Below are 56,135 nucleotides of genomic sequence, written 5' to 3' on the forward strand. Positions count from 1 at the left end.
CCGTCCGCCGCTAACGATTCAAAAGCAAGCTTTTGAATCGTCCGCTCGACTTGCATGTATTAGGCACGCCGCCAGCGTTCGTCCTGAGCCAGGATCAAACTCTCCATAGAAAAGTTATCCTTAGCTTTTGTACGCTTTTCGCTTCGTTCAGTTTTCAAGGAACATCTCCGTCAAACGACGGCTTGGTTATTCTAACATTTCTTTTTGTTATTGTCAATCACTTTTTTCTATCGTCAGTCGTTTTTTCGTTGCTGACGACGTTTATTAATTTAACATACGTTTTATTTTATTGTCAACAGTATTTTTTAAAAAAATGTTCTCATTTATTCATTAATCATATCGTGTTATTTCTTGCATAAGATGGTCATAAAAAGGACAAGGGGGGACAAATATTGAAGTTTTTTTATATACTCGACGGAAAAAAAATTAAAAAATGGCTTCTCATTATATCAATCGCCTTTGTCACAGCCTCTATTTTTTATATTCAACAACTTGCAAGCGAATCTGTATTTTCTACCGATCCCGGACCAAAAGCCATTTACAAAGTCGAAAATAAAAAAAACGAGCTTGCTTTGACATTTGACATTAGTTGGGGTGAAACAAATGCTTTAACTGTTTTAAACGTATTAAAAAAACACGGGGTAAAGGCTACATTTTTCTTATCTGCTTCTTGGGCGGAACGTCACCCTCGCATCGTAAAAAAAATTGTTGAAGATGGTCATGAAATCGGTAGTATGGGTTATGAGTACAAAAATTATACTGAACTTGAGCGGGGAAAAATTATTCGCGACTTAGCACAAGCTAAGAAAGTGTTTGATACGTTAGGCATTAAACATACTCCTTTTCTTCGTGCGCCGACAGGAAATTTTAATAAAAACGTTTTGAAAGTTGTTCACTCCTTTGGCCATACGGTCGTCCATTGGAGTGTTGATTCAAAAGATTGGCTTAATCCTGGAGTACATGCCATTGTTGAAAACGTCACGAAAAACGCTAAAAGCGGTGATATTGTGCTGCTTCATGCATCAGATTCAGCTAAACAAACGGCCTCAGCATTAGAACAAATTATCATATGGATGAAAAAAGAAGGATATAGGGGCGTAACGATATCCGATCTTGTCAACAACGCTCATATCAAAAGTAAAGAAATAAAATGAGGCGGCAGGCCTCATTTTATTTTCTTAAAAGCCTATGCAACGTAAGCAATTGATACGCATTGCAAATTAATAACGGGAACAACATTAAATATAACCAATTTTCTTCATTAATTCGCAATACCGGGAACCATTCAATCACCGTAACAACAACCATAAAAAATAAGGCAGGAATAAATGCTTCTTTGTTCGTTTCACGCATTTTCACGTATGCAACAATGAGTCCAAACAGGAAAATGAATAAAGCAACAAGCACGTAACTAACAATTGATTCTCCTTCTTTAGCAAACAGTTGATAACGAAAATAAACGAGATCAAATAAAACAAAAGCAATGAGAACGATTTGTACCGCATTCCATAAACTGACGGAACGGAAAATTCCGAGACCAAAACGATGAATCGTTAAATACGCAAAAAAACCCATCTGACTAATGACGCTAAAAATGAAACCAACTCCAATCAGCCAAACGAGAACAGATAAAATTTCTTTTATCTCAAACGATGTAAAAAGATGTGCGTATTCATTCCACTTCACAGCAAATCCAACAATCCCTGTACTTATTCCACCGACAAACAATGTTGAAAAAAACAATTGAACCCACTTTCGACTGTTCACTTGTGTACCCTCCAATTCTCAATATCCCTTTCAAAATTCTATCAACGAAATAAGAAAAATGCTAGCGAATATTTTTGCAAAGAATATTGAATATTAACAGTAAGGAAACTTGTTGAAAGGGGCCCTTGATGATGAATCGAACATTTTTGCTCCTCGCATTTAGTTGTGTATTAGCGCTAGCAGGGTGCGCCCAACAAGAGAAAACCCCTGCGCAACCTGATTACGATCAAACGAAAAAAATGGTTGTTGATATTTTAAAAACGGATGAAGGAAAAAAAGCGATTCAAGAAGTGATGAGCGATGAAAAAGTAAAACAGCAGCTCGTCATGGACCAAGAAGTTGTAAAAAAAACGATTGAGGAAACGTTAACTTCAGACAAAGGAAAAGCGTTTTGGAAAAAAGCATTTGAAGACCCAAAGTTCGCTCAAAATTTCGCGAAAAGCATGAAAGAAGAACATGAAAAATTATTGAAAGCGCTAATGAAAGACCCTGAATATCAAGCAATGATTGTAGACATTATGCAAAATCCAGAAATGAAAAAATTAATACAAACAGAGATGAAAAACAAAGATTTTCGCGCCCATTTGCAAAAAGTGATTACAGAGACATTTAGCAGCCCGCTATTTAAAGCAAAAATTGAAGATATTCTTATGAAAGCAGCAGAAGAAATGCAAGGCGGCAAGAAAAAACCTGATCAAGAGGGGTCGAGCGAGGATCAAACAGCATAAGGGTGTCCTTCGATTACTAGGACACCCTTTGTAAATACATATGCACAATCCATCATCAAAGAAAGACGCCACTTCATCGTAACTTTGCGATGATTTTTTTAGCAATATCCATATACACTTTTCCAATTGGATGATCTTCACCATATACAGAAGGGGCAAAGTCATCATCGTTCCAGTCAGGTTGTCCGAGCGGTAGCTGTCCAAGTAAGTCCGTCTGTAATTCTTCAGCTAATTTTTGGCCACCGCCTTTTCCAAAAATATATTCTCTTTCACCCGTTGTTTGGCTTTCAAAATATGACATATTTTCGATAACACCGACAACTTCATGATTCGTCCGAACCGCCATCGCTCCCGCTCTTGCGGCAACAAAAGCAGCCGTTGGATGAGGCGTCGTCACAATAATTTCTTTCGATGTCGGAAGCATCGTATGCACATCTAACGCTACATCCCCTGTGCCTGGAGGTAAATCTAATAGTAAATAATCTAATTCTCCCCATTCCACTTCATCAAAAAAGTTTTTTAACATTTTGCCGAGCATTGGTCCGCGCCAAATCACCGGTGAATTATCTTCTACAAAAAACCCCATAGAAATTACTTTTACACCAAACCGCTCAACCGGAATAATTTTTTCTCCACGGACGATTGGCCGTTCTGTAATCCCCATCATATCTGGCACACTAAACCCGTAAATATCTGCATCGATTAACCCAACCTTTTTACCAAGCCGCGCAAGCGAAACAGCTAAATTAACGGATACCGTTGATTTCCCTACGCCACCTTTTCCGCTTGCAATGGCTAAATAAATCGGTTCATTCGTTGATCTTTCTTCTAACGGCAATTGAGCAAAACGAAGCCCAACAGATGATGCTCCTGCATCTTTTAAACGTTGGACAACCGTCTGTTGCACTTGAAGTTGTTCCGCCGTCCCAGTTTTAGCTAAAGCAATTTTTACGCTCACTAGCCCTTTTTCTTCATTTATTTTGACTTCTTGAATCGCTCCTGTTTCTTTAAACGTTTTTTTCAAAAAAGGGTCGTAAATCGTTTCAAGAAGCTCTACAACTTGTTTTTCTGTCAACATCGCGCCTCACCAATCCTTATGTATTCGGTTTCATACTTTCAATATAACATAATTTTCTGTATAAAAAAATGAATCCTTCTCACTCAGAAGGATTACGTTCATTTGATACGTAACGTAAAATACCTTTGTAAATCGAAGCGGCAAGCTGTTCTTGATACGTTGAAGATGCTAGTAATTTCCGTTCTTCTTCATTTGACAAAAAGCCGATTTCAACTAAAGCTCCTGGTTTTTTAGCCATTTTTAATAAATATACGGTTTGAATGGGCTTCGCCAATCGATGTGTATTTTCCAAATTGACGCGTAGCTCTTGTTGAATAAACTTAGCTAGCCTTGCATTTTCCTCTAATGAAGGATAGTAAAAAACTTGTGCGCCCCTCCATTTCGGCGAAGGGATGGCGTTTAAATGAATACTAATAAAAAAATCTGCCTCTGACTCATTCACAAATTGAACTCGCCGTTGTAAATCTTCTATTTTTCTTCGGCTATATCCCCTTGTTTGTTCACTTGCTAAATCATGGTCTCCCTCTCTTGTCATTTGAACGAGCGCACCTTGTTGTTGCAAATAATCGCGTAATTTTAACGCCACATCTAGTGCGACTTCCTTCTCCAAAACATCTCCCCCGACCGCTCCTCCGTCAGGTCCTCCATGCCCAGGATCAAGAACAATAATTTTTCCTGATAACGGTAAACTCCATGCTTTCCAAGAGTGATCATGAAAGACATAAAACTGTAAAAAAAGGGCAAAAACAATGAAAACAATAATAATACGTATTTTCATCCCTTCTCCTCCCCACTATTTATGTTATATGGGACAAGAGGAGAATTTAGAACGGTTACTTCAAACGAAGACGTTGACGGCGCAGTCCTTTTTCGATTCCTTCTTTCCACCATCCATCGATGTAACGGGCACATGCATCGTACATGTCATCTCCGTATTCTTTCATACGGTCATACAATTCATCAATGAGTTGCATATATTCATCGATACAACGTCTTCTGACCGTTTCCTTTGACTCACCATAATATATAAAGCGGCTATAATGCGCTCCGATCAAATACGCTTCAATCGCCACATCGATACATATCGTTTCGATACATTCAGAAACAATGATGTATCGTTGCCAATACGTGCGCATACGTTGCCATAGTTCATGATAAGAAAGATCGCGCAATGCATTTCGTTCATCAGTTAGCTGCTTTTCTATCTTTTTTGCTGTAAACGATGTAAGTATTCCCAATTTTTTATCCCTCCTCATACATATTGTTCGCATGAAAATGAGAGACATACAAAAAAATCTCGGCAAATAATTGCCGAGATTTGTTGACATTAACGTTTTGAGAATTGTGGTGCACGACGAGCGCCTTTAAGACCGTATTTCTTACGCTCTTTCACACGAGAATCGCGCGTTAATAAGCCTGCACGTTTTAATGTTTGACGGTATTCAGGGTCAACTTGTAACAATGCACGAGCGATACCGTGACGGATCGCACCTGCTTGACCTGTAAATCCACCACCGCTTACGTTTACTAATACATCGTAGCTACCGAACGTTTCTGTTAAAACAAGTGGCTGTTTTACAACTTCCACTAACGATTCATATGGAACGTAGTCACGAATGTCACGACCATTTACGATAATGCGTCCTTCACCTGGAACGAGACGCACGCGCGCAACTGAACTTTTGCGACGGCCTGTGCCGTAGTATTGTACCTGTGCCAAAATAATGCCCTCCTTTAATCAATTATCCGCGAAGTTCATAAACTTCTGGTTTTTGTGCTTGATGCGGATGTTCACTTCCGCGATAAACGTGCAATTTTTTGAACATTTGACGACCAAGGCTACCTTTTGGAAGCATGCCGCGAATTGCTTTTTCAAGCATTTGCTCTGGGTAATTTGTGCGCATTTCAAGAGCTGTTCTTACTTTTAACCCACCTGGATGTAAGCTGTGGCGATAGTATAGTTTGTTTGTTAATTTTTTACCTGTTAATTCAACTTTTTCTGCGTTGATGATGATCACATGATCACCTGTGTCAACATGCGGTGTGTAAGTTGGTTTATGTTTACCGCGCAAAATTGCAGCAACTTCGCTAGCAAGACGTCCTAACGTTTTGCCTTCTGCATCAACAACGTACCATTTACGTTCTACTTCATTTGGCTTCGCCATATACGTACGCATTTGTTTTCCCTCCTAAAATAAAAAATAAACAAGCGATATTTATTTCAACACGATTAATTTCCGGGGCTAATCGTGGGTTTAAAATACATACCATATGATATAATATCTCTTTCATAACCTAATGTCAAGAAAATGTTACACCTGGATTAGTTGTCATAAGAAACGTGCCATAAATATAGGCCGTGACCTGGAGCCGTCTTCCCCGCAGCACTTCGATTTTTTTGTTGCAAAATCGTTTTCATCTCTTCAGCACGTCGTTCCCCGCGCCCAACTTCTAGCACTGTTCCAACGATAATGCGAACCATATTGTACAAAAAGCCGTTTCCAACAAGACGGAAGATTAGCTCTTCTCCTTCTTGAATCACTTCCGCTTCATAAATGGTACGAACTTTATCATCAATTTCCGTTTTTGCCGAACAAAAACTTGTGAAATCATGCGTCCCGATCACATAACGAAGCGCTTCGTTCATCGCCGTGACATGAAGCTTGTACGGATAGTGATATACATAATGGCGTAAAAATACGTTTTTCTCTCCTATCCAGACGCGGTAACGATATTCTTTCTTTTTCACGCTAAATCGGGCATGAAAAGAAGGAGGTACTTCACTTGCTTCTTTGACAATGACGTCATCCGGGAGAAGAGCATTTAACGCCTTTGGCCATTTTTCATCTGGAATCGCAAGCGGCGTATCAAAGTGAATCACTTGTCCATATGCATGAACCGTTGCATCCGTTCTTCCTGACGCATATACGCGAACAAATTGCCCTTTATGAATGATGGAAAGTGCATGCTCTAGTTCTCCCTGCACCGTTCGTTTTTGTTGTTGAATTTGATATCCAGCAAAATGCGTACCATCATATGCAATGGTACATTTTATTCTTCTCATGATTTTCGCTCCTTCTTATGAACGAAGTAACCATAAAGCAATAGCCAATAAGCCGATGAAAAGCATAAAAGCCGTATCTATTCGTCCCCACGTCAACTCGCGCCATTTTGTTCGATTTTGACTACCACGATATCCACGTACTTCCATCGCGACAGCTAGCTCTTCTGCTCTTTTAAATGCGCTAATAAATAGCGGAACGAGCAACGCCGTCATCGCTTTCATTCGTTCTTGGAACGGACCGCTTGAAAAATCGACACCACGAGCGGTTTGAGCTTTCATAATTTTTTCGGTTTCTTCCATTAACGTCGGAATAAAACGAAGAGAAATCGACATCATGAGCGCTAGTTCATGAACAGGTACATTCCATTTTTTTAACGGCGAAAGTAACGACTCCATCCCATCTGTCACTTCAATCGGCGTTGTTGTTAACGTCAATAGCGTTGTGACGACAATAAGGAGCAAAAAGCGTAAAGAAATAAACGCCCCTTGTTGAATCGCTTTATCGTACACTTCAATGCCAAGCCATTGAAAAACGATATGTCCTTCTTTTGTTAATAGCACATGGAGAAAAAAAGTAAATACAATGACCCACAAAACAGGTTTTAACCCTCTAATCATAAATGAAAAAGGAATGCGTGATAAAAACAACAAAAGGCATGTAAACAAAGTCAATATTCCATACGTCCATCCGTTGTTTGCAAGAAATACGATAAACACATAAATAAACATGAGCAGCAGTTTTGTACGTGGATCGAGCCGATGAATAAAAGAATCCCCAGGAACATATTTTCCGATAATCATACCGTTCATCATATACGCTTCACCCTAGTAAATAACGTTTGTAAAGATCGTTCGACGTCTTCTATCGTCAAACATGGTTCTGGAAATTGTATCCCGAATTTTTGTTCGATTGCCCGCTGAAACAAAACTGTCTCAGGGACATCTAATCCAAGATGTATTAAATCATCGACGTTACGGAAAATTTGTTCTGGTGTCCCTCTTCGAACAATCGTTCCTCGATGCATAATAATAATATCATCCGCGTAACGCGCTGCCTCTTCCATGCTATGTGTCACAAGTACAATGGTCATCTTTTTTTGCCGCTGAAGGTTTGCGAACATATCCATCATTTCTTTTCGTCCGCGAGGGTCTAATCCTGCCGTAGGTTCATCTAACACAAGCACTTCCGGCTCCATGGCTAACACACCTGCGATCGCTACGCGGCGCATTTGTCCGCCGCTTAAAGCAAATGGAGATTTATGTCGCACTTCTTCCGGCAATCCAACAAGCGCTAACCACTCGCCAACACGAGCTTTTGCTTCTTGTTCTGACATGCCGAAATTCATCGGTCCAAAGCAAATATCTTTTTCTACTGTTTCTTCAAACAATTGATGTTCAGGGAATTGAAAAACAATGCCTACTTTTTTCCTTAAAGGCTTTAAATGTTTTTCTTTTTTTCCCGCTACAATTGTATAATCGCCAAGGTGGACGGTTCCTTTTGTCGGTTGAAGTAAACCATTGAAATGTTGTAAAAGGGTAGACTTGCCCGACCCTGTATGACCGATTACCGCTACATATGAGCCGCTGCGAATATCAACATGAATATCGTACAACGCTCGCTTCTCGAAAGGGGTATTTATTTGGTAACGATGTTCGACATCGCGGAATACAATGTCCATAATTCACTCACCAACCCCTCCATTGTTAAATGATCAGCTGTCATTGGAATGCCATTGTTCTTCAATCGTCGACTTAGTTGTAGCGAGAATGGTAAGTCTAACCCCATCTCTTCTAATTTCTCCCCGTATGAAAAAATATGTGCAGGCGTTCCTTCGAGCACAATTTTTCCTTTATTCATCACAATAACCCGATCTGCTTTTGCGACTTCATTTAAATCATGAGTAATTGAAATAACCGTCATATCGTGTTCGCGACGAAGCGACTGCATCACATGAAGAACTTCTTTTTTTCCGCTCGGGTCAAGCATGGATGTCGCCTCATCTAAGATGATGACATTCGGCTGAAGAGCAATGGCGCTTGCAATGGCGACGCGTTGTTTTTGTCCACCCGACAAGCGATGCGGCTCGTGATGAATGAAATCTTCCATTTTTACTTTTTTTAACGCTTCGTTTATGCGTTTTTTCATTTCCTCTTTTTGTATCCCTCTATTTTCAAGACCGAAAGCGACGTCATCTTGAACCGTCGTTCCAACAAACTGGTTGTCTGGATTTTGAAATACAATGCCTAATTGCTCACGTACGTCCCATATCGTTTCTTCATTTAATGGTATTCCACATACATGAATCGTTCCACTTGTCGGTGGCAATAAACCAATTAACAACTTCGCTAATGTTGATTTACCTGATCCATTATGCCCGACAATTGTTACCCATTCACCTTTATACACTTGAAACGATATGTTTTGTAGAGCATACGTTTGTTCATTTGCGTATTGAAAACTTACATCGTCCACACGTACTGCAACTTCCACGACTCTCTCCTCATCTCTTCTGAATGTTCTTACTCTCTACTCTACTACAAAAAAGAAAACAAAAAAAGGGCATAGATCCAGTTCAAAAACTGTCTCGCCCTTATAAAAACGTATTAAACTAGTTCAATAATTACCATTGGCGCACCGTCACCGCGGCGTGGTCCAAGTTTCATAATGCGTGTGTAGCCACCTTGACGGTCTTGGTAACGAGGTGCGATGTCGCTAAACAATTTTTGAATCGCATCTTGACCTGTTTCTGTGTTTGCTACTTCTTTGCGAACGAATGCCGCAGCTTGACGACGTGCATGCAAATCGCCACGTTTTCCTAATGTAATCATTTTTTCTACAACAGAACGCAATTCTTTTGCACGAGCTTCTGTTGTTTCAATTCGCTCATTAATGATTAAGTCTGTCACTAAGTCACGAAGCAACGCTTTACGTTGAGAGCTTGTGCGTCCTAATTTTCTGTAAGACATGTGATGTCCCTCCTTTATTTCACTTTTAACATGAAAATGCCTAGTTAACCGAACGCTTAACTAGTCATCTTTACGTAAGCTTAATCCTAGCTCTTCTAACTTCGCTTTTACTTCTTCAAGCGACTTGCGGCCTAAGTTGCGCACTTTCATCATATCTTCTTCCGTTTTTTGCGCAAGCTCTTGCACTGTATTAATGCCAGCACGCTTTAAGCAGTTGTACGAACGAACAGAAAGATCAAGCTCTTCAATTGTCATCTCGAGCACTTTTTCTTTTTGATCTTCTTCTTTTTCGATCATGATTTCAGCGTGTTGCGCCTCATCTGTTAAGTTCACAAAAATGTTCAAGTGCTCCGTTAAAATTTTTGCCCCTAGTGAGATTGCTTCTTTCGGGCCGATGCTACCATCTGTCCACACGTCGATCGTTAATTTGTCGTAGTTTGTCATTTGACCGACGCGCGTATTTTCGACTTGGTATGATACGCGCGATACCGGCGTATAAATGGAATCGATCGGGATAACACCTATCGGTTGATCCTCGCGCTTATTAGCATCAGCTGGCGTATACCCACGTCCACGTTTTGCCGTCATTCTCATCCGTAAACGACCGTCTTTTGCTAATGTCGCAATATGAAGGTCAGGGTTGAGAATTTCTACATCGCTATCGTGAGTAATATCAGCAGCTGTAACGACTCCTTCACCCTGTACATCAATCTCAAGCGTCTTTTCTTCGTCCGAATAAATTTTTAGCGCTAGCTTCTTAATGTTTAAAATGATCGTTGTTACATCTTCCACGACGCCATCAATTGTTGAAAACTCGTGCAATACACCGTCTATTTGAACAGATGTTACAGCGGCACCAGGGAGTGAGGATAACAGGATACGACGTAAGGAGTTACCCAAAGTTGTACCATATCCACGCTCAAGTGGTTCAACGACGAATTTGCCATATTTGGCATCCTCGCTGATTTCAACCGTTTCGATTTTCGGCTTTTCAATTTCTAGCATTCCTTTAACCCTCCTTCAAAACGTCGAAACCCCGATTAAACCGATGACAGCTCAATCGAAATTCCCCCATGAATAAGTTCCCGAATGTGCACAACAACTGTTTTTCATTTCCCTGTATAAGAATGACTATATCCCATTATTGACACATACGCAAATTCTATACAGAGAAATTAAACACGACGACGTTTTGGCGGACGGCATCCGTTATGTGGAACCGGTGTAACATCTTTAATTGCTGTAATTTCTAATCCAGCCGCTTGAAGTGCACGAATTGCTGCTTCACGACCAGCACCCGGACCTTTTACGTTTACTTCAACAGTTTTCATGCCATGCTCCATTGATGCTTTTGCAGCAGTTTCTGCAGCCATTTGTGCAGCGAACGGAGTAGATTTACGAGAACCTTTGAAACCTAACGCACCTGCACTTGACCAAGAAATTGCATTTCCATGAACGTCTGTAATTGTGACGATTGTGTTGTTAAAAGTCGAACGGATATGAGCGATACCAGATTCAATATTCTTTTTTACACGACGTTTACGCGTATTCGTTTTACGTGCCATTCGTTCATGAACCTCCTTTACTTAATTATTTTTTCTTATTCGCTACTGTACGACGTGGACCTTTACGTGTACGAGCATTGTTTTTCGTATTTTGGCCACGAACTGGCAATCCGCGACGATGACGAAGACCACGGTAGCAACCGATCTCCATTAAACGTTTAATGTTTAAAGATACTTCACGACGAAGATCTCCTTCTACTTTTAAGCGATCTACGATTTCACGAATTTTACCTAATTCTTCTTCTGTTAAGTCGCGAACGCGAGTGTCTTCAGATACGCCAGCTTCTGCTAAGATTTTTTGTGCAGTTGCTTTACCGATTCCGTAAATGTATGTTAATGAAATGACTACACGTTTGTCACGAGGAATATCTACACCTGCAATACGTGCCATAATTTGTACACCTCCTCAAGTTTTATCCTTGTTTTTGCTTATGCTTTGGATTTTCACAAATAACCATAACTTTTCCGCGTCTGCGAATGACTTTGCATTTTTCGCAAATCGGTTTTACAGATGGTCTAACCTTCATGTGAACTTACCTCCTTGTTCGTGCGGAGTGTTATTTATATCGATACGTAATTCTTCCACGTGTTAAATCGTAAGGTGACAATTCAACTGTCACTTTATCACCTGGTAAAATACGAATAAAATGCATGCGAATTTTACCTGAAACGTGAGCTAAAACGGTATGACCGTTTTCAAGTTCCACTCGGAACATCGCATTTGGCAACGTTTCAACGACTGTACCTTCCACTTCAATTACATCGTCTTTCGCCATTGAACGGCTCTCCCTTCTTTTTTGAAATGAGTAACATGTTCAACTAACACGACCAGTTTAAAGCTTACGATGCGCATCCGCAAAGAAGGTTAAAGCGTTCAAAGTGTTGTTAAAATTTCATACCCCGTCTCAGTAATAGCGATCGTATGCTCAAAATGAGCACATAGTTTGCCATCTACTGTGACGACCGTCCAATTATCTTCTAACGTGCGAACATAACGGGTTCCTGCATTCACCATCGGTTCAATGCACAGAACCATGCCTGGCTTTAACCGCGGCCCTTTATTTGGCGGACCGTAATGTGGGATTTGCGGATCTTCATGTAAGTCTTGACCAATTCCATGTCCAACATACTCACGCACAACAGAAAAGTTATGCGCCTCAACGTACGTTTGGATCGCATGAGAAATGTTCGTTAACCGTGCGCCAGGTTTCGCTTCTTCCAATCCGCGATACAATGACTGTTCTGTCACTTCTAACAGCTTTTTCGCCTCTTCGGAAATGGCTCCGACTGGATATGTCCAAGCCGAATCGCCATGATATCCGTTATATTTCGCGCCAATATCGATGCTAATAATATCTCCTTCGCGAAGCACACGGTCTCCCGGAATACCGTGAACGAGCTCTTCATTTACCGATGTACAAATGCTCCCACGGAATCCATTATATCCTTTAAACGAAGGAATTGCATCATGTTTGCGAATGAACGTTTCCGCAATATGATCGAGCTCTTTCGTTGTTATGCCTGGCTCAATATATTTTTGTAGTTCTTGATGGGTTAAGGCAACAATTCGGCCAGCTTCACGCATAATTTCGATTTCGCGTGGGGTTTTGCAAATGATCATTATTTTAAGCCCCCAAGTAATTCACAAATGTCAGCAAACACTTGATCAATATGTTGTTGTCCATTAATATTGCGCAAGTACCCTTTCGCTGCATAAAAATCAAGCAACGGTTGCGCTTGCTTCATATTGACTTCAAGGCGATTTGCTACTGTCGCTTCGTTATCATCTGCACGTTGATACAACTCGCCACCACATTTATCGCAAACGCCTGCTTTTGCTGGTGGGTTGAACACGAGATGATACGTTGCGCCACATTCTTTACAAATGCGTCTGCCCGTTAAACGTTCCATTAAAATGTTTTTATCTACTTCAATGTTAATCACATAATCAATGGAACGATTTAATTGTTGAAGAAGAGTCTCCAACGCTTCAGCTTGAGCGACTGTTCGCGGAAATCCATCAAGCAAAAATCCGTTTTGGCAATCGTCTTTGCTTAATCGTTCACGAACAATACCGATCGTCACTTCATCCGGAACAAGATCGCCGCGATCCATATATGATTTCGCCTGTAAACCGAGCTCTGTTCCTTCTTTCATCGCTGCTCGAAACATATCCCCAGTAGAAATGTGAGGAATTTTGTATTTCTCAACAATTTTCTCTGCCTGCGTCCCTTTTCCAGCGCCCGGCAGTCCCATTAATACTAAATTCATCAATTTCTCCCCCTCAGCTCTATATGAGGTAGAGGGAATAAAATTCCCAACACCTCTTTTTATTTAATAAAGCCTTTATAATGGCGCTTCACTAATTGGCTTTCTAGCTGCTTCATCGTCTCTAAAGCAACACCGACGACGATCAGCAAGCTCGTTCCTCCAATTTGAGCAGAAGGCGGTAGTTTAGCGAACTCGATAAAGAAGACAGGAAGAACAGCGATTGCTGCTAAAAATAGAGCTCCGACGAAAGTTAATCGATATAAAACGCGTGTAATGAATTCTTGCGTGTTCTTTCCTGGACGAATGCCTGGAATGTAACCACCTTGCTTTTTCAAATTGTCCGCCATTTGTTCTGGATTGACTTGAACAAACGCATAAAAATACGTAAAGGCAACAATTAAAGCGACGTATATGATCATACCAACTGGTTGCGTGTAGTCAAAAACTTTCTTAATCCACAATGTTACATCATTCGAGCCGAAAAACGATGCAATCGTCGGTGGAGTAATAATAAACGACACCGCGAAAATAACCGGAATGACACCTGCCGGATTCACTTTTAACGGAATGTGTGTCGAATGACCACCTACTGGACTACGTCCTTCTAATCGCTTTGCATACTGAATCGGGATTTTTCGAAACGCTTGTTGCATATAAATAACGCCAACAATAACTGCAACAACAGCTAAAGCGACTAACAATACTGTAACGATGCGTAAAAATAGCTGATCGCCAGCATTTTCAAACTGTTGGACGTAAATTTGGTTAAGCGTTGTTGGGATCCCTGATACAATTCCTGCAAAAATTAATACAGAAATACCGTTCCCAACACCTTTAGCTGTAATTTGCTCACCGAGCCACATTAAAAAAGCTGTTCCTGCTGTTAAAACGAGCGCAATAAGCAAATAAGTCGGGATGCCTGGATTTTTAATAAGCACGCCTCCGGACATATTATGGAAACCATAAGACATAGCGAACGCTTGGATAAACCCAAGCACAATTGTGAAATAGCGAGTAAACTGAGCGAGTTTACGGCGGCCCACTTCTCCTTGTTTCGACCATTCCGTAAATTTAGGAACAACATCCATCTGCAATAGTTGTACGATGATGGATGCCGTAATGTATGGCATGACGCCCATCGCAAAAATAGAAAAGTTTTGTAAGGCACCGCCACCAAATGTATTCAATACGCCAAAAGCGTTGAACTGATCTTGCATTTTTAACACATCTGCATTTACGCCCGGCACGGGAATAAACGTACCGATGCGAAATACAATGAGCATAAGAAGGGTGAACATAATTTTTCTTCTTATATCACCCACGCGCATAAAATTGGAGATTGTTCGAAACATTAAATCACCTCAGTTGTACCGCCAGCAGCTTCGATCGCTTCTTTTGCAGAAGCAGAGAATTTATGAGCTTTTACTGTTAATTTTTTCGTAAGCTCACCGTCACCAAGAACTTTGATGCCTGCTTTTAATTTGCTTACTACGCCTGTTTCAAGCAATAATTCTGGTGTGACTTCCGTACCGTCTTCAAAGCGATTTAATACTTCAAGGTTAACGATCGCATATTCTTTACGATGGATGTTTGTAAAGCCGCGTTTTGGTAAACGACGGAATAAAGGTGTTTGACCACCTTCGAAGCCGATGCGTACACCGCCGCCAGAGCGAGCGTTTTGCCCTTTATGTCCTTTACCAGAAGTTTTTCCGTTACCAGAGCCGATACCACGACCAACACGGTTGCGTTCTTTACGAGAACCCGGTGCTGGTTGCAATTCATGTAGCTTCATGCCGAGGCACCTCCTTATTCTTCTAATTCTTTTACTGTTACAAGGTGAGAAACTTTATTAATCATTCCACGAATGGCTGGATTGTCGTTATGAACAACTGTTTGATGCAATTTTCGTAAACCTAATGTTTTAACCGTCACGCGTTGGTCTTGCGGACGACCGATTACGCTGCGAGTGAGGGTAATTGCTAATTTTTTCGCCATCATTTTTCCCTCCCTTATCCTAACAGTTCCTCAACTGTTTTACCGCGCAATTTCGCTACCTCTTCGGCACGTTTCAATTGCTTCAAACCGTCGATTGTTGCGCGCACCATGTTAATTGGTGTGTTGGAACCGATTGACTTCGATAAAATATCGCTAACACCTGCTAACTCTAATACCGCACGGGCAGGACCACCAGCGATAACTCCTGTACCTTCAGATGCTGGTTTTAAAATGATTTGACCTGCACCGAAATGTCCGATCACTTCATGTGGAATTGTTGTACCAACGATCGGTACAGTAATTAAATTTTTCTTCGCGTCTTCAATCGCTTTGCGAATTGCATCTGGAACTTCTTGAGCTTTTCCAGTTCCGAATCCGACATGACCGTTTTTGTCACCAACAACGACTAACGCAGCGAAACGGAAACGACGTCCACCTTTTACTACTTTAGCTACGCGGTTAACGGCAACAACGCGTTCTTCTAGTTCAAGTTTATTTGGATCAATGCGACGCATCTCTGTCCCTCCTTCTTAATTAGAATTGTAATCCAGCTTCACGAGCAGCGTCTGCAAGTGCTTTAACACGTCCATGATATAAATATCCGCCACGGTCAAATACAACCGATGTAATACCTTTTTCAAGTGCACGTTTAGCAATTAACTCGCCCACTTTTTGAGCTGCTTCAACATTGCCTGTTGATTCTAAGTCGAATTCTTTATCTAAAGTTGACGCGCTAACAAGCGTCACTGCTTTCATATCGTCGATAATTTGCGCGTAAATGTGTTTGTTTGAACGGAACACATTTAAGCGTGGACGTTCCGCAGTTCCTACTACTTTACGACGAACACGAGCGTGTCTTTGTTTGCGAACTGCATTTTTATCAAGCTTAGTGATCATTCGTGTCACTCCTTTCATTTACCTAAGCAGCATTATTTCTTACCTGTTTTACCTTCTTTACGACGCACAACTTCGCCTTCGTAACGAATACCTTTTCCTTTGTAAGGTTCTGGTGAACGAACGGCACGAATGTTTGCTGCTAATTCACCAACACGTTGTTTGTCCGCACCTTTAACGATAATTTTTGTTTGTGAAGGAACTTCGATTTCAAGTCCTTCTTCAGGCTCGATTTCAACAGGATGAGAGTATCCAACGCTTAATACAAGCTTTTTGCCTTGTTTTGTTGCACGGTAACCGACACCGACAAGTTCAAGAGCACGCTCATAGCCTTTTGAAACACCTTCAACCATGTTTGCGAGCAAGCTGCGAGTCGTTCCGTGAAGCGCACGATGATGCTTCTCATCGCTTGGACGCTCAACTGTTAAAACATTACCTTCTACTTTAATAACCATATCTGGATGGAACGTACGAGTAAGTTCACCTTTCGGACCTTTTACAGTAACTGTGTTACCGTCTAATGTAACTGTAACACCAGCTGGAATTTCCAATGGTTTTTTACCAACACGTGACATGTACTACACCTCCATTCGTTGCAAAATAATTACCAAATGTATGCTAACACTTCGCCGCCAGTACGTTTTTGACGTGCTTCTTTGTCAGTTAAAATACCTTGGGATGTTGAAAGAATTGCGATTCCTAAACCGTTCAATACGCGTGGTACTTCGTCAGCTTTTGCATATACGCGTAAACCAGGTTTGCTAATACGTTTAAGGCCTGTAATTACACGCTCGTTATTCGGACCGTACTTTAAGAAAATACGAAGAATACCTTGTTTGTTATCTTCAATGTATTCGACATCACGAATGAAACCTTCACGCTTTAAAATTTCAGCGATTTCCTTTTTAATTTTTGAAGCAGGAACTTCAAGTTTCTCGTGACGCACCATGTTCGCATTACGAATGCGAGTAAGCATATCTGCAATTGGATCTGTCATCACCATTATGTTTTACCTCCTTCCCAACTCATGGGTTTATTACCAGCTTGCTTTTTTCACACCAGGAATTTGACCTTTATACGCTAATTCACGGAAACAAATACGGCAAAGTTTAAATTTGCGATATACAGAGTGTGGACGTCCACAACGTTCACAACGAGTGTACGCTTGCACTTTAAACTTTGGTGTGCGTTTTTGTTTCGCGATCATTGATTTTTTAGCCACGTTTTCGCCTCCCTCTTTTTACGAATGGGAATGATTATTTTTGGAATGGCATGCCGAGCAATGCAAGTAATTCACGAGCTTCCTCGTCTGTTTTCGCAGTTGTAACGATCACGATATCCATACCGCGAACTTTGTTTACTTTATCGTAATCAATTTCAGGGAAAATTAATTGCTCTTTTACACCTAATGTGTAGTTTCCGCGTCCGTCGAACGATTTTTTAGAAACGCCACGGAAGTCGCGAACACGCGGTAAAGAAACGGAAACGAGCTTATCAAAGAACTCGTACATACGCTCACCGCGAAGCGTTACTTTCGCACCGATTGGCATTCCTTCACGAAGGCGGAAGCCAGCGATTGATTTTTTCGCACGTGTAACAACTGGTTTTTGACCAGAAATTAACGCGAGTTCTTCCACTGCGTTATCTAACGCTTTTGCGTTTTGTACCGCATCACCAACACCCATGTTGATGACGATTTTTTCGATTTTCGGAACTTGCATCACAGATTTATAGTTAAACTTGCTCATCAGAGCAGGAACAACTTCTTTCAAATACTTTTCTTTAAGGCGGTTCATTTGAGTACCTCCCTTCCTCAGTCACTTCATTATTTGTCTAAAATTTCACCAGAACGTTTCGCATAGCGAACTTTTTTACCGTCAACTACTTTGTATCCAACACGAGTTGGTAATCCTGTTTTTGGATCAAGAGGCATTACGTTTGATACGTGGATTGGCGCCTCTTGGCTGATGATGCCGCCTTGTGGATTTGCTTGAGAAGGTTTTACGTGTTTTTTCACGATGTTTACACCTTCAACAAGCACTCGGTTTTTCTTTGGAAACGCAGCAAGAATAACGCCTTGTTTTCCTTTATCTTTACCAGAGATCACTTGTACTTTATCACCTTTTTTTACATGCATCTGAATCGCACCTCCTTAAAAGGCTTTTCCTTTTCATTAAATCACTTCTGGAGCTAAAGAAACGATTTTCATAAAGTCTTTTTCACGTAATTCGCGAGCAACTGGTCCGAAAATACGTGTACCACGTGGGCTCTTGTCATCACGAATGATTACGCAAGCATTTTCATCAAAGCGGATGTAAGAACCGTCTGCACGGCGTACGCCACGTTTTGTACGAACGACGACCGCTTTAGCAACTTGACCTTTTTTAACAACGCCACCTGGTGTTGCATCTTTAACTGTCACCACAACGATGTCGCCCACGTTCGCATAACGACGACCAGAACCACCTAGCACTTTAATGACAAGCACTTCACGTGCACCAGAGTTATCAGCAACTTTCATACGAGTTTCTTGTTGAATCATTGACGAAACCTCCTTTCGGATTTGTATCCATCATCCCGAACAATATTAATTAAACGATAACAGCTTTTTCAACTACTTCAACAAGACGGAAACGTTTTGTCGCAGAAAGAGGACGTGTTTCCATAATTTTTACGATGTCGCCCACTTTTGCTACGTTGTTTTCGTCATGTGCTTTATATTTTTTCGAATACTTTACGCGCTTGCCGTAAAGAGGATGCTTTTTATAAGTTTCTACAAGAACCGTAATTGTTTTATCCATTTTATCGGAAACAACACGGCCGACGAGAACTTTACGATTGTTGCGTTCACTCATTGTGCGAACCTCCTCTCGATATCAATTATTTATTAGCAGCGATCTCTCTCTCGCGAATCACAGTTTTCATACGCGCAATCGCTTTGCGTACTTCACGAATACGAGCTGTATTCTCTAATTGACCTGTTGCCAATTGGAAGCGAAGGTTGAATAACTCTTCTTTCAACGCTTTAATTTTTTGTTCAATCTCGGCAGTGGTAAGTTCACGAATTTCTTTAGCTTTCATTTGATTCACCACCAATTTCTTCACGTTTTACGAATTTGCATTTGATTGGAAGTTTGTGAGAAGCAAGGCGCAACGCTTCACGAGCTACTTCTTCAGAAACTCCCGCGATTTCAAACATCACTTTACCAGGTTTCACAACAGCTACCCAACCTTCAGGAGCACCTTTACCGGAACCCATGCGCACTTCAAGTGGTTTCGCTGTATATGGTTTTGAAGGGAAAATTTTAATCCATACTTTACCGCCACGTCTCATGTAACGAGTCATCGCACGACGAGCAGCCTCGATTTGACGGTTTGTGATCCATGCTGGCTCTAACGCTTGTAAGCCGTATTCACCAAAATGTACTTCTGTACCGCCTTTCGCGCGACCTTTCATGCGACCGCGATGTTCACGACGATATTTTACGCGTTTTGGCATTAACATGATTAATTTCCTCCTTCCTCAGTTTTCTTTTTCGTAGGAAGGACCTCTCCACGATAAATCCATACTTTCACGCCGATTTTTCCGTATGTTGTGTCCGCTTCTGCTGTCGCGTAGTCAATGTCAGCGCGAAGAGTATGAAGTGGAACTGTTCCTTCGCTGTAATGTTCTGAGCGAGCGATATCTGCTCCACCTAAACGACCAGATACCATTGTTTTAATTCCTTTTGCACCTGCGCGCATTGTGCGTTGGATTGCTTGTTTTTGCGCACGACGGAATGATACGCGGTTTTCAATTTGACGCGCGATATTTTCCGCAACAAGTTTTGCTTCTAAGTCTGGCTTTTTGATTTCAAGGATGTTGATATGAACGCGTTTGCCAGTTAATTCGTTTAACGCTTTACGAAGCGCTTCAACTTCAGATCCACCTTTACCGATAACCATTCCTGGTTTCGCTGTATGGATTGTGATATTTACACGGTTTGCTGCACGCTCGATCTCAATGCGAGAAACAGCTGCATCGCTTAAGCGCTTTGTGAGGTATTCGCGAATTTTAAGATCTTCGTGTAAAAGGTCCGCATAATCTTTTTCAGCGTACCATCTTGATTCCCAATCACGGATAATACCGATGCGAAGACCGATTGGATTTACCTTTTGACCCACTGATTATCCCTCCTTCTTTTCTGAAACGACGATCGTGATATGACTTGTGCGTTTGTTAATTGCGCTCGCACGACCTTGTGCACGAGGACGGAAACGTTTCAATGTTGGTCCTTCGTTCACATAAGCTTCCGTAACAACGAGCTTGTTAACGTCCATGTCATAGTTATGCTCTGCATTTGCAACTGCAGATTTTAATACTTTCTCGATAATTGGAGAAGCAGCTTTTGGCGTATGGCGAAGAATCGCAACTGCTTCACTCACTTGCTTTCCTCGAATTAAATCAATAACTAAACGAGCTTTACGAGGAGCAATTCGAACCGTTCTAGCAACAGCTTTAGCTTGCATAAATGAAGCCTCCTCTCATATTAACGTTTTGTTTTCTTGTCATCAGCAGCGTGACCTTTGTATGTGCGCGTTGGCGCGAACTCACCGAGCTTATGACCGACCATGTCCTCTGTGATGTAAACTGGAACGTGTTTACGACCATCGTAAACAGCGATTGTGTGACCGATGAATTGTGGGAAAATTGTCGAACGACGAGACCATGTTTTGATCACTTGTTTTTGTCCAGTTTCATTCAATTTCTCGATTTTTTTCATTAAATGATCATCACAAAAAGGACCTTTTTTCAAGCTGCGACCCATAAGTGAACCTCCTTTCGTGATTGCTCTACGGTTCTTTTGAACCGTAGCTCAACCCCGTTATTTTTTACGACGACGTACGATAAATTTATCGGATTTATTTTTCTTCTTACGCGTTTTGAATCCAAGCGTTGGTTTACCCCATGGAGTCATTGGAGACTTACGTCCGATTGGTGCTTTACCTTCACCACCACCATGTGGGTGATCAACAGGGTTCATAACAGAACCGCGAACTGTTGGACGAATGCCTAACCAACGAGCGCGTCCAGCTTTACCGATGTTCACAAGCTCATGTTGTTCGTTACCAACTTGACCGACTGTCGCACGGCAAGTTGCCAAAATCATACGAACTTCACCTGAAGATAAACGAACAAGTACGTATTTACCTTCTTTACCAAGCACTTGTGCAGATGTACCTGCAGCGCGTACTAATTGTCCGCCTTTACCAGGTTTTAATTCGATATTATGAATAACTGTACCGACTGGAATGTTTGCTAAAGGTAATGCGTTACCTACTTTAATGTCCGCATCTGGACCTGACATAACTTCCATGCCAACTTGTAAGTTTTTCGGTGCGATGATGTAACGTTTTTCACCATCAGCGTAATGAATTAAAGCGATGTTCGCAGAACGGTTTGGATCGTACTCGATTGTAGCAACGCGTCCTGGAATGCCATCTTTATCGCGTTTGAAGTCAATAATACGATATTGACGTTTATGACCGCCACCTTGGTGACGAACAGTTAATTTACCTTGGTTGTTACGACCACCTTTTTTCTTTAAAGGCGCAAGTAACGATTTTTCCGGCTTATCTGTTGTAAGCTCAGAGAAGTCTAAAACCGTCATACCACGACGACCGTTAGACGTTGGCTTATATTTTTTAATCGCCATGTCCGTTTCCCTCCTTCACTTTTAAACTTATACTTCAAATAGTTCGATCTCTTTGCTGTCTGGCGTTAACGTAACAATCGCTTTGCGGCGGCGGTTTGTTAATCCGCTATAACGACCAACACGTTTGAACTTTCCTTTATAGTTCATAATGTTGACCTTCGCTACTTTCACGCCGAAGATCGCTTCGATCGCGTCTTTTACTTCTGTTTTGTTCGCTTTCACATCAACTTCGAACGTATATTTTTTCTCACCCATTAACTCTGTTGAACGTTCAGTAATGACGGGGCGCTTAATAATATCGCGAGGATCTTTCATTATGCAAGCACCTCCTCTACTTTTTCCACGGCAGCTTTTGTAATGACAAGCTTGTCGTGGTTGAGTACATCGAGAACGTTAATTCCGCTTGCTGTCACAACTGTCACTCCTGGAATGTTGCGAGCTGAAAGAATGACGTTCTCATTCGCATCTGCTGTTACGATTAACGCTTTGCGATCAACAGAAAGGTTGTTTAAAATTTTAACCATTTCTTTTGTTTTTGGTGCTTCAAGTGCTAAATTGTCTAATACGACGATGTTGTTTTCAAGCACTTTTGAAGATAATGCTGATTTAATTGCTAAGCGACGAACTTTTTTCGGAAGTTTGTAGCTGTAGCTACGTGGAACTGGACCGAATACAACACCACCGCCACGCCATTGTGGAGAACGAATCGATCCTTGGCGAGCACGTCCAGTACCTTTTTGGCGCCATGGTTTACGACCACCGCCGCTTACTTCTGCACGATTTTTTGTTTTATGAGTTCCTTGACGCAAGGAAGCACGTTGCATAATTACCGCTTCAAATAACACACTTTTGTTCGGTTCAACACCAAACACGGCATCGTTTAATTCGATTTCACCGATGTTTTCTCCGTTTTGGTTATACAATGCTACTTTTGGCATTGGGTATTTCCTCCTTTCTTAAAGAAATTATTTCGCTTTAACCGCGCTTTTAATAATAACAAGCCCTTTGTTTGGACCTGGTACGTTTCCTTTAATTAAGATTAAGTTGCGTTCTGGGTCTACTTTCACAACTTTTAAGTTTTGTACTGTTACACGCTCGCCACCCATACGACCTGGAAGCTCTTTTGATTTGAATACACGGTTTGGAGCGATTGGACCCATTGAACCAGGACGACGATGGTAACGAGAACCGTGAGCCATTGGTCCGCGAGATTGTCCATGGCGTTTAATTACACCTTGGAAACCTTTACCTTTTGACGTACCAGTTACGTCAACGATTTCACCCTCGTTGAAAATGTCCACTTTTACTTCTTGACCTACTTCATATTCCGCAAGGTTCACACCACGAATTTCACGAATGAAGCGCTTAGGTGTGGTGTTTGCCTTCGCAGCATGACCTTTTTGAGGCTTGTTCGCTAACTTCTCACGCAAATCTTCAAAACCTAATTGAATCGCTTCGTAACCGTCGTTTTCAACTGTTTTCTTTTGAAGAACTACGTTTGGAGTAGCTTGAATGACCGTTACAGGAATAAGATCTCCGTTTTCAGCGAACACTTGAGTCATGCCGATTTTTCTTCCTAAGATTCCTTTCATCTTTCACACCTCCTATATCACAATTACAACTTGATTTCAATATCGACACCAGATGGTAAGTCTAAACGCATTAAAGAATCTACTGTTTGTGGAGTCGGATTGACGATGTCAATTAAGCGTTTATGTGTGCGCATTTCGAATTGTTCACGAGAATCTTTGTATTTATGAACCGCACGTAAGATCGTGTATACCGTTTTTTCAGTTGGTAACGGAATCGGTCCAGATACAGTTGCGCCTGAACGCTTTGCAGTTTCCACAATTTTCTCAGCAGATTGATCAAGAATTCGATGATCATACGCTTTTAAACGAATACGAATTTTTTCTTTTGCCATTATTTTCCCTCCTTCTTCGCCTATTTTCAAAATAGACATTCTCCATGGAAATTTCCTTCACACTCGCCATGGCAAAGCGGCCGGGTGTGTCAGCAACCTTCCACTTCATCGCAGTCAAAGACCAACGTTTATTATTATATATAAAATTCATGGTCAATGCAAGCTTTTTATTTCTTTTCTCAACAAACTGCCTTTCCCATTATACATATTTCACAACTTATTTTCAATGGAACAAAAAAATAAGTGGTCTAGCTTGTCGCTAGACCACGTTTATCGATTACTCGATGATTTCAGATACAGAACCTGCACCTACTGTACGTCCACCTTCGCGGATCGAGAATTTTGTACCTTCTTCGATCGCGATTGGAGCGATTAATTCTACTGTCATTTCGATGTTGTCGCCAGGCATAACCATCTCAACGCCTTCTGGAAGTTGGATGATACCTGTTACGTCCGTTGTACGGAAGTAGAATTGTGGACGGTAGTTAGAGAAGAATGGAGTATGACGTCCACCTTCTTCTTTTGTTAATACGTAAACTTGCGCTTTAAATTTTGTGTGTGGAGTGATTGTTCCTGGTTTCGCTAATACTTGACCACGTTGTACTTCGTCACGAGAAACACCGCGAAGAAGCGCACCGATGTTGTCACCAGCTTCAGCTTGGTCAAGAAGCTTACGGAACATTTCAACACCTGTAACAGTTGTTGCTTTTGGCTCTTCAGAAAGACCGATGATTTCTACTTGGTCACCAACTTTTAAGATACCGCGCTCAACGCGACCTGTAGCAACTGTACCACGACCAGTGATTGAGAATACGTCCTCAACTGGCATCATGAATGGTTTGTCGATTTCGCGCTGTGGAGTTGGGATGTACTCATCAACAGCGTTCATAAGCTCGATGATTTTTTCTTCCCAAGCTGGATCTCCCTCAAGTGCTTTTAACGCAGAACCTTTAATTACAGGAACTTCGTCTCCAGGGAAGTCGTATTCAGATAATAGATCGCGAACTTCCATTTCAACAAGTTCTAAAAGTTCTTCGTCGTCTACCATGTCGCATTTGTTTAAGAATACAACGATGTAAGGTACGCCTACTTGGCGAGAAAGAAGAATGTGCTCACGAGTTTGTGGCATTGGACCGTCAGCAGCAGATACAACAAGGATCGCGCCGTCCATTTGCGCAGCACCTGTGATCATGTTTTTCACGTAGTCAGCGTGACCTGGGCAGTCAACGTGTGCATAGTGACGGTTGTCAGTTTCATACTCAACGTGTGCAGTTGAGATTGTAATTCCGCGCTCGCGCTCTTCTGGAGCAGCGTCGATTTGATCATACGCGCGTGCTTCTGCTTTACCTTGTTTCGCAAGAACTGTTGTGATTGCAGCTGTTAAAGTTGTTTTACCATGGTCAACGTGGCCGATTGTACCAATGTTGACGTGTGGTTTCGTGCGTTCGAATTTCGCTTTAGCCATTATAATATCCTCCTTAGTGTTTTTTTATAAGTATAGAATGCTCGGAAGTGAAAGTGCACAGCACGTCCACTTCCAAGTCTTACATAAGTATTTATACTTGAACAATGCTAGAAAATCAATTATTCACCTTTATTTTTTTTGATGATTTCCTCAGCAATGCTCTTCGGAACTTCTTCATAATGGTCAAATACCATTGTGAACGTTCCGCGACCTTGTGTATTTGAACGCAATGTAGTTGCGTATCCAAACATTTCAGAAAGTGGAACCATTGCGCGCACAACTTGTGCATTACCACGAGCTTCCATACCTTCGACGCGACCGCGACGAGAAGTGATGTCACCCATAATGTCACCTAAATATTCTTCAGGGACGATGACTTCTACTTTCATGATAGGCTCAAGCAATACAGGGTCACATTTTGCTGCTGCGTTTTTCAACGCCATTGAAGCAGCGATTTTGAACGCCATTTCGCTTGAGTCAACATCGTGGTAAGAACCGTCGAATAGCTTCGCTTTAATGTCGACAACTGGATATCCAGCAAGGACACCGTTTTGCATCGCATCTTCAAGACCTGCTTGGATTGCAGGGATGTATTCTCTCGGAACAACCCCACCAACGATCGCATTTTCGAATTCGAAGCCTTTTCCTTCTTCGTTTGGCGAGAACTCGATCCAAACGTGACCGTATTGACCGCGACCACCAGACTGGCGCACAAATTTACCTTCAACTTGTGCAGACTTACGGAATGTTTCGCGGTACGCAACTTGTGGAGCACCAACGTTTGCTTCGACTTTAAATTCGCGACGCATACGGTCAACGATAATATCAAGGTGAAGCTCACCCATACCTGCGATAATTGTTTGACCTGTTTCTTGGTCTGTCCATGCACGGAATGTTGGGTCTTCTTCTTGAAGTTTTTGTAACGCTGTGCTCATCTTATCTTGGTCAGCTTTTGACTTCGGTTCGATCGCGATTTGAATAACTGGTTCTGGGAATTGCATAGACTCCAAGATTACTGGGTCTTTTTCATCACACAAAGTATCACCAGTTGTTGTATCTTTTAAACCTACAGCTGCCGCAATGTCACCTGCATAAACTTGTGCAATTTCTTCGCGGTGGTTTGCGTGCATTTGTAGAATACGACCGATACGTTCACGCTTACGTTTTGTTGAGTTCAACACGTAAGAACCAGAGTTTAATGTACCTGAGTATACACGGAAGAACGTCAACTTACCAACGTAAGGGTCTGTCATAATTTTGAACGCTAACGCTGCAAATGGAGCATCGTCGCGCGCTTCACGAACTGTTTCTTCTTCTGTATCAGGAACAGTTCCTTTGATCGCAGGAATGTCGACTGGAGATGGTAAGTAGTCAACAACTCCGTCAAGCATTAATTGAACACCTTTGTTTTTGAATGCAGAACCACAGAATACAGGGAAGAATTGCACAGAAATTGTCGCTTTACGAATGGCAGCTTTTAATTCTTCATTCGTAATTTCTTCCCCTTCTAAATATTTCATCATTAATTCTTCATCAAGCTCTGCAACCGCTTCGATTAACTTACCGCGATATTCTTCTGCCATATCACGATAGTCTTCAGGAATCTCGATGCGCTCGATATTTTTTCCTAATTCATCGTGATAATGGTACGCGCACATTTCAACAAGATCAATGATACCTGTGAATTGATCTTCTGCACCAATCGGCAATTGAACAGGGTGCGCATTCGCTTGTAAACGTTCATGAAGCGTTTTAACAGAGTATAAGAAATCTGCGCCAATCTTGTCCATTTTGTTGACGAAAACGATACGTGGTACGCCGTATGTAGTCGCTTGGCGCCATACTGTTTCTGTTTGCGGCTCTACGCCTGATTGTGCGTCTAATACCGCGACTGCACCGTCTAATACACGCAGTGAACGCTCAACTTCTACCGTGAAGTCGACGTGTCCAGGTGTATCGATGATGTTAACGCGATGGCCTTTCCATTGAGCTGTTGTTGCCGCGGACGTAATTGTAATTCCGCGCTCTTGCTCTTGCTCCATCCAGTCCATCGTTGCTGCGCCCTCATGAACTTCACCGATTTTATGAACGCGTCCTGTGTAGAAAAGAATACGCTCTGTCGTTGTTGTTTTACCGGCGTCAATATGGGCCATGATTCCAATATTGCGAGTGTTTTCTAAGGAGAACTGTCTTGCCATATGGATTTTTTCTCCTTCCTTATAATGAAGTATCGTAATTTAATTTACATATAGGAATATAGGCGAATGAGCGATGGGCATGCTTTTTTAGTTTCAACCGCATCGCTCTCACCTATTCTTAATTTAACGAAAAAATTACCAACGATAGTGTGCAAACGCTTTGTTTGCTTCTGCCATTTTGTGTGTATCTTCGCGTTTTTTCACAGCTGCACCTGTGTTGTTTGCAGCATCCATGATTTCGTTCGCTAAACGCTCTTCCATCGTTTTTTCTCCACGAAGACGAGCGTAGTTAACGATCCAGCGAAGACCTAATGTTGTACGGCGCTCTGGGCGCACCTCAACAGGAACTTGATAGTTTGCACCACCAACACGGCGTGCGCGAACTTCAAGAACTGGCATAACGTTTTTCAACGCTTGCTCAAACACTTCCATTGGATCTTTACCTGTGCGCTCACGAATGATATCGAACGCTGTGTAAAGAATTTTTTGCGCTTTACCTCTTTTACCGTCAATCATAATTTTATTGATTAAACGTGTAACTAGCTTTGAATTGTAAATTGGATCTGGTAACACATCTCGTTTAGGAACCGGACCTTTACGTGGCATAGTTTTTCCTCCTTTCAGTAAAAATCAGCGAAAAATGATGCATGTTATTTCTTAGCTGCTTTTGGTTTTTTCGCACCGTATTTTGAACGACCTTGCATACGGTTCGCTACACCTGCAGTATCTAAAGCACCGCGAACGATGTGGTAACGTACCCCTGGTAAGTCTTTTACACGTCCACCGCGAATTAATACAACGCTGTGTTCTTGTAAGTTATGACCGATACCCGGGATGTAAGCAGTTACCTCGATACCATTAGATAAACGTACACGGGCATATTTACGAAGCGCGGAGTTTGGCTTCTTTGGTGTCATTGTACCTACACGTGTACATACTCCACGTTTTTGCGGAGAGTAAACAGTTGTTTGAACTTTTTTGAAGCTGTTATACCCTTTATTTAACGCAGGTGATTTAGATTTCACTACCTTTTTTGTACGACCTTTGCGTACAAGCTGGTTAATTGTAGGCATGGTAAGTTTCCTCCCTTCACAATTAAATTCAAGCCCACACATCCAGGTGGCTCATTTTTATGCAAAAACAAAGTTTTTGTAGTAAACCCACAAAAACAGTTTTTAACGAATGATTGCAACAGCCGCTGCTCCTACATCGATTTTGCATGCTTTTCCGAGCTTTTTCATCGAGTCGACTTTATAAACAGGCACATTCGCTACATTCGCAGCTTCGATCACTTTGTCAATGATCGCTTTATCCGCATCTTCTGCGATCACAAGTTCATGTACCTTTCCATCTTTCAGAGCTCGTACTGTTTGTTTTGTTCCTACGATAATTTGTTTAGCCTGTGCGACTTTTTCATAAGACACGTAACATATCCTCCAAAGTGACAGGTTTTCGGAACACCTTTATTATGCTATCACTTTCTGAGAGCTATGTCAACTATATTTTTTCAACCTATTGCTAGCGAATGATGCTAGCAATAGGTTGACCGTTATTTTGTTGTCACAGCATCTTCATCTTTTGTTGTTTTAATGACCGGTTTTACTTTGCGATAGCGTGCCATTCCTGTTCCTGCTGGAACAAGTTTACCAATAATGACGTTCTCTTTTAATCCGAGCAATTCGTCGCGTTTTCCTTTGATCGCTGCATCCGTTAAGACGCGTGTCGTTTCTTGGAATGATGCCGCAGACAAGAACGAGTCTGTTTCAAGCGACGCTTTCGTAATTCCAAGCAATACTGGGCGAGCTGTTGCTGGACGTTTCCCTTCCATCAACACTTTCGCATTCGCATCCGTAAATTGATGGATGTCAAGCAACGTTCCTGGCAACAAGTCCGTATCCCCTGCGTCAATGACGCGAACTTTTCGAAGCATTTGGCGAACCATCACTTCGATATGTTTATCGCTAATTTCTACCCCTTGCATGCGGTATACTTTTTGCACTTCGCGCAACAAGTACTCTTGAACAGCATTCATATCTTTGACTCTCAATAGTTCTTTCGGGTCAATCGAACCTTCTGTTAGTTCTTGACCACGTTCAACCTTCTGTCCTTCTTGTACTTTGAGACGTGCGCTATAAGGGGCTGTATACGTACGCGTCTCGACTTCACCTTGGATGACGATCTCACGTTGACGATCACGCGTTTCATTAACGGCCACAACAACACCATCAATTTCTGAAATGACCGCTTGCCCTTTCGGATTACGCGCCTCAAACAATTCTTGTACGCGCGGTAAACCTTGTGTAATATCGTCTCCTGCTACCCCACCTGTGTGGAACGTACGCATTGTCAGCTGTGTACCCGGCTCACCGATCGATTGTGCTGCGATAATACCAACCGCTTCACCAACTTCCACTTCTGCACCAGTTGCCAAGTTGCGTCCGTAACATTTTTTACATACACCATGACGTGTATTACATGTAAATGCCGAACGAATCCACACTTCTTCAATGCCAGCTTTTACAATAGCATTTGCGATATCTTCTGTAATCATTTCATTTTCACGCACAAGCACTTCGCCTGTTTCCGGATGTTTCACCGTTTTGCGCGCGTAACGTCCAACGAGACGCTCTTCAAGCTTCACAATCACTTCTGTACCGTCTTTTAACGCACGAATTAACGTACCGCGGTCTGTACCGCAATCGTCTTCACGAATAATGACGTCTTGTGCAACGTCAACGAGACGACGTGTTAAATAACCAGAGTCAGCTGTTTTTAACGCTGTATCAGCAAGACCTTTACGCGCTCCGTGGGTCGAAATAAAGTACTCAAGTACCGTTAATCCTTCACGGAACGAAGATTTAATCGGAAGCTCGATAATACGTCCTGCTGGGTTCGCCATTAATCCGCGCATACCTGCAAGCTGCGTAAAGTTCGATGCGTTACCGCGGGCTCCTGAGTCGCTCATCATGAAAATTGGATTTCGTTTATCAAGCGACTCCATTAAGCGGCCTTGAATTTTATCTTTTGCCGCACTCCAAATTGAAATGACACGTTCATAACGCTCTTCATCCGTAATTAAACCGCGTCTAAATTGTTTTAATACCGTATCAACTTTCGCTTGCGCCTCTTCTAAAATTTCTTGTTTTTCCGGCAAGACAACAATGTCAGCTACACCGATTGTGATACCTGCTTTTGTTGAGTATTTAAAGCCAAGGTCTTTCATACGGTCAAGCATTTTAGACGTTTCTGTAATTTTGAAACGTTTAAATACTTCCGCAATGATGTTACCAAGAATTTTCTTCTTAAACGGCGGAACGAGTTCGCGTTTGCGAATTTCTTCTTTCACGTTCACACCTTTATCAAGGAAATATTTATCTGGTGTTCGTTCTTCAATGTTTTCTTGCGTCGGTTCATTAATATATGGGAATGACTTCGGCAAAATTTCATTGAAGATTAACTTTCCGACAGTCGTTACAAGCAACTTATTATTTTGCTCTTCTGTAAACGTTTCGTTTTTCAGCGAACTTGCATGGACCGCAATACGTGTATGCAGGTGAACATAACCGTTATGGTAAGCCAGCAACGCCTCATCCGTATCTTTAAACACCATTCCTTCACCGACTGCACCTTCACGTTCCATCGTTAAATAGTAGTTTCCTAAAACCATGTCTTGTGAAGGAGTAACAACTGGTTTTCCGTCTTTCGGGTTTAAAATATTTTGCGCCGCAAGCATCAGTAGACGTGCTTCAGCTTGTGCCTCTGCCGAAAGCGGTACGTGCACAGCCATTTGGTCGCCGTCAAAGTCTGCGTTATAGGCAGTACATACAAGCGGATGCAAGCGGATTGCACGACCTTCTACAAGCGTCGGCTCAAACGCTTGAATGCCAAGACGGTGAAGCGTTGGTGCACGGTTTAATAGCACTGGGTGTTCTTTAATGACAGACTCTAAAACATCCCAAACTTCTGGGTGCACGCGCTCAATTTTCCGCTTCGCACTTTTAATGTTGTGCGCTAAGCCGCGTTCCACTAATTCTTTCATAACAAACGGCTTAAACAATTCAAGCGCCATTTCTTTTGGCAAGCCGCATTGATACATTTTTAAGTTCGGGCCGACGACGATAACGGAACGACCAGAATAGTCAACGCGCTTACCGAGCAAGTTTTGACGGAAACGACCTTGCTTTCCTTTTAACATATGGGAAAGCGATTTAAGCGGACGATTTCCTGGTCCTGTGACCGGGCGGCCACGACGACCGTTATCAATTAGCGCATCAACCGCTTCTTGAAGCATTCGTTTTTCGTTTTGAACAATAATGTTCGGCGCCCCAAGGTCTAATAGACGTTTTAAGCGGTTGTTTCGGTTAATGACTCGACGATATAAGTCGTTTAAGTCAGATGTCGCAAAACGTCCGCCATCTAACTGTACCATCGGACGCAACTCCGGCGGAATGACCGGAAGCACATCTAATACCATCCACGATGGGTCGTTACCAGAGTTACGGAACGCTTCAAGCACTTCAAGACGTTTAATCGTGCGAGCACGACGTTGTCCTTGTGCTGTTTTTAGTTCTTCTTTTAACGTCTCTACTTCTTTTTCAAGATCGATATCTTGTAACAGTTTTTTAATCGCCTCTGCACCCATTGAAGCTTGGAATGAATTTCCGTACTTCTCGCGATATGCGCGATACTCTTTTTCAGAAAGCAATTGTTTCTTTTCTAATGGCGTATCGCCTGGATCCGTCACGACGTAAGATGCAAAGTAAATGACTTCTTCTAGCGCACGAGGGGACATGTCTAAGACAAGTCCCATGCGGCTAGGAATTCCTTTAAAGTACCAAATATGTGAAACAGGGGCTGCTAGTTCAATATGACCCATGCGCTCACGGCGAACTTTTGCACGTGTCACTTCAACACCGCATCGGTCACAAACGACACCTTTATAACGAACGCGCTTATATTTTCCGCAATGACATTCCCAGTCTTTTGTCGGACCAAAAATGCGTTCGCAAAACAGACCATCTTTTTCTGGTTTTAATGTTCGATAGTTAATCGTTTCTGGTTTTTTAACTTCACCATACGACCAAGAACGAATTTTCTCGGGTGAAGCGAGTCCGATCTTCATATATTCAAACTTATTTACATCTAACAAGGGGCCTACCTCCCTTTTAATATCCAGGTTTTACCCTTATGTCCAAACGCTATTCTTTTACAACAACGCCTTCATCTTCTTTGGCTGACTCATCTGTAGGTGGGATGATGTCAACTGGTTGAACGTCATCATCTTCCCCGAAGTTTTCCATGCTAATTTCTTTTTCATCGCTTGATAACACTGTTACGTCCATACCTAAGCTTTGTAGCTCTTTAATTAATACTTTGAAAGATTCAGGAACGCCTGGTTCTGGAACGTTTTCACCTTTCACGATCGCTTCGTACGTTTTCACACGACCAACCACGTCGTCTGATTTGACAGTTAAAATTTCTTGCAATGTGTAAGCTGCACCGTATGCTTCAAGCGCCCATACTTCCATCTCACCGAAACGCTGACCACCAAACTGCGCTTTTCCGCCGAGCGGTTGTTGCGTAACAAGTGAATATGGACCTGTCGAGCGAGCATGTAACTTATCGTCAACCATGTGCGCGAGCTTAATCATATACATAATACCGACAGAAACACGATTATCAAACGGCTCTCCTGTGCGTCCGTCATATAAAACTGTTTTCGCATCGCGCGCCATTCCTGCCTCTTCTAACGTTGCCCATACATCTTCTTCACGAGCACCGTCAAATACAGGTGAAGCGACATGAAGGCCTAGCTTTCTCGCCGCCATTCCGAGATGCAACTCGAGCACTTGCCCGATATTCATACGCGAAGGTACGCCTAGCGGGTTTAACATGATATCAACTGGTGTACCATCTGGTAAAAACGGCATGTCTTCCTCAGGTAAAATGCGCGAAATAACACCTTTATTTCCGTGGCGACCTGCCATTTTGTCACCTTCAGAAATTTTCCGTTTTTGTACAATATACACACGAACAAGCTGGTTCACACCTGGCGGCAACTCATCGCCATCTTCGCGAGTAAACACTTTGACATCAAGAACGATTCCGCCTCCACCGTGCGGTACGCGTAAAGACGTATCTCGAACTTCACGCGCCTTCTCACCGAAAATCGCATGAAGTAATCGTTCTTCAGCTGTTAATTCCGTAACCCCTTTTGGTGTTACTTTTCCAACGAGCAAGTCGCCATCTTTTACTTCTGCACCGATGCGTACAATCCCGCGCTCATCTAGATTGCGAAGCGCGTCTTCACCGACGTTCGGAATATCGCGCGTAATTTCCTCTGGACCGAGCTTCGTATCGCGCGCTTCAGATTCGTATTCCTCGATATGAATGGACGTATATACATCGTCTTTAACGAGACGCTCGCTCATAATAATCGCATCTTCGTAGTTGTATCCGTCCCATGTCATAAACGCAACAAGCACGTTGCGACCAAGCGCTAATTCACCTTTTTCCATCGATGGACCGTCGGCTAAAATTTCACCCTTCTCAACGATATCTCCAGCCTTAACGATCGGGCGTTGATTGTAGCACGTTCCTTGGTTTGAACGAACAAACTTCAACAGACGATATTTATCTAAGTCACCTTTGACTTCTTTTCCATCGACTTCGATTAAACGGCGTACCCAAATTTCTTTCGCCTCGACTCGCTCAACAATTCCGCGATGCTTACAAATAACTGCTGCTCCGGAATCTTTCGCTGCGACATATTCCATTCCTGTACCGACGATTGGCGCCTCTGGCTGCATAAGCGGAACAGCTTGACGTTGCATGTTCGCACCCATAAGCGCACGGTTCGAGTCATCGTTTTCTAAGAACGGAATGCACGCTGTCGCCACCGACACAACTTGTTTTGGAGAAACGTCTACATAGTCGACACGATCTCGCTTAACAACGATGTTTTCACCACGGAAGCGAGCAACAACGTTTTCTTCTAAAAATGTTCCATCTTCCGCAATCGGAACGTTCGCTTGGGCAACGACGTAATTATCTTCCTCATCCGCCGTTAAATAGTCAATTTGATTCGTTACTTTCCCTGTTTCAGGATCGACGCGGCGATAAGGAGTTTCAATAAAGCCAAATTTATTCACTTTCGCATATGTGGAAAGCGAGTTAATCAATCCGATGTTCGGACCTTCTGGCGTTTCGATTGGACACATGCGTCCATAGTGCGAGTAGTGAACGTCACGCACTTCAAAGCCTGCGCGTTCACGCGTTAAACCACCTGGACCAAGGGCAGAAAGACGACGTTTATGTGTCAATTCTGCAAGCGGGTTTGTTTGATCCATAAATTGCGATAACTGCGAGCTTCCGAAAAACTCTTTAATAGCCGCAATGACTGGACGAATATTAATGAGTTGCTGTGGTGTAATTGTGTTTGTATCTTGAATGGACATCCGTTCACGAACGACGCGCTCCATGCGCGAAAGTCCGATTCGGAATTGATTTTGCAGCAACTCGCCAACAGAACGAAGTCGGCGATTTCCTAAATGGTCGATATCGTCTGTATCACCGACTCCATGCAATAAGTTAAAGAAGTAGCTAATAGATGCAATAATATCTGCAGGTGTAATATGTTTTACCGTTTCTGGAATATATCCATTACTAATGACCGTGATGACTTTTTCGCCATCTGGATCGTTTGGAGCGTAAATTTTGATTGCTTGCAAAGCAAATTCATCTTCGACAACGCCCCCAAGCGGTTGGTATTTACGCATACCAATCCCTTTTTCAAGCTCAGGTAAAATGCGATCGAGCGTTCTCCGATCGAGAACCGTTCCTTTCTCAGCAATCACTTCACCCGTTTCCGGATGAACGAGCGTCTCCGCTAAACGTTGACCAAATAAACGGTTTTTAATATGGAGCTTTTTGTTAATTTTATAACGACCAACACTTGCTAAATCATATCGTTTTGGATCAAAGAAACGAGAGATGAGCAAGCTTTTTGCGTTTTCAACGGTAGGCGGCTCCCCTGGACGTAACCGTTCATAAATTTCAAGCAACGCTTTTTCTGTACTTTCTGTATTGTCTTTTTCTAACGTATTACGAATATACTCATTATCACCAAGTAAATCGACAATCTCTTGGTCCGAGCCAAAGCCTAACGCTCGTAATAATACGGTTACAGGCAACTTACGCGTACGATCAATGCGAACGTAAACAACGTCTTTTGCATCTGTTTCGTATTCAAGCCATGCACCGCGGTTCGGAATAACAGTAGCCGTAAAGCCACGTTTTCCGTTTTTATCTACTTTTCCGCTGTAATATACGCTCGGTGAACGAACAAGCTGAGAAACGATAACACGTTCAGCACCATTAATAATGAATGTGCCCGTTTCTGTCATTAATGGGAAGTCTCCCATAAATACGTCTTGTTCTTTTACTTCACCTGTTTCTTTATTGATTAAGCGTACTTTCACCCGAAGCGGTGCTGCGTATGTAACATCGCGTTCTTTTGACTCTTCTACAGAGTACTTCGGCTCTCCTAAGCTGTAATCAATAAATTCTAGTGACAAATTTCCTGTAAAATCTTCGATCGGTGAAATGTCTTGAAACATTTCACGCAATCCTTCGTCGAGAAACCACTGGTAAGAAGAAGTTTGAATTTCGATTAAGTTCGGTAACTCCAACACTTCACTAATGCGCGCATAACTTCTTCGTTGGCGGTGTCGTCCGTATTGAACTAGTTGACCTGTCAACTGATTCACCCCTCAAATCAAACATTAATAACTTGTCATCAGACAAAAAAGAAATGGTTTCTTATAAGAAAACCACATGTTTGACCTATTATATATTTTATAAGTTTTTCCTTTAAAACTAAAATTATACATACATACACAGCATACGTAAACTAAAAAAAATACACATTTAGCATTTTATAATGGTACCATACACAAAATTGAGCGTCAAGCTTTTTGTGCTCGAATAATAAAGTAACCTTTTTTCTTTTCCACAACATCAACTTCATCAAAAATCGTTTTTAACTTTTCTAATGCAGATGGAGCCCCTTGCTTCTTTTGAATGACAACCCATAACTGTCCGCCAGAAAGCAAGTAGTTTGCACTTTGTTCAAAAATCGAATGGACGACTGCTTTTCCAGCACGAATCGGTGGGTTTGTCACAATGGCAGCAAACGTTCCTTCTACTCGCTGAAATAAATCACTTATGTAAATTCGTGCATTTTCAATACCGTTTTGCTGTTTGTTTTTCTTCGCTAGTTCGATTGCTCGCTCATTTACATCGATCATATGCACAGTTCGATGCGGGAAATCTTTCGCTAGCGCTAAACCGATCGGTCCATATCCACAACCTACATCGAGAATATTTCCTTGCACATTCGGTTCAACAAATGTTTCAATTAGCAATCGCGAACCGAAGTCCACTTCTTTTTTTGAAAATACACCTTGATCGACCGTAAACAAAAACTGATGACCTCGCAACATATACGCCCATTGAAAAGGCTTACTTTCTACCGTTGGCCGTTCAGTATAGTAGTGATCACCCATCGTCTTCACCTCTCTTTTCTTCATTGTAAACGAACGAACATAAAAACACAAAGAAGCTCGCTACTACGAGCGAGCCTCTTTACATCATTACTTAATTTCAACTTTCGCGCCAGCTTCTTCAAGTTTCGCTTTAATTTCTTCAGCTTCTTCTTTAGAAACGCCTTCTTTAACTGGCTTTGGAGTGTTGTCTACTAAGTCTTTTGCTTCTTTTAAGCCAAGACCAGTAAGCTCACGCACAACTTTGATAACTTTGATTTTTTGTGCGCCGCCATCTGCAAGGATAACATCGAATTCAGTTTTTTCTTCAGCAGCAGCACCAGCAGCAGCACCGCCAGCAACTACTACAGGAGCAGCAGCAGTTACACCAAACTCTTCTTCAATTGCTTTTACTAAGTCGTTTAATTCTAAAACAGTCATATTTTTAACCGCTTCAATGATTTGTTCTTTAGTCATGATCGATCTTCCTCCTTAATGTTTTAATTTTAGGCGATTTGTAAATTAAGCACCTTGTTCTTCTTTTTTCTCAGCAACTGCTTTTGTAACAAGAGCGAAGTTGCGGATTGGTGCTTGAAGAACGCTAAGCAACATAGAGAGCAAGCCTTCGCGAGACGGAAGCTCTGCAAGCGCCTTAACTTCTTCAAATGTCGCTACGTTACCTTCGATGATACCTGCTTTAATTTTTAACGCATCGTTCTTTTTCGCGAATTCGTTTAAAATTTTCGCAGGAGCAACGACATCATCATTGCTGAATGCGATCGCATTCGGACCTGTTAACGTTTCATCTAAACCTTCTAAACCTAACTCAGCAACAGCACGGCGAGTTAATGTGTTTTTGTACACTTTGAACTCAATCCCTGCTTCGCGAAGTTGCTTACGAAGTTCTGTAACTTGCGCGACATTTAAGCCACGGTAATCAACGATGATCGTTGATTTGCTCGCACGAAGCTTTTCAGCAATCTCCGCTACTAACTGCTGCTTTTGTTCAAGTACGCTGCTCATGTCAACACCTCCTGTAGAAGTTGAGTTTCAACACCACTTATACCGTCCAATGAAAAACCTCCATGTCAACGTAGACATGGAGGCCCCTGAAAGTGCACGCATGCACTTATTTATCAGTTTCAACACCTCGGTAGGAAATTAAGCCTGCTTGAGGCACCTACTGTCTACGGTACAAATGATATTCGCTTTTCAAACAATGAATATTGTACTAAAGCGTTTCTAAAAAGTCAAGATCTATATTAGCGCGCAACAGCAACAGTAGAAGGATCCACTTTCACACCAGGACCCATTGTTGAAGCAACTGTTACATTTTTCACGTATGTGCCCTTCGCTGCTGCTGGCTTCACTTTCAAGATTGTTTCGTAAATTGTTGTGAAGTTTTCTACTAATTTTTCTGTATCAAACGATACTTTACCGATCGGCACATGGATGTTTCCAGCTTTGTCAACGCGATATTCCACTTTACCAGCTTTAATTTCGTTGACTGCTTTCGCCACATCAAATGTAACTGTTCCTGTTTTAGGGTTTGGCATTAATCCTTTCGGTCCTAAAATACGACCGATTTTACCAACTTCACCCATCATATCAGGAGTTGCGACGATGACATCAAACTCAAACCAACCTTGTTGAATTTTGTTGATGTAATCTGTATCGCCTACATAATCTGCACCAGCTGCTTCAGCTTCTTTCGCTTTTTCACCTTTCGCAAGCACTAGCACGCGGCGAACTTTACCTGTACCGTGCGGCAATACAACTGCACCACGGATTTGTTGGTCCGCTTTCTTCGGATCGACTCCTAAACGGAAAGCAACTTCTACTGTTGCGTCAAATTTCGCAACATTTGTCTTCTTCACTAATTCGATTGCTTCTTGCACATTATATGCTTTTGAGCGATCAATTAATTTCGCTGCCTCTAAGTAGCGTTTTCCTCTTTTTGGCATGTTTTATTTCCTCCTTTTTGTGGTTTTAACGGAAAGACCTCCCACGAATAAAGGTTGCGAAAACTATATAGTCCGCTTCCGCAACCTTCTCCAGCCAGATTAGTCTTCGATGACGATACCCATGCTGCGCGCTGTTCCTTCGATCATGCGCATAGCTGCTTCAATGCTCGCCGCGTTTAAGTCTGGCATTTTTGTTTCAGCAATCTCGCGAACTTTGTCGCGCTTTACTGTTGCCACTTTATTACGGTTTGGCTCACCAGAACCAGACTCGATACCAGCCGCTTTCTTCAGTAATACAGCAGCAGGTGGAGTTTTCGTAATAAATGTAAATGAACGGTCTTCATATACCGTAATTTCAACAGGAATAATTAAACCTGCTTGATCAGCTGTACGAGCGTTGAATTCTTTACAGAATCCCATGATGTTAACACCAGCTTGACCTAATGCTGGACCGACTGGTGGTGCTGGATTCGCTTTCCCTGCAGGAATTTGCAATTTGACAACTTTAATTACTTTTTTAGCCACGAGACACACCTCCTTAAGTCCGTGATGTGGTATTAGGGATGTTCCCTCCCACTCCATATATGAAAACAATCATCGCATTCGTCTCAATGATTGAGACATACTGACCTTAAAATATTATCACTTTTCTTTCCTATTTGCAAGTTGTTTACTATTATATTTTTTCGATTTGCGAAAAGTCAAGTTCTACCGGTGTTTCACGTCCGAACATATCAACAAGCACGGTTACTTTTTGTTTTTCCATCTCAATCTCTTGAATCGTTCCAACAAAATTTGCGAACGGTCCTTCTTTAATGCGAACCGCTTCATTCAATTCAAAATCAAATTCTAACTCAATCAAGTCGACACCCATTCGTTTTAAAATTGCCGAAACTTCTTCTTCGAGAAGCGGGGTCGGTTTTGATCCAGCGCCAGCTGAACCAACGAATCCTGTTACCCCCGGCGTATTGCGGACAACGTACCAAGAATCGTCTGTCATAATCATTTCTACAAGCACGTAACCCGGGAATACTTTCTTTTTAACAACTTTCTTTTTGCCGCCCTTTGTGTCTGTTTCTTCTTCTTCAGGCACGACGACACGAAAAATTTTATCTTGCATACCCATCGATTCAACGCGCTTTTCTAAGTTCGTTTTTACTTTATTCTCATAACCTGAATACGTATGAATAACATACCAATTCTTTTCCATTAGCTGGGACGATACCGTCCTTCCCTCCCTAAACAAATCTTTTTTAGGCAAAATAAAAACCCGTTACCGGGCTTTATTTCTGTTTGTTATCTTCCATTATACCATGGATATACTAGTCCTATTCAAGTATAAAACGAACTAACTCTGAAATTCCTAAATCGACAACCGCAAAAAATATAGTGAAAAATGCAACTGTCGCTAAAACAGTAATCGTATAATTCACTAGTTCTTTTCGTTTCGGCCAGCTGACTTTTTTCATTTCGCGAACAACTTCGCGGAAAAATTTCGTTACTCGTTGCATATAAAACCCTCCAACGTCTCGGGATCATCAACTACTTTGTTTCACGGTGAATCGTATGCGTATTGCATGTTTTACAAAACTTCTTCATCTCAAGTCGTTCATGGTGTTGCGCCACATTTTTCATCGTTGAATAATTTCTGTTTAAACATTGGCTACACGCTAAAATTACTTTTTTGCGCATACGTTTTCCTCCGATATACTACGTCTTAAAAACTGTATCACACAATATTTTTTTATGTCAATATTATAAACGAATCCCTTGAATTTCTACATACTTTTCAAGCTTGCGTTTTACGCGTTGCAACGCGTTGTCAATCGATTTCACATGGCGATTGAGCTCTTCAGAAATTTCTTGATATGATCGACCCTCTAAATAAAGAAGAAGCACTTTCCGCTCTAAATCGCTAAGCAGTTCAGTCATTTTTTCTTCAATATGATCGAACTCTTCGCGATTAATGATTAACTCTTCAGGATTTGTTATTTTCGTTCCCGAAAGAACGTCCATTAATGTACGGGCAGAATCATCTTCGTAAATCGGCTTGTCCAATGAAACATAACAATTAAGCGGAATATGTTTTTGGCGCGTAGCCATTTTTATCGCTGTAATCATTTGCCTCGTGATGCACAGCTCGGCAAACGCCTTGAACGATGACTGCTTATCTTCTTTAAAATCTCGGATCGCTTTATATAATCCGATCATTCCTTCTTGTACAATATCTTCGCGATCTGCACCGACTAAAAAATATGAACGTGCTTTCGCTCGGACAAAATTTTTATACTTATGAATTAAATAGTCAAGCGCCTCACTATCACCTTGATGCACAAGTTCTACAATCGTTTCATCTTCTAGTTGTTCATAACGGCTTTGTTGTTTTTCATTTGCATTCGCGCTCACGCCGATCCCCCCGCCCTGCACATGGATAAAAGTATTATACAGTACATTTTTTTACAGGGTCAATCGTTCATTTTTCCCCTCTTCGCCATTTTTCGAAAATTTTTGCGACTTCATCTGTCAGAGGAATTTTTGATATCGGCTTTTTTTGTTGAATATGCTTGACGTTGCTTGAAATATTTCGCTGCACCGCATCCACCTCAATGAGTAGCTCTCGTGCTGATTTGCGCAACGCCCCTTGACCAAAAATCGCCCATTGTTCTGTATAATCTGATGTAGCCACGTATACTTTCGTCCGAACTTTTTGGAGCGACTTTGCCAATTTCTCGATATGTTCATCTGCGGTTTCATTTTCTTTTGTGAAAATGACTTCTACTTGATGATCGACATATTTTTTTGTTGTTCCTTGTACGAGGTGTGCGTCAAAAACAATAATCACTTTACAGCCGGTAAATGCTTGATACTCCGCCATTCTCTCGACAAGTCGATCGCGCGCCAAAGCTAAATCTACATCCCGTAGTTCTCGCAATTCCGGCCAAGCACCGATGATGTTGTAGCCATCAACGATTAAAATATCCATCTTACTCACCTAATGGATGACGTTTTCGATACACCTCATACATTAACAAGCTAGCCGCAACGGAAGCATTTAACGATGTAACATGTCCAACCATCGGCAAGCGAACGAGCACATCGCACTTATCGCGTAATAAACGGCTTATTCCTTTTCCTTCACTACCAATGACTAACGCTAACGGGATGACCCCGTCTAGTTGGCGATAATCTTCATTTCCTTTTGCATCCGTTCCAAAAATCCAAACTCCCCGATCTTTCAATTCATCTACTGTTCGTGCTAAGTTCGTGACACGCGCAACAGGAACATGTTCAATTGCACCCGTTGACGCTTTTGCGACTGTTGCGGTCAAACCGACCGAACGACGCTTCGGAATAATAATGCCATGAGCACCTACTGCATCAGCCGTTCGCATAATGGATCCTAAATTGTGTGGATCTTCAAGTTCGTCTAAAATGATAAAAAGTGGTGCCTCTCCACGTTCTTCGGCTTTTTTGAACAAGTCATCTACGTCGTAGTATCGATATGCCGCAACTTGCGCAATGACCCCTTGATGATTCCCTTCGCTTAACTGGTCCATCTTTTTTTTAGGAACGTATTGCACCGTAATTCCCATCTCTTTAGCAAGCTGGATAATCGGCTGCATTTGACCGCGTTGCGAACCTTCAGCAATCCATATTTTATTCATTTCTCGTCCGGATTTTAATGCTTCCAATACCGGGTTTTTACCGATAATGAGATCCATGCGTTAAATCCCCCTTTCCTCATCATTGTGTTGTACATCAAACACCCATTGCATTAATTGATGAAGCCTCTCTTCATTCCCATTTAGAAAATGGTAGCCAATTAATGCTTCAAACCCTGTACTTTGACGATACGTTTGTACGTCTGTATTTTTCGGAGTGCTCACAGATTTTGCATTACGTCCACGTCGAACAACAGCAATTTCTTGCTCAGATAATTGATTGTGATTCAGCAACCATTGCAACACTTTCGCTTGTGCTTTAGCACAAACATACGTTTTTGCTAAGTTGTGTAAATCGTTTGGTTTTACTTTTCCTAAGGCAAGGAGATGATGCCGTACGAATAACTCGTATACGGCATCACCAATGTAAGCTAACGTTAAACCGTTTAACTGTTGAAAATCTTTAATTTTAGGAAACAAGTGCAACATTGTTTTATCCTCTTCTCCATCTCGTTCCTTGTGGTGTATCTTCTAAAATGATGTTTTTCGCCTTTAGTTCATCACGAATGCGGTCAGCTAAAGCGAAATCGCGATTTTTCCTTGCTTCAATTCGCTGTTGAATGAGCGCTTCAATTTCTTCATCAAGCAATTCATCTTGTTTTAAAGAAAGACCAAGGACATCAAAAAGCTGTTCAAATTGTTGTAAAAACTTTTGAAGAACCGCTTGAGAGGTATGCTTCTCCATCAAATATACGTTCGCTTGTTTAGCTAGTTCAAACAAAACCGCGATCCCGTTTGCTGTGTTAAAATCATCATCCATTTCGCGAATAAATTCGTTTTTTAACTCCTCAATTTTCGCTAACCACTGTTCATCATTTGTCGTTAAATTTGTACTGCTTTCTAAACGATGTTTTACATTCGCATACGCTGTCTTTAGACGTTCTAACCCACTTTTTGCACTGTCAAGCAACGGTTGGCTATAGTTAATTGGATGACGATAATGAACCGAAAGCATGAAGAAACGCAACACTTGCGGATCAACTTGCTGAATAATGTCATGCACTAAAATAAAGTTTCCAAGCGACTTTGACATTTTTTCATTATCGATATTAATGTAGCCATTATGCAACCAATATTTCGCAAAAACTTTCCCTGTTAACGCTTCCGATTGGGCAATTTCATTCTCATGGTGCGGGAACGTTAAATCTTGCCCACCGGCATGAATGTCAATCGTATCTCCTAAATATTTACGCGCCATGGCTGAACATTCAATATGCCATCCTGGTCGACCTTTCCCCCATGGACTATCCCAGTAAATTTCCCCTTCTTTTGCTGCTTTCCATAACGCAAAATCAAGAGGATCTTCTTTTTTCTCCCCAACCTCAATACGAGCGCCTGATTTTAATTCGTCAATCGATTGATGCGATAGTTTCCCGTAATCAGAGAAGCGACGTGTGCGATAATATACATCGCCGTCAACTTCGTACGCATATCCTTTTTCGATGAGCTGTTCAATAAATTCAATGATCGTATCAATGTTTTCTGTCACACGAGGATGAACATCTGCCTTTTTGCAACCAAGCGCTGTAATATCTTCGAAATACGCTTCAATAAACCGCTCTGCAATGGTCGGTACATCTTCTCCTAGTTCTCTTGCCGCTCGAATAAGTTTATCGTCTACATCGGTAAAATTAGAAACATATTGGACTTCATACCCACGAAATTGTAAGTAGCGGCGAATAGTATCAAATACAATAGCCGGACGGGCATTGCCAATATGAATATAGTTATATACTGTCGGTCCGCACACATACATTTTTACTTTATTTGGTTCTAATGGGATAAACGGTTCCTTTTTTCGCGTTAACGTATTATACACTTGAATGCTCATGGTTCACCGTTCCTTTCTTTAGTTCTTCTAATTGTGTTTTTAGTTGCTCGATTTCTGCTTCTAACTCTTTAAAACGATCTGCAATTGGATCCGGTAAATCACAATGATTTAAATCTTTATTGACACGCACTCCATTTTGTACAACGACACGCCCTGGAATGCCGACAACCGTTGAGTTCGGTGGTACATCTTTCAACACAACCGAACCGGCCCCAATTTTACTATTCTCCCCAATAGTAATGGAACCAAGCACTTTCGCACCGGTTGCAATCAAGCAGTTATCTTTAATCGTCGGATGACGTTTTCCTTTTTCTTTACCGGTTCCACCGAGTGTGACACCTTGATACACCGTTACGTTATCACCAATTTCACACGTTTCCCCGATGACAACTCCCATGCCGTGATCGATGAAAAAGCGGCGACCAATTTTTGCCCCCGGGTGAATTTCAATGCCGGTAAAAAAGCGGCTAATTTGTGAAATAAGGCGAGCTAAAAAGTAAAATTTTCGCTTATAAAGCGCATGTGCAATGCGATGTGCCCAAATCGCATGTAACCCAGAATACGTTAAAATAACTTCTAAATAACTTCTTGCTGCTGGATCTTGTTCGAAAATCACTTCAATGTCTTCTTTTAATGTTTTAAACATGCTGTTCCCCCCTTTGTTATCTTCTAAATAAAAAACGTCTCTGTGTACGATGACACAGAGACGCTTCATTAGCGCGGTTCCACTCTGTTTAGCCAAAAGGCTCACTCTTGCCCTTATAACGGAAGGGAATCCGCTCCATTCTACTGCAGAACGTCTCTGGTTCGAAAGGAGGCTCCGAGGTGCATTTCAAAAGAATCGAGCATAAACCACTTCCAGCCAAGGTGGTTCTCTCTGACATGCTGACTCTTTTTACTTCTCCTCATCGACGCTTTCACCGATATGACTTACACCTATTTTATTATATAGACAAAGAAATGTTAACCGATCAATTTCGCTAATCGGGACATAACCGTTTCTTTTCCGAGCAAACGAATAGCCTCTGGAAGTTCTGGACCGTGCGTTTGCCCTGTTACTGCTACACGGATCGGCATAAATAAGTTTTTCCCTTTTTGTCCCGTTTCCTTTTGTACCGCTTTAATTGCCGCTTTAATGTGATCACTATCAAACGTTGCGAGCTGCTCCACTTGCTCATAAAATGCTTTTAACACAAGCGATACTTGCTCGCCATCTAAAACAGCCTTTGCTTCTTCATCATACTCGATTTCTTGCTTAAAGAACAACTCTGATAACTGAACAATTTCGGCACCGTAACTCATTTGCTCTTGGTATAGCGCAATTAAATCACGAGCCCACTGTTTTTGTTCATCGGTCATTTGTTCTGGCAAGCGCCCCGCTCGAATTAAATGAGGAAGCGATAATTCAACTAGTCGATCTAAATCAAGCTTTTTAATATATTGGTTGTTCATCCATGTCAGTTTCTGCTTATCAAACATCGATGGAGATTTTGATAAGCGTGAAACATCAAAAATGCGAATAAGTTCTTCTTTTGAGAAAATCTCCTCTTCTCCTTCAGGAGACCAGCCCAACAGCGCAAAAAAGTTAAACATCGCTTCTGGTAAATATCCAAGCTCTTTATATTGGGAAACGAATTGAATAATTGACTCATCGCGCTTTGATAATTTTTTGCGATTTTCATTCACAATAAGCGTTAAATGTGCGTATTTTGGTGGCTCCCAACCGAAATATTCATATACCATTAACTGTTTCGGCGTGTTCGATAAATGCTCTTCGCCGCGAAATACATGTGTGATTTTCATTAAATGATCATCAATCACGACAGCGAAGTTATACGTTGGGATACCGTTCGCTTTTACGATGACCCAATCACCGATATCTTTCGATTCAAAAGATACTCGACCGCGCACCATATCTTCAAATTCATATACTTTTCCTTCTGGTACTTTTAAACGAATCGTATAAGGCTTGCCTTCCGCTTCTAGCTGTTGAACTTGCTCTGGAGTTAAATGACGGCATTTTCCGCTGTATTGTGGCGCTGCAATACCTGCCGCTTTTTGCGCCTCACGCTCTTGTTCTAACTCCTCAGGTGTACAAAAACATTTGTATGCATGTCCTTTTTCTAACAATTCGTTTGTATATTGGCGATATATGTGCAGACGCTCCGTTTGGCGATAAGGACCGTATCCACCATCTTTATCTACAGATTCATCATACTCAATACCGAGCCATTTCAAGTTTTCAAGTTGTGATTGCTCACCACCTTCTACATTTCGCTCAATATCTGTATCTTCAATGCGAACGATAAATTTTCCTTCATGATGACGAGCAAACAAATAGTTAAATAACGCTGTGCGCGCACCACCAATATGTAAATGACCCGTCGGACTCGGTGCGTAACGCACCCTTACTTCCTGTGACATGCCATAACCTCCATCTACCTAATTTCTGTACCTCATTGTACCGTAAACGACATACAAAATCCATCATTCATTATTTTTTTGTAACAAAATGACGGCTTGTGCGGCAATTCCCTCTTCTCTCCCTGTAAAGCCAAGCTTTTCTGTCGTTGTCGCTTTGACGTTTACTTGTGAAACGTCTCCTTCTAACAACTCGGCAATTCGTTTTTGCATGTTTGCAATATATGGCGCCATTTTCGGTTTTTGTGCAATAATTGTACAGTCAACATTCACAAGCGTATACCCATGTTGGCGTACAAGGCTCCATACACGTTGTAATAAGAGTGCAGAGTCAGCATCTTTGTAAGCCTCATCTGTATCCGGAAAATGTTTTCCAATATCTCCTTGACCGATCGCTCCTAAACATGCATCAGCAATCGCATGAAGCAATACGTCCGCATCGGAATGTCCAAGCAACCCTTTTTCATACGGAATGTGTATTCCACCAATAATAAGTGGACGCCCTTCAGCAAACTGATGGACATCAAACCCTTGTCCAATTCGATACATCATCGATCCCCTCTCGCACGTAAAATGGCTTCCGCAAATAATAAATCTTCTTGTGTTGTAAGTTTAATGTTCGTATATTCTCCTTCTACAATAACGACGCGATGACCGATCCGTTCAACGAGACTCGCATCATCTGTTCCGATAAACTGTTCTTTTTTCGCTCGTTCATGAGCATCAATAATTAATGGCATGGAAAAAGCTTGTGGCGTTTGTACAGCCCACAAGCTCGATCGATCGACCGTTTTTTCAACTTGGCCATCGATCACCTGTTTCATCGTATCTTTGACAGGAACAGCTAACACAGCTGCTCCCGTTTCTTTTGTTACTCGAACGAGTTCGTGAATTTTTTTCATCGTTACAAACGGACGAGCACCATCGTGAATGAGTACAATATGATTACCATTCACCGCTTTTAACCCATTATAGACGCTCTGCTGTCTTTCTTCCCCTCCTGAAACGAGGGCTTTCACTTTTTTTATTTCAAAACGATGAAGCATATGAACGAACTGCTCACGTTCTTGATCATTAATGACTAACACAATGCCTTGACAAAAATCATCTCGTTCAAATACACGTAACGTATGAATAATAACGGGTACTCCTTCAAGCTCGATAAATTGTTTATTCATTCCTGCATTCATTCGTTTTCCTTGACCAGCTGCCGGTATAACGACATGATAATTCATTTTCCTAACTCCTAACAGCTTATAATGCTTTTTCAAGTAGCTTTAGTTTAGCAAAAATCATTCTTCCAGCTGATGTTTGTAACACGCTCGTCACAAGCACATCAACTCGTTTTCCGATATAGTCCTTCCCATCTTCTACAACGATCATCGTTCCATCATCTAAATAAGCAACACCTTGATTTTGTTCTTTCCCATCTTTAATGACATGAACATTTAATTCTTCTCCCGGAAGAACAATCGGTTTTACCGCGTTCGCTAAATCGTTAATATTTAACACAGGAACATTTTGTAATTCACACACTTTATTTAAGTTGAAGTCATTTGTCACAACAACTCCTGATGTCAATTGCGCCAATTTTACAAGCTTGCTGTCGACTTCTTGAATTCCTTCAAAATCGCCTTCGTATATTTCAACGTTAATAGCTAACTCTTTTTGAATACGGTTTAAAATATCTAACCCTCTTCGTCCGCGATTTCTTTTTAACGCATCGGAAGAATCAGCAATATGTTGCAATTCTTCTAGAACAAAGCGCGGAATGACAATCGTCCCTTCCAAAAAGCCCGTTTGACAAATATCCGCAATACGACCGTCAATAATGACACTCGTATCTAAAATTTTCAGCGATTTACCTTTTTTCTCTTCTTCTTCGCTACCTTTTTTCTTTCCTGTCCGATTTGGCAAAGAAAATAAGTTCATTAACTCATCGCGCTTTTTAAATCCGACTTGAAATCCTAAATACCCTAACAATAGCGTAAGGAAAATGGGCAAGATCGTATTAACAAGCGGAATTTGAATAGAGTTTAATGGAATAACGACTAAAAAGGCTACAATCAATCCGAAAATTAAACCGAGACTTCCAAATAACAAATCGGTTACAGGTGCTTTGACTAACGCTTCTTCCATCCAATGAATAAGTCCAACCACATGATCGACTAACCAAAACGTGAGAAGGAATACGATGATCGCACCAACTGGGGCCGCTACATATGGGCTATCGACATAAGGAAAATCGTCTAAGTGCAACAGCTTCAACAAAGTAGGAAAGAAAATGATTCCTAACATGCCCCCAGTAATTAAAAAAGATGCTTGCACAATTCGTTTTAACACGTTTTTTCACCTCCTCTATTACATTATAAACAGTTTCCAATGTTTGAAACCAATCTGAACATGATTTTTAATGATTTTTTAATGGTTTTGTTAAAATATTGGGCGATTTTTCCCTTCTCCTAATGCATAATATAGCGCTTCTTCTACATTGACCACCCCAATAACTTCAACATCTTTTGGAATGTTCCAGCCACCGATGTTGCTTTTCGGAATAATGATGCGTTGAAAACCGAGCTTCGCAGCTTCTTGTACACGCTGTTCAATGCGAGAGACGCGACGTACTTCACCTGTCAATCCGACTTCCCCAATCACGACATCCGTATGATTTGTTGGTTGATCACGAAAACTCGAAGCGATACTTACTGCAATGGCTAAGTCAATCGCAGGTTCATCTAACTTTATGCCACCAGCTACTTTTAAATAAGCATCTTGGTTTTGGAGAAGCAAGCCAACCCTTTTTTCAAGCACAGCCATTAGTAAAGAAACGCGATTATGATCTATTCCTGTTGCCATTCGACGCGGCGTTCCAAAGCTAGTCGGTGATACTAATGCTTGAATTTCCACTAACACCGGTCTCGTTCCTTCCATAGAAGCAACGACCGTTGATCCAGCAGCTCCTTTAGAGCGCTCTTCTAAAAAAATTTCTGATGGGTTTTTTACTTCAGCTAGCCCTGCTTCTTTCATTTCGAAAATACCGATTTCATTTGTAGAACCAAATCGATTTTTCACCGCCCGTAAAATGCGATACGTATGATGACGTTCTCCTTCAAAATATAATACGGTGTCAACCATATGTTCTAAAATGCGTGGTCCGGCAAGCGCCCCTTCCTTCGTAACATGCCCAACAATAAAAATCGCAATACCTTTCGTTTTAGCTACTCGCATCAACTCTGCTGTACATTCACGAACTTGTGAAACACTCCCTGGTGCAGATGTAATTTCTGAGCGATATATCGTTTGAATCGAGTCGATGACAACGAACGATGGTTTCATTTCATCAACAGTTTGGATAATATGCTCTAAATTTGTTTCAGACAAAACATATAAATGTTCAGCAGTTACATGTAACCGCTCGGCGCGCAACTTCGTTTGTTTTACTGATTCTTCCCCGGAAATATATAATACAGGATGAGCATCGTTTGCGAGTTGAGCACAAATTTGCAGCAATAATGTGGATTTCCCAATACCAGGATCCCCACCAATCAAAACAAGGGAACCACGAACAATTCCACCCCCGAGCACGCGATTAAACTCTGTAAACTTCGTATCGATTCTCGGTTCTTGTGTTGTTTCTACCGTCGTAATCGATACAGGCTTGGCTGCTACCCCTTCTGTATGCACAAATAGCGCACGGTTATGTGGTTTTACTATTTCCGTTTCTTCGACCATTGCGTTCCATGAATGACAGCCTGGACATTTCCCCATCCATTTCGCAGTTTCATATCCACAATGTTGACAAACGAATTTCGTTTTTCGCTTAACCATTACTCCATTCCTTTCATTATGAAAAACAAGGTATGCGTGTAAGCATACCTTGTTTTCGTTATTTTACTGTCTCTGTTGTTAACACAACAAACTGACCGTCTTTTACGTCCATAACAACTTTTTGTCCACTTCCAATCGTTCCTTTTAACAGTTCTTCAGATAAACGATCTTCAATATGTTTTTGAATTGCTCGACGCAACGGACGCGCTCCGTACTCTAAATCGTAACCTTCTTCTGCTAATTTTTCAATTGCGGCATCCGTTAATTCTAAATCGATTTGTTGTTCTTGTAGGCGTTTTTTCAATTGCTCAACCATTAATGAAACAATTTCGTTCAAATGTTTCTTTTCAAGTGAATGGAAAACAATAATTTCATCAATTCGGTTTAAAAACTCCGGACGGAACGCCTTTTTCAACTCGTCCATCACTTTCCCTTTCATATCTTTATATTGTTGGCTTTCGTCTTGCACATTAAAGCCGACATATTTATTTCTTTTTAAAGCGTCAGCACCAACGTTTGATGTCATAATAATAATCGTATTGCGGAAATCAACTGTGCGTCCTTTCGAATCTGTTAAACGTCCATCTTCTAGTACTTGTAATAAAATGTTAAATACATCTGGATGCGCTTTTTCAATCTCATCTAACAAGATGACAGAATACGGTTTGCGACGAACTTTTTCCGTTAATTGTCCACCTTCTTCATAGCCGACGTACCCTGGAGGTGAACCGACAAGACGTGATGTCGAATGTTTCTCCATATATTCAGACATATCGATACGAATCATCGCATCTTCATCACCAAACATCGCTTCAGCAAGCGCTCGTGCTAACTCTGTTTTTCCTACACCCGTTGGTCCAAGGAAAATAAACGAGCCAATCGGACGCTTTGGATCTTTTAATCCTGCCCGAGCACGACGCACCGCTTTTGCAACGGCCTTCACCGCCTCTTCTTGCCCAATGACACGAGAATGTAAAATCTCCTCTAACTTTAATAATCGTTCTGTTTCTGTTTGAGCTAATTTAGATACCGGAATTCCGGTCCAACTTGACACAACAGCTGCAATATCTTCTACAGTCACTTCAGAGTTTTCTTGACCTTGTTTCTCTTTCCATGCTCGCTTTGTTTCTTCAAGTTGTTCGCGCAATTTTTGTTCCGCATCGCGTAATGATGCTGCTTTTTCAAACTCTTGGCTTTGTACAGCTGCATCTTTTTCTTTGCGGATTTCCTCAAGTTTTTGTTCGAGCTCTTTTAAGTTTGGTGGGGTCGTAAACGAACGTAAACGTACTTTCGAGCAAGCTTCGTCAATTAAATCAATTGCTTTATCTGGTAAAAATCGATCCGAAATATAGCGGTCTGAAAGCTTCACTGCCTGCTCAATCGCCTCATCTGAAATAGAAACGCGATGGTGAGCTTCGTAACGATCTCGCAAACCTTTTAAAATTTGAATAGATTCCTCAACCGTTGGTTCCCCAACATGAATTGGTTGGAAGCGTCTTTCTAACGCTGCATCTTTTTCAATATATTTTCGGTATTCATCTAATGTTGTCGCCCCAATGCATTGTAATTCTCCGCGAGCAAGAGAAGGTTTTAAAATATTTGACGCATCAATAGCCCCTTCAGCACCGCCAGCTCCAATGAGCGTATGCAATTCGTCAATAAACAAAATGATGTTGCCAGCCTGGCGAATTTCATCCATCACTTTTTTCAATCGATCCTCAAATTCCCCGCGATATTTTGTTCCTGCAACGACTGTTCCCATATCAAGCGTCATGACACGCTTATCGCGAAGTGTCTCTGGCACTTCGTTATTGACAATTTGTTGAGCTAGTCCCTCGGCAATGGCCGTTTTCCCTACACCTGGCTCTCCGATTAAAACAGGATTATTTTTCGTCCGGCGACTTAACACTTCAATGACACGTTGAATTTCTTTACTTCTTCCAATCACAGGGTCTAAACCGCCTTCACGTGCAATAGCTGTTAAATCACGTGCTAAACTGTCTAATGTCGGCGTGTTCGCATGCGTTGTTCCCCCATGATGTCCTGAGGCCGATTCGTTGCTTCCTAATAATTGAAGCACTTGCTGACGAGCTTTATTTAGGCTTACCCCTAAATTATTTAAAACACGTGCAGCAACACCTTCTCCTTCACGAATAAGTCCAAGTAAAATATGCTCTGTTCCAACGTACGAATGTCCAAGCTTTCTAGCTTCATCCATTGACAATTCAATCACTTTTTTTGCGCGAGGCGTATAGTGAATCGTTTGTCCTACTTCGTTTCCACGTCCAATGAGTGATTCTACTTCTTTTTGAATTTTATCTGGTCCTAATCCAAGCGCCATAAGCGCTTTTGCTGCAATTCCTTCCCCTTCGCGAATTAAGCCAAGCAAAATGTGCTCTGTTCCAATATTGTTATGTCCCAAACGAACCGCTTCTTCTTGTGCTAGTGCTAACACTTTTTGTGCTCGCTCTGTAAAACGTCCGAACATCATTCTCATCAACCTCCTTTAATTTACTTCCATTGGTATAATCGTTCACGAATGAGTGATGCACGGCGAACATCTCGCTCTTGCGGACGCAACGCACCACCTGCATATTTTTGTAAAAACCCGGGCTGTGTCAAAATCATTAGCTCTGTTAAAATCGTTTTTGGCACGTTCGTAATATAACCTAAATCAATACCTAATCGTACATCGGATAAACATTGTGCCGCTTCTTTTGAACCGATGATTCGACTGTTCGTTAAAACACCGTAAGAACGATATACCCTATCTTCTAATTGTATGTTAGAAGTTTTGACTAATGCCTCACGAGCCATTCGCTCTTGTTCAATTAATTGACGAACAACTCCTGTTAAATCTTCGACAATATCTTCTTCACTTTTTCCTAATGTAATTTGATTTGATATTTGAAAAATATTCCCTAATGCTTCACTGCCTTCTCCATACGTGCCACGAACAACTAAACCAAGCTGATTAATAGCTGGAATTACTTGATTTATTTGTTGTGTTAATACAAGTCCTGGTAAGTGCATCATAACGGATGCACGTAATCCTGTCCCGACGTTTGTTGGGCAACTAGTTAAATATCCGTATTTTTCATCAAAAGCATAGTCGACATGTTGTTCAATCCAGTCGTCTAAAGCGTTAGCCATTTTTAACGCTTCTTTTAATTGAAAGCCTGCAAACAAACATTGGATGCGAATATGATCTTCCTCATTGATCATAATGCTCGCTTCTTCTTGTTCCGATAATAAACATGCACCAAATGTACAATCTTCAGCTAAATGAGGACTAATCAAATGTTTTTCGACTAACACACGCTTTTCAATCGATTGTAATTCATTCATTTTTAATAAGAAAAAGGGACCGATATGACCGAGACGTCTTTGTGAAAATAACTGTTCAAACAATTGAACGATTTGCATCGCTTCTTCATTTGTAAATACGGTCGGAAACGAGTATTGTTTCATGTTTCTCGCTAGACGAATGCGACTACTTAACACAATGTCGGAATCTGGACCTTCTTCGTTCATCCATGGGCTTAGAGCGCGTTGAAAAAATACATATTCATTCATATATCAAGCGCCCCCTTCTGCGTTTAGTTTTGTCTCAAGCTCCCGAATTTGATCACGCACTTCAGCGGCTTTTTCGAACTGTTCTTTAGCAATAAGCTCCTGTAACATTTGTTTTAACTGTCCAATTTGTTTACGAACATATAATGTGCCACCGACCCGCTTCGGAATTTTCCCTTCATGGGCTACATGCCCGCCATGCAGTCTTCGGAAAATAGGGGGCAAATAGGTACGAAACGTCTCATAGCAACTCGCACAACCAAAGCGACCAACTTTTACAAATTGGGCATATGTCATTTTGCAATGCTCGCATTGTAATATATGCTCATTATGAAAAGAGGGCGCTTTTGGTTCTTTTAGTGATGCATCCATATTTAATAATCCTGCAATTAAATTGTTAATGGAAAAAGCGCCTTGATGAGGGAACATAAACATTTCACCTTTTTCATGCGCACATTGTTCACAAAGATGAATTTCTGTTTTTTCCCCATTCACAATTTTAGTAAAATGAAGCGTCGCTGGCCGTTGATTGCATTCTTGACATATCAAAGTATTCACCCTCTTTACATATACTTTAGCGATGTCAGCATTGCTTTTAATATGCGTGCACGCAGTTCATCACGATCAGGAAGGTCAATAGACAAAACTGCGCGATCAATAATGCTTAACATCATATTCGCTTCCCGCTGTGAAATTACCTTTTCATCTAACAATCGTTGAATAATATGTTCTCCATTCGTTTGACTAATTCGATCCCGAACGATGGACAATAAATGGTCAATGAGCTGAGAAGCATTTTGGGCTTTTACTTTCATAATACGAATATAACCGCCACCGCCCCGTTTACTTTCAACAATATATCCTCTCTCTAACGTAAAACGCGTATTAATGACATAGTTAATTTGCGAAGGAACACACTGAAATTTATCCGCAATTTCACTTCGTTTAATCTCGACGATATCTTTTCCGCTCATATTTAACACTTGCTTTAAATATTGCTCAATGACATCAGAGATATTCCTCACATAATCCCTCCTCTGTCAGTTGACTTTGACTATATTTGACTTTAATTTTAATATATACGGAATTCTGCAAAAATGCAAGAATCCCTTCTTTTCTTCTCATATATTTTACCCATTGCATTCACTCAATAAAACAAAAAGACCAAGACAATTTTCGTCTTGGTCTTTTCTTTGCCCGGCAACGTCCTACTCTCGCAGGCGGTGCCCCGCCAACTACCATCGGCGCTGGAGAGCTTAACTTCCGTGTTCGGGATGGGAACGGGTGTGACCTCTCCGCCATCGTCACCGAGCAATATGATGAAGGATTGTTCCTTCAAAACTAGATAACAGGAGTTCAGATGTTTTCTTGACTACGTCAAGAACCGTTCTTCGCTTTTCTTGTGTGTTTAGTTAAGTCCTCGATCGATTAGTATCCGTCAGCTACACGTGTCGCCACGCTTCCACCTCGGACCTATCTACCTTGTCATCTTCAAGGGATCTTACTCGCTTGACGCGATGGGAAATCTCATCTTGAGGGGGGCTTCACGCTTAGATGCTTTCAGCGCTTATCCCTTCCGCACATAGCTACCCAGCTGTGCCCCTGGCGGGACAACTGGTACACCAGCGGTGCGTCCATCCCG

General features: G+C 41.6%; 72 protein-coding genes, 3 rRNA genes and 2 other annotated features. Of the genes, 2 read left to right on the top strand and 73 right to left on the bottom strand.

What is annotated here, in order from left to right:
* Positions 1–110, bottom strand: a 16S ribosomal RNA gene (locus ES017_RS13895); the annotation flags it as partial.
* Between the two features lie 282 nt (positions 111–392).
* On the opposite strand from ES017_RS13895, the gene pdaB reads away from it, so the two are divergent.
* Positions 393–1,154, top strand: a complete 762-nt coding sequence (gene pdaB / locus ES017_RS13900; protein ID WP_021095314.1) for a polysaccharide deacetylase family sporulation protein PdaB — start codon at positions 393–395, stop codon at positions 1,152–1,154.
* Between the two features lie 16 nt (positions 1,155–1,170).
* Here pdaB and ES017_RS13905 read toward each other — a convergent pair whose 3' ends face one another.
* Positions 1,171–1,767, bottom strand: coding sequence for a KinB-signaling pathway activation protein (locus ES017_RS13905; protein ID WP_021095315.1), 597 nt, complete (start codon positions 1,765–1,767; stop codon positions 1,171–1,173).
* Between the two features lie 131 nt (positions 1,768–1,898).
* Between ES017_RS13905 and gerD the strand changes: the two genes are divergently transcribed.
* Positions 1,899–2,495 carry a spore germination lipoprotein GerD gene (gerD, locus tag ES017_RS13910; RefSeq protein ID WP_035063339.1) on the top strand — a complete coding sequence of 199 codons (597 nt, stop codon included), beginning with the start codon at positions 1,899–1,901 and terminating at the stop codon, positions 2,493–2,495.
* A 73-nt stretch (positions 2,496–2,568) separates the two neighbouring features.
* Here the strand turns inward: gerD and ES017_RS13915 are convergent, their stop codons facing one another.
* The 71 genes from ES017_RS13915 to ES017_RS14265 all read right to left on the bottom strand — a co-directional run.
* Positions 2,569–3,573 carry an Mrp/NBP35 family ATP-binding protein gene (locus ES017_RS13915; protein ID WP_021095317.1) on the bottom strand — a complete coding sequence of 335 codons (1,005 nt, stop codon included), beginning with the start codon at positions 3,571–3,573 and terminating at the stop codon, positions 2,569–2,571.
* Between the two features lie 79 nt (positions 3,574–3,652).
* Positions 3,653–4,351 carry an N-acetylmuramoyl-L-alanine amidase CwlD gene (gene cwlD, locus ES017_RS13920; RefSeq protein WP_021095318.1) on the bottom strand — a complete coding sequence of 233 codons (699 nt, stop codon included), beginning with the start codon at positions 4,349–4,351 and terminating at the stop codon, positions 3,653–3,655.
* A 55-nt stretch (positions 4,352–4,406) separates the two neighbouring features.
* A complete protein-coding gene (locus ES017_RS13925; RefSeq protein WP_075039523.1) occupies positions 4,407–4,811 on the bottom strand; it encodes a DUF2521 family protein in 405 nt (134 codons plus the stop codon).
* Positions 4,812–4,900: 89 nt separating this feature from the next.
* On the bottom strand, positions 4,901–5,293 hold the full coding sequence (gene rpsI / locus ES017_RS13930) for a 30S ribosomal protein S9 (protein ID WP_003397701.1): 393 nt from the start codon (positions 5,291–5,293) through the stop codon (positions 4,901–4,903).
* A gap of 22 nt (positions 5,294–5,315) precedes the next feature.
* The gene (rplM, locus tag ES017_RS13935; protein ID WP_021095320.1) at positions 5,316–5,750 is read right to left on the bottom strand and encodes a 50S ribosomal protein L13; all 435 of its coding nucleotides are present in this window, start codon (positions 5,748–5,750) and stop codon (positions 5,316–5,318) included.
* A gap of 146 nt (positions 5,751–5,896) precedes the next feature.
* On the bottom strand, positions 5,897–6,637 hold the full coding sequence (truA, locus tag ES017_RS13940) for a tRNA pseudouridine(38-40) synthase TruA (protein ID WP_042535894.1): 741 nt from the start codon (positions 6,635–6,637) through the stop codon (positions 5,897–5,899).
* A 15-nt stretch (positions 6,638–6,652) separates the two neighbouring features.
* Positions 6,653–7,450: an energy-coupling factor transporter transmembrane component T family protein gene (locus tag ES017_RS13945; protein ID WP_035063329.1), complete on the bottom strand. Its 798-nt coding sequence runs from the start codon at positions 7,448–7,450 to the stop codon at positions 6,653–6,655.
* Positions 7,447–8,316 (bottom strand): energy-coupling factor ABC transporter ATP-binding protein, encoded by an 870-nt coding sequence (locus ES017_RS13950; RefSeq protein ID WP_021095323.1) that lies wholly within the window; start codon positions 8,314–8,316, stop codon positions 7,447–7,449. Before ES017_RS13950 ends, ES017_RS13945 begins: the two co-directional genes overlap by 4 nt.
* Entirely contained in the window at positions 8,274–9,128 is an 855-nt protein-coding gene (locus tag ES017_RS13955; protein ID WP_021095324.1) for an energy-coupling factor ABC transporter ATP-binding protein, read from the bottom strand. The genes ES017_RS13950 and ES017_RS13955 overlap by 43 nt, the downstream gene beginning before the upstream one ends.
* A gap of 113 nt (positions 9,129–9,241) precedes the next feature.
* Complete coding sequence (rplQ, locus tag ES017_RS13960; protein WP_003397694.1) at positions 9,242–9,604, bottom strand: 50S ribosomal protein L17; 363 nt, start codon at positions 9,602–9,604, stop codon at positions 9,242–9,244.
* A 60-nt stretch (positions 9,605–9,664) separates the two neighbouring features.
* On the bottom strand, positions 9,665–10,609 hold the full coding sequence (locus ES017_RS13965) for a DNA-directed RNA polymerase subunit alpha (protein WP_004888705.1): 945 nt from the start codon (positions 10,607–10,609) through the stop codon (positions 9,665–9,667).
* 170 nt (positions 10,610–10,779) lie between these two features.
* Positions 10,780–11,169, bottom strand: coding sequence for a 30S ribosomal protein S11 (gene rpsK / locus ES017_RS13970; RefSeq protein WP_021095325.1), 390 nt, complete (start codon positions 11,167–11,169; stop codon positions 10,780–10,782).
* A 25-nt stretch (positions 11,170–11,194) separates the two neighbouring features.
* Complete coding sequence (gene rpsM / locus ES017_RS13975) at positions 11,195–11,560, bottom strand: 30S ribosomal protein S13 (protein WP_003397691.1); 366 nt, start codon at positions 11,558–11,560, stop codon at positions 11,195–11,197.
* A gap of 22 nt (positions 11,561–11,582) precedes the next feature.
* Positions 11,583–11,696 carry a 50S ribosomal protein L36 gene (rpmJ, locus tag ES017_RS13980; RefSeq protein ID WP_000868344.1) on the bottom strand — a complete coding sequence of 38 codons (114 nt, stop codon included), beginning with the start codon at positions 11,694–11,696 and terminating at the stop codon, positions 11,583–11,585.
* A 30-nt stretch (positions 11,697–11,726) separates the two neighbouring features.
* The gene (infA, locus tag ES017_RS13985; RefSeq protein WP_003247618.1) at positions 11,727–11,945 is read right to left on the bottom strand and encodes a translation initiation factor IF-1; all 219 of its coding nucleotides are present in this window, start codon (positions 11,943–11,945) and stop codon (positions 11,727–11,729) included.
* 98 nt (positions 11,946–12,043) lie between these two features.
* Positions 12,044–12,790 (bottom strand): type I methionyl aminopeptidase, encoded by a 747-nt coding sequence (gene map / locus ES017_RS13990; protein ID WP_021095326.1) that lies wholly within the window; start codon positions 12,788–12,790, stop codon positions 12,044–12,046.
* On the bottom strand, positions 12,790–13,440 hold the full coding sequence (locus ES017_RS13995; RefSeq protein WP_021095327.1) for an adenylate kinase: 651 nt from the start codon (positions 13,438–13,440) through the stop codon (positions 12,790–12,792). Before ES017_RS13995 ends, map begins: the two co-directional genes overlap by 1 nt.
* A gap of 59 nt (positions 13,441–13,499) precedes the next feature.
* A complete protein-coding gene (secY, locus tag ES017_RS14000; RefSeq protein WP_021095328.1) occupies positions 13,500–14,792 on the bottom strand; it encodes a preprotein translocase subunit SecY in 1,293 nt (430 codons plus the stop codon).
* Entirely contained in the window at positions 14,792–15,232 is a 441-nt protein-coding gene (gene rplO, locus ES017_RS14005) for a 50S ribosomal protein L15 (RefSeq protein ID WP_021095329.1), read from the bottom strand. The genes secY and rplO overlap by 1 nt, the downstream gene beginning before the upstream one ends.
* A 14-nt stretch (positions 15,233–15,246) precedes the next feature.
* Positions 15,247–15,435 carry a 50S ribosomal protein L30 gene (rpmD, locus tag ES017_RS14010; RefSeq protein WP_003397685.1) on the bottom strand — a complete coding sequence of 63 codons (189 nt, stop codon included), beginning with the start codon at positions 15,433–15,435 and terminating at the stop codon, positions 15,247–15,249.
* A gap of 14 nt (positions 15,436–15,449) precedes the next feature.
* The gene (gene rpsE / locus ES017_RS14015; protein ID WP_021095330.1) at positions 15,450–15,950 is read right to left on the bottom strand and encodes a 30S ribosomal protein S5; all 501 of its coding nucleotides are present in this window, start codon (positions 15,948–15,950) and stop codon (positions 15,450–15,452) included.
* 19 nt (positions 15,951–15,969) lie between these two features.
* Positions 15,970–16,332 (bottom strand): 50S ribosomal protein L18, encoded by a 363-nt coding sequence (gene rplR / locus ES017_RS14020; protein WP_021095331.1) that lies wholly within the window; start codon positions 16,330–16,332, stop codon positions 15,970–15,972.
* A gap of 32 nt (positions 16,333–16,364) precedes the next feature.
* Positions 16,365–16,904, bottom strand: a complete 540-nt coding sequence (gene rplF, locus ES017_RS14025) for a 50S ribosomal protein L6 (protein ID WP_009361495.1) — start codon at positions 16,902–16,904, stop codon at positions 16,365–16,367.
* A gap of 29 nt (positions 16,905–16,933) precedes the next feature.
* A complete protein-coding gene (gene rpsH, locus ES017_RS14030) occupies positions 16,934–17,332 on the bottom strand; it encodes a 30S ribosomal protein S8 (protein WP_009361494.1) in 399 nt (132 codons plus the stop codon).
* 33 nt (positions 17,333–17,365) lie between these two features.
* Complete coding sequence (gene rpsN, locus ES017_RS14035) at positions 17,366–17,551, bottom strand: 30S ribosomal protein S14 (RefSeq protein WP_003397678.1); 186 nt, start codon at positions 17,549–17,551, stop codon at positions 17,366–17,368.
* A gap of 34 nt (positions 17,552–17,585) precedes the next feature.
* A complete protein-coding gene (gene rplE / locus ES017_RS14040) occupies positions 17,586–18,125 on the bottom strand; it encodes a 50S ribosomal protein L5 (protein WP_003397677.1) in 540 nt (179 codons plus the stop codon).
* A gap of 29 nt (positions 18,126–18,154) precedes the next feature.
* A complete protein-coding gene (gene rplX / locus ES017_RS14045; protein WP_003397676.1) occupies positions 18,155–18,466 on the bottom strand; it encodes a 50S ribosomal protein L24 in 312 nt (103 codons plus the stop codon).
* A 36-nt stretch (positions 18,467–18,502) separates the two neighbouring features.
* Positions 18,503–18,871 carry a 50S ribosomal protein L14 gene (gene rplN / locus ES017_RS14050; RefSeq protein WP_021095332.1) on the bottom strand — a complete coding sequence of 123 codons (369 nt, stop codon included), beginning with the start codon at positions 18,869–18,871 and terminating at the stop codon, positions 18,503–18,505.
* 49 nt (positions 18,872–18,920) lie between these two features.
* Positions 18,921–19,184: a 30S ribosomal protein S17 gene (gene rpsQ, locus ES017_RS14055; RefSeq protein ID WP_003397674.1), complete on the bottom strand. Its 264-nt coding sequence runs from the start codon at positions 19,182–19,184 to the stop codon at positions 18,921–18,923.
* A 25-nt stretch (positions 19,185–19,209) separates the two neighbouring features.
* Positions 19,210–19,410 (bottom strand): 50S ribosomal protein L29, encoded by a 201-nt coding sequence (gene rpmC / locus ES017_RS14060; RefSeq protein WP_003397671.1) that lies wholly within the window; start codon positions 19,408–19,410, stop codon positions 19,210–19,212.
* Positions 19,400–19,834: a 50S ribosomal protein L16 gene (gene rplP, locus ES017_RS14065; RefSeq protein ID WP_003397670.1), complete on the bottom strand. Its 435-nt coding sequence runs from the start codon at positions 19,832–19,834 to the stop codon at positions 19,400–19,402. The genes rpmC and rplP overlap by 11 nt, the downstream gene beginning before the upstream one ends.
* A gap of 2 nt (positions 19,835–19,836) precedes the next feature.
* Positions 19,837–20,493, bottom strand: a complete 657-nt coding sequence (gene rpsC / locus ES017_RS14070; RefSeq protein ID WP_021095333.1) for a 30S ribosomal protein S3 — start codon at positions 20,491–20,493, stop codon at positions 19,837–19,839.
* 3 nt (positions 20,494–20,496) lie between these two features.
* On the bottom strand, positions 20,497–20,838 hold the full coding sequence (gene rplV / locus ES017_RS14075) for a 50S ribosomal protein L22 (RefSeq protein WP_006322652.1): 342 nt from the start codon (positions 20,836–20,838) through the stop codon (positions 20,497–20,499).
* 20 nt (positions 20,839–20,858) lie between these two features.
* Positions 20,859–21,137, bottom strand: a complete 279-nt coding sequence (gene rpsS, locus ES017_RS14080; protein ID WP_004888674.1) for a 30S ribosomal protein S19 — start codon at positions 21,135–21,137, stop codon at positions 20,859–20,861.
* A gap of 57 nt (positions 21,138–21,194) precedes the next feature.
* Positions 21,195–22,025: a 50S ribosomal protein L2 gene (rplB, locus tag ES017_RS14085; protein WP_009361493.1), complete on the bottom strand. Its 831-nt coding sequence runs from the start codon at positions 22,023–22,025 to the stop codon at positions 21,195–21,197.
* Between the two features lie 27 nt (positions 22,026–22,052).
* Positions 22,053–22,340, bottom strand: coding sequence for a 50S ribosomal protein L23 (rplW, locus tag ES017_RS14090; protein ID WP_004888670.1), 288 nt, complete (start codon positions 22,338–22,340; stop codon positions 22,053–22,055).
* Entirely contained in the window at positions 22,340–22,963 is a 624-nt protein-coding gene (gene rplD, locus ES017_RS14095) for a 50S ribosomal protein L4 (protein ID WP_021095334.1), read from the bottom strand. The genes rplW and rplD overlap by 1 nt, the downstream gene beginning before the upstream one ends.
* A gap of 27 nt (positions 22,964–22,990) precedes the next feature.
* Positions 22,991–23,617: a 50S ribosomal protein L3 gene (gene rplC, locus ES017_RS14100; RefSeq protein WP_009361490.1), complete on the bottom strand. Its 627-nt coding sequence runs from the start codon at positions 23,615–23,617 to the stop codon at positions 22,991–22,993.
* 23 nt (positions 23,618–23,640) lie between these two features.
* Positions 23,641–23,949: a 30S ribosomal protein S10 gene (rpsJ, locus tag ES017_RS14105; protein ID WP_021095335.1), complete on the bottom strand. Its 309-nt coding sequence runs from the start codon at positions 23,947–23,949 to the stop codon at positions 23,641–23,643.
* A 277-nt stretch (positions 23,950–24,226) separates the two neighbouring features.
* Positions 24,227–25,414 (bottom strand): elongation factor Tu, encoded by a 1,188-nt coding sequence (tuf, locus tag ES017_RS14110; RefSeq protein WP_021095336.1) that lies wholly within the window; start codon positions 25,412–25,414, stop codon positions 24,227–24,229.
* Positions 25,415–25,533: 119 nt separating this feature from the next.
* On the bottom strand, positions 25,534–27,612 hold the full coding sequence (fusA, locus tag ES017_RS14115) for an elongation factor G (RefSeq protein WP_021095337.1): 2,079 nt from the start codon (positions 27,610–27,612) through the stop codon (positions 25,534–25,536).
* Between the two features lie 135 nt (positions 27,613–27,747).
* Complete coding sequence (gene rpsG / locus ES017_RS14120) at positions 27,748–28,218, bottom strand: 30S ribosomal protein S7 (RefSeq protein WP_021095338.1); 471 nt, start codon at positions 28,216–28,218, stop codon at positions 27,748–27,750.
* 44 nt (positions 28,219–28,262) lie between these two features.
* The gene (gene rpsL / locus ES017_RS14125) at positions 28,263–28,685 is read right to left on the bottom strand and encodes a 30S ribosomal protein S12 (protein WP_003397652.1); all 423 of its coding nucleotides are present in this window, start codon (positions 28,683–28,685) and stop codon (positions 28,263–28,265) included.
* A 102-nt stretch (positions 28,686–28,787) separates the two neighbouring features.
* The gene (locus ES017_RS14130) at positions 28,788–29,036 is read right to left on the bottom strand and encodes a 50S ribosomal protein L7ae-like protein (protein ID WP_021095339.1); all 249 of its coding nucleotides are present in this window, start codon (positions 29,034–29,036) and stop codon (positions 28,788–28,790) included.
* A 125-nt stretch (positions 29,037–29,161) separates the two neighbouring features.
* Positions 29,162–32,761 (bottom strand): DNA-directed RNA polymerase subunit beta', encoded by a 3,600-nt coding sequence (gene rpoC, locus ES017_RS14135; RefSeq protein ID WP_021095340.1) that lies wholly within the window; start codon positions 32,759–32,761, stop codon positions 29,162–29,164.
* A 49-nt stretch (positions 32,762–32,810) separates the two neighbouring features.
* Positions 32,811–36,371 (bottom strand): DNA-directed RNA polymerase subunit beta, encoded by a 3,561-nt coding sequence (gene rpoB / locus ES017_RS14140; protein ID WP_009361485.1) that lies wholly within the window; start codon positions 36,369–36,371, stop codon positions 32,811–32,813.
* A gap of 207 nt (positions 36,372–36,578) precedes the next feature.
* The gene (locus ES017_RS14145) at positions 36,579–37,178 is read right to left on the bottom strand and encodes a class I SAM-dependent methyltransferase (protein WP_021095341.1); all 600 of its coding nucleotides are present in this window, start codon (positions 37,176–37,178) and stop codon (positions 36,579–36,581) included.
* An 87-nt stretch (positions 37,179–37,265) separates the two neighbouring features.
* Entirely contained in the window at positions 37,266–37,631 is a 366-nt protein-coding gene (gene rplL, locus ES017_RS14150) for a 50S ribosomal protein L7/L12 (protein WP_003397647.1), read from the bottom strand.
* Positions 37,632–37,676: 45 nt separating this feature from the next.
* Positions 37,677–38,177, bottom strand: coding sequence for a 50S ribosomal protein L10 (gene rplJ / locus ES017_RS14155; protein ID WP_009361483.1), 501 nt, complete (start codon positions 38,175–38,177; stop codon positions 37,677–37,679).
* A gap of 42 nt (positions 38,178–38,219) precedes the next feature.
* Positions 38,220–38,365, bottom strand: a sequence feature (ribosomal protein L10 leader region).
* A 51-nt stretch (positions 38,366–38,416) separates the two neighbouring features.
* Entirely contained in the window at positions 38,417–39,118 is a 702-nt protein-coding gene (rplA, locus tag ES017_RS14160) for a 50S ribosomal protein L1 (RefSeq protein WP_009361482.1), read from the bottom strand.
* 99 nt (positions 39,119–39,217) lie between these two features.
* On the bottom strand, positions 39,218–39,643 hold the full coding sequence (rplK, locus tag ES017_RS14165) for a 50S ribosomal protein L11 (RefSeq protein WP_003397643.1): 426 nt from the start codon (positions 39,641–39,643) through the stop codon (positions 39,218–39,220).
* A 151-nt stretch (positions 39,644–39,794) separates the two neighbouring features.
* Positions 39,795–40,328, bottom strand: coding sequence for a transcription termination/antitermination protein NusG (nusG, locus tag ES017_RS14170; protein ID WP_021095342.1), 534 nt, complete (start codon positions 40,326–40,328; stop codon positions 39,795–39,797).
* A 118-nt stretch (positions 40,329–40,446) separates the two neighbouring features.
* Positions 40,447–40,629, bottom strand: coding sequence for a preprotein translocase subunit SecE (gene secE, locus ES017_RS14175; RefSeq protein WP_021095343.1), 183 nt, complete (start codon positions 40,627–40,629; stop codon positions 40,447–40,449).
* A gap of 31 nt (positions 40,630–40,660) precedes the next feature.
* Complete coding sequence (gene rpmG, locus ES017_RS14180; RefSeq protein ID WP_042535879.1) at positions 40,661–40,810, bottom strand: 50S ribosomal protein L33; 150 nt, start codon at positions 40,808–40,810, stop codon at positions 40,661–40,663.
* A 63-nt stretch (positions 40,811–40,873) separates the two neighbouring features.
* On the bottom strand, positions 40,874–41,524 hold the full coding sequence (gene sigH / locus ES017_RS14185; protein WP_009361481.1) for an RNA polymerase sporulation sigma factor SigH: 651 nt from the start codon (positions 41,522–41,524) through the stop codon (positions 40,874–40,876).
* A gap of 67 nt (positions 41,525–41,591) precedes the next feature.
* Positions 41,592–42,101: an NYN domain-containing protein gene (locus tag ES017_RS14190; protein ID WP_021095344.1), complete on the bottom strand. Its 510-nt coding sequence runs from the start codon at positions 42,099–42,101 to the stop codon at positions 41,592–41,594.
* Position 42,102: 1 nt separating this feature from the next.
* Entirely contained in the window at positions 42,103–42,840 is a 738-nt protein-coding gene (gene rlmB, locus ES017_RS14195) for a 23S rRNA (guanosine(2251)-2'-O)-methyltransferase RlmB (RefSeq protein ID WP_021095345.1), read from the bottom strand.
* A 3-nt stretch (positions 42,841–42,843) separates the two neighbouring features.
* A complete protein-coding gene (locus ES017_RS14200; RefSeq protein ID WP_021095346.1) occupies positions 42,844–43,269 on the bottom strand; it encodes a Mini-ribonuclease 3 in 426 nt (141 codons plus the stop codon).
* 4 nt (positions 43,270–43,273) lie between these two features.
* The gene (gene cysS / locus ES017_RS14205; protein WP_171335228.1) at positions 43,274–44,671 is read right to left on the bottom strand and encodes a cysteine--tRNA ligase; all 1,398 of its coding nucleotides are present in this window, start codon (positions 44,669–44,671) and stop codon (positions 43,274–43,276) included.
* Positions 44,652–45,317, bottom strand: coding sequence for a serine O-acetyltransferase (cysE, locus tag ES017_RS14210; protein WP_009361476.1), 666 nt, complete (start codon positions 45,315–45,317; stop codon positions 44,652–44,654). Before cysE ends, cysS begins: the two co-directional genes overlap by 20 nt.
* A 53-nt stretch (positions 45,318–45,370) precedes the next feature.
* Positions 45,371–45,592 (bottom strand) — a binding site (T-box leader).
* Positions 45,593–45,634: 42 nt separating this feature from the next.
* Complete coding sequence (gene gltX, locus ES017_RS14215; RefSeq protein ID WP_171335229.1) at positions 45,635–47,095, bottom strand: glutamate--tRNA ligase; 1,461 nt, start codon at positions 47,093–47,095, stop codon at positions 45,635–45,637.
* 63 nt (positions 47,096–47,158) lie between these two features.
* Positions 47,159–47,641: a 2-C-methyl-D-erythritol 2,4-cyclodiphosphate synthase gene (gene ispF / locus ES017_RS14220; RefSeq protein ID WP_035063336.1), complete on the bottom strand. Its 483-nt coding sequence runs from the start codon at positions 47,639–47,641 to the stop codon at positions 47,159–47,161.
* A complete protein-coding gene (gene ispD / locus ES017_RS14225; RefSeq protein WP_171335230.1) occupies positions 47,641–48,327 on the bottom strand; it encodes a 2-C-methyl-D-erythritol 4-phosphate cytidylyltransferase in 687 nt (228 codons plus the stop codon). Before ispD ends, ispF begins: the two co-directional genes overlap by 1 nt.
* Positions 48,328–48,346: 19 nt before the next feature.
* On the bottom strand, positions 48,347–49,435 hold the full coding sequence (locus tag ES017_RS14230; RefSeq protein WP_021095351.1) for a PIN/TRAM domain-containing protein: 1,089 nt from the start codon (positions 49,433–49,435) through the stop codon (positions 48,347–48,349).
* 90 nt (positions 49,436–49,525) lie between these two features.
* A complete protein-coding gene (radA, locus tag ES017_RS14235; protein WP_021095352.1) occupies positions 49,526–50,920 on the bottom strand; it encodes a DNA repair protein RadA in 1,395 nt (464 codons plus the stop codon).
* 58 nt (positions 50,921–50,978) lie between these two features.
* Positions 50,979–53,411 carry an ATP-dependent protease ATP-binding subunit ClpC gene (gene clpC / locus ES017_RS14240; protein WP_021095353.1) on the bottom strand — a complete coding sequence of 811 codons (2,433 nt, stop codon included), beginning with the start codon at positions 53,409–53,411 and terminating at the stop codon, positions 50,979–50,981.
* 20 nt (positions 53,412–53,431) lie between these two features.
* Complete coding sequence (gene mcsB / locus ES017_RS14245; RefSeq protein ID WP_009361434.1) at positions 53,432–54,496, bottom strand: protein-arginine kinase McsB; 1,065 nt, start codon at positions 54,494–54,496, stop codon at positions 53,432–53,434.
* A 3-nt stretch (positions 54,497–54,499) separates the two neighbouring features.
* Positions 54,500–55,042, bottom strand: a complete 543-nt coding sequence (mcsA, locus tag ES017_RS14250) for a protein-arginine kinase activator protein McsA (protein ID WP_021095354.1) — start codon at positions 55,040–55,042, stop codon at positions 54,500–54,502.
* A 14-nt stretch (positions 55,043–55,056) separates the two neighbouring features.
* Positions 55,057–55,518, bottom strand: coding sequence for a CtsR family transcriptional regulator (locus tag ES017_RS14255; protein WP_021095355.1), 462 nt, complete (start codon positions 55,516–55,518; stop codon positions 55,057–55,059).
* 170 nt (positions 55,519–55,688) lie between these two features.
* A 5S ribosomal RNA gene (gene rrf, locus ES017_RS14260) occupies positions 55,689–55,805 on the bottom strand.
* Between the two features lie 96 nt (positions 55,806–55,901).
* A 23S ribosomal RNA gene (locus tag ES017_RS14265) occupies positions 55,902–56,135 on the bottom strand; the annotation flags it as partial.

Source organism: Anoxybacillus sp. EFIL (assembly GCF_013096955.1).
In the GTDB taxonomy this organism is placed as follows: Bacteria; Bacillota; Bacilli; order Bacillales; family Anoxybacillaceae; genus Anoxybacillus; species Anoxybacillus ayderensis.

Excerpts from the sequence above, each read along its gene's own strand:
- gerD (WP_035063339.1), top strand. The coding sequence starts at position 1,899 with ATGAATCGAACATTTTTGCTCCTCGCATTTAGTTGTGTATTAGCGCTA.
- ES017_RS13915 (WP_021095317.1), bottom strand. The coding sequence starts at position 3,573 with ATGTTGACAGAAAAACAAGTTGTAGAGCTTCTTGAAACGATTTACGAC.
- cwlD (WP_021095318.1), bottom strand. The coding sequence starts at position 4,351 with ATGAAAATACGTATTATTATTGTTTTCATTGTTTTTGCCCTTTTTTTA.
- rplM (WP_021095320.1), bottom strand. The coding sequence starts at position 5,750 with ATGCGTACGTATATGGCGAAGCCAAATGAAGTAGAACGTAAATGGTAC.
- truA (WP_042535894.1), bottom strand. The coding sequence starts at position 6,637 with ATGAGAAGAATAAAATGTACCATTGCATATGATGGTACGCATTTTGCT.
- ES017_RS13945 (WP_035063329.1), bottom strand. The coding sequence starts at position 7,450 with ATGATGAACGGTATGATTATCGGAAAATATGTTCCTGGGGATTCTTTT.
- ES017_RS13950 (WP_021095323.1), bottom strand. The coding sequence starts at position 8,316 with ATGGACATTGTATTCCGCGATGTCGAACATCGTTACCAAATAAATACC.
- rplQ (WP_003397694.1), bottom strand. The coding sequence starts at position 9,604 with ATGTCTTACAGAAAATTAGGACGCACAAGCTCTCAACGTAAAGCGTTG.
- ES017_RS13965 (WP_004888705.1), bottom strand. The coding sequence starts at position 10,609 with ATGCTAGAAATTGAAAAGCCGAAAATCGAAACGGTTGAAATCAGCGAG.
- rpsK (WP_021095325.1), bottom strand. The coding sequence starts at position 11,169 with ATGGCACGTAAAACGAATACGCGTAAACGTCGTGTAAAAAAGAATATT.
- rpsM (WP_003397691.1), bottom strand. The coding sequence starts at position 11,560 with ATGGCACGTATTGCAGGTGTAGATATTCCTCGTGACAAACGTGTAGTC.
- rpmJ (WP_000868344.1), bottom strand. The coding sequence starts at position 11,696 with ATGAAGGTTAGACCATCTGTAAAACCGATTTGCGAAAAATGCAAAGTC.
- infA (WP_003247618.1), bottom strand. The coding sequence starts at position 11,945 with ATGGCGAAAGACGATGTAATTGAAGTGGAAGGTACAGTCGTTGAAACG.
- map (WP_021095326.1), bottom strand. The coding sequence starts at position 12,790 with ATGATCATTTGCAAAACCCCACGCGAAATCGAAATTATGCGTGAAGCT.
- ES017_RS13995 (WP_021095327.1), bottom strand. The coding sequence starts at position 13,440 with ATGAATTTAGTATTAATGGGACTGCCGGGCGCTGGAAAAGGGACGCAG.
- secY (WP_021095328.1), bottom strand. The coding sequence starts at position 14,792 with ATGTTTCGAACAATCTCCAATTTTATGCGCGTGGGTGATATAAGAAGA.
- rplO (WP_021095329.1), bottom strand. The coding sequence starts at position 15,232 with ATGAAGCTACATGAATTGCAACCAGCACCGGGTTCTCGTAAAGAACGC.
- rpmD (WP_003397685.1), bottom strand. The coding sequence starts at position 15,435 with ATGGCGAAAAAATTAGCAATTACCCTCACTCGCAGCGTAATCGGTCGT.
- rpsE (WP_021095330.1), bottom strand. The coding sequence starts at position 15,950 with ATGCGTCGCATTGATCCAAATAAACTTGAACTAGAAGAACGCGTTGTT.
- rplR (WP_021095331.1), bottom strand. The coding sequence starts at position 16,332 with ATGATCACTAAGCTTGATAAAAATGCAGTTCGCAAACAAAGACACGCT.
- rplF (WP_009361495.1), bottom strand. The coding sequence starts at position 16,904 with ATGTCACGTGTTGGTAAAAAACCATTGGAAATTCCAGCTGGTGTTACA.
- rpsH (WP_009361494.1), bottom strand. The coding sequence starts at position 17,332 with ATGGTGATGACAGATCCAATTGCAGATATGCTTACTCGCATTCGTAAT.
- rplE (WP_003397677.1), bottom strand. The coding sequence starts at position 18,125 with ATGAACCGCCTTAAAGAAAAGTATTTGAAAGAAGTTGTTCCTGCTCTG.
- rplX (WP_003397676.1), bottom strand. The coding sequence starts at position 18,466 with ATGCATGTAAAAAAAGGTGATAAAGTACAAGTGATCTCTGGTAAAGAT.
- rplN (WP_021095332.1), bottom strand. The coding sequence starts at position 18,871 with ATGATTCAACAAGAAACTCGTATGAAAGTTGCTGATAACTCTGGTGCA.
- rpsQ (WP_003397674.1), bottom strand. The coding sequence starts at position 19,184 with ATGAGTGAACGCAACAATCGTAAAGTTCTCGTCGGCCGTGTTGTTTCC.
- rpmC (WP_003397671.1), bottom strand. The coding sequence starts at position 19,410 with ATGAAAGCTAAAGAAATTCGTGAACTTACCACTGCCGAGATTGAACAA.
- rplP (WP_003397670.1), bottom strand. The coding sequence starts at position 19,834 with ATGTTAATGCCAAAACGCGTAAAATATCGTCGTGAACATCGCGGTCGC.
- rplV (WP_006322652.1), bottom strand. The coding sequence starts at position 20,838 with ATGCAAGCTAAAGCTGTTGCTAGAACGGTTCGAATTGCTCCTCGTAAA.
- rpsS (WP_004888674.1), bottom strand. The coding sequence starts at position 21,137 with ATGGGTCGCAGCTTGAAAAAAGGTCCTTTTTGTGATGATCATTTAATG.
- rplB (WP_009361493.1), bottom strand. The coding sequence starts at position 22,025 with ATGGCGATTAAAAAATATAAGCCAACGTCTAACGGTCGTCGTGGTATG.
- rplW (WP_004888670.1), bottom strand. The coding sequence starts at position 22,340 with ATGAAAGATCCTCGCGATATTATTAAGCGCCCCGTCATTACTGAACGT.
- rplD (WP_021095334.1), bottom strand. The coding sequence starts at position 22,963 with ATGCCAAAAGTAGCATTGTATAACCAAAACGGAGAAAACATCGGTGAA.
- rplC (WP_009361490.1), bottom strand. The coding sequence starts at position 23,617 with ATGAAAGGAATCTTAGGAAGAAAAATCGGCATGACTCAAGTGTTCGCT.
- rpsJ (WP_021095335.1), bottom strand. The coding sequence starts at position 23,949 with ATGGCAAAAGAAAAAATTCGTATTCGTTTAAAAGCGTATGATCATCGA.
- tuf (WP_021095336.1), bottom strand. The coding sequence starts at position 25,414 with ATGGCTAAAGCGAAATTCGAACGCACGAAACCACACGTCAACATTGGT.
- fusA (WP_021095337.1), bottom strand. The coding sequence starts at position 27,612 with ATGGCAAGACAGTTCTCCTTAGAAAACACTCGCAATATTGGAATCATG.
- rpsG (WP_021095338.1), bottom strand. The coding sequence starts at position 28,218 with ATGCCACGTAAAGGTCCGGTTCCTAAACGAGATGTGTTACCAGATCCA.
- rpsL (WP_003397652.1), bottom strand. The coding sequence starts at position 28,685 with ATGCCTACAATTAACCAGCTTGTACGCAAAGGTCGTACAAAAAAGGTA.
- ES017_RS14145 (WP_021095341.1), bottom strand. The coding sequence starts at position 37,178 with ATGGGTGATCACTACTATACTGAACGGCCAACGGTAGAAAGTAAGCCT.
- rplL (WP_003397647.1), bottom strand. The coding sequence starts at position 37,631 with ATGACTAAAGAACAAATCATTGAAGCGGTTAAAAATATGACTGTTTTA.
- rplJ (WP_009361483.1), bottom strand. The coding sequence starts at position 38,177 with ATGAGCAGCGTACTTGAACAAAAGCAGCAGTTAGTAGCGGAGATTGCT.
- rplA (WP_009361482.1), bottom strand. The coding sequence starts at position 39,118 with ATGCCAAAAAGAGGAAAACGCTACTTAGAGGCAGCGAAATTAATTGAT.
- nusG (WP_021095342.1), bottom strand. The coding sequence starts at position 40,328 with ATGGAAAAGAATTGGTATGTTATTCATACGTATTCAGGTTATGAGAAT.
- secE (WP_021095343.1), bottom strand. The coding sequence starts at position 40,629 with ATGCAACGAGTAACGAAATTTTTCCGCGAAGTTGTTCGCGAAATGAAA.
- rpmG (WP_042535879.1), bottom strand. The coding sequence starts at position 40,810 with ATGCGCAAAAAAGTAATTTTAGCGTGTAGCCAATGTTTAAACAGAAAT.
- ES017_RS14190 (WP_021095344.1), bottom strand. The coding sequence starts at position 42,101 with ATGGATATTTTAATCGTTGATGGCTACAACATCATCGGTGCTTGGCCG.
- rlmB (WP_021095345.1), bottom strand. The coding sequence starts at position 42,840 with ATGGATCTCATTATCGGTAAAAACCCGGTATTGGAAGCATTAAAATCC.
- ES017_RS14200 (WP_021095346.1), bottom strand. The coding sequence starts at position 43,269 with ATGTTGCACTTGTTTCCTAAAATTAAAGATTTTCAACAGTTAAACGGT.
- cysS (WP_171335228.1), bottom strand. The coding sequence starts at position 44,671 with ATGAGCATTCAAGTGTATAATACGTTAACGCGAAAAAAGGAACCGTTT.
- cysE (WP_009361476.1), bottom strand. The coding sequence starts at position 45,317 with ATGTTTAAAACATTAAAAGAAGACATTGAAGTGATTTTCGAACAAGAT.
- gltX (WP_171335229.1), bottom strand. The coding sequence starts at position 47,095 with ATGTCACAGGAAGTAAGGGTGCGTTACGCACCGAGTCCGACGGGTCAT.
- ispF (WP_035063336.1), bottom strand. The coding sequence starts at position 47,641 with ATGTATCGAATTGGACAAGGGTTTGATGTCCATCAGTTTGCTGAAGGG.
- ispD (WP_171335230.1), bottom strand. The coding sequence starts at position 48,327 with ATGAATTATCATGTCGTTATACCGGCAGCTGGTCAAGGAAAACGAATG.
- radA (WP_021095352.1), bottom strand. The coding sequence starts at position 50,920 with ATGGTTAAGCGAAAAACGAAATTCGTTTGTCAACATTGTGGATATGAA.
- clpC (WP_021095353.1), bottom strand. The coding sequence starts at position 53,411 with ATGATGTTCGGACGTTTTACAGAGCGAGCACAAAAAGTGTTAGCACTA.
- mcsB (WP_009361434.1), bottom strand. The coding sequence starts at position 54,496 with ATGAATGAATATGTATTTTTTCAACGCGCTCTAAGCCCATGGATGAAC.